The organism is Actinoplanes sp. NPDC049548 (assembly GCF_040676695.1).
Classification (GTDB): domain Bacteria; phylum Actinomycetota; class Actinomycetes; order Mycobacteriales; family Micromonosporaceae; genus Actinoplanes.
In genome coordinates this window covers 340,493-385,756 of the sequence record NZ_JBFAPM010000005.1, presented here as the reverse complement: position 1 = coordinate 385,756, position 45,264 = coordinate 340,493, and the positions used below count along the sequence as shown (strand labels likewise).

General features: G+C 72.3%; 47 protein-coding genes (1 of these 47 running past the window's edge). 30 read left to right on the top strand and 17 right to left on the bottom strand.

Annotation, left to right across the window (positions count from 1 at the left end):
* Positions 1-198 precede the first annotated feature (198 nt).
* The gene (locus tag AB0J80_RS13765) at positions 199-1,674 is read left to right on the top strand and encodes a diguanylate cyclase (RefSeq protein WP_364704463.1); all 1,476 of its coding nucleotides are present in this window, start codon (positions 199-201) and stop codon (positions 1,672-1,674) included.
* A gap of 36 nt (positions 1,675-1,710) precedes the next feature.
* On the opposite strand, the gene AB0J80_RS13760 is transcribed toward AB0J80_RS13765, so the two are convergent.
* Together AB0J80_RS13760 and AB0J80_RS13755 are read right to left on the bottom strand one after the other, a co-directional pair.
* Positions 1,711-3,282 (bottom strand): RICIN domain-containing protein, encoded by a 1,572-nt coding sequence (locus tag AB0J80_RS13760; protein WP_364704461.1) that lies wholly within the window; start codon positions 3,280-3,282, stop codon positions 1,711-1,713.
* A 175-nt stretch (positions 3,283-3,457) separates the two neighbouring features.
* Entirely contained in the window at positions 3,458-3,856 is a 399-nt protein-coding gene (locus tag AB0J80_RS13755) for a hypothetical protein (RefSeq protein ID WP_364704460.1), read from the bottom strand.
* A gap of 121 nt (positions 3,857-3,977) precedes the next feature.
* On the opposite strand from AB0J80_RS13755, the gene AB0J80_RS13750 reads away from it, so the two are divergent.
* Entirely contained in the window at positions 3,978-6,140 is a 2,163-nt protein-coding gene (locus tag AB0J80_RS13750) for a RecQ family ATP-dependent DNA helicase (RefSeq protein WP_364704494.1), read from the top strand.
* Positions 6,141-6,429: 289 nt separating this feature from the next.
* Here the strand turns inward: AB0J80_RS13750 and AB0J80_RS13745 are convergent, their stop codons facing one another.
* Entirely contained in the window at positions 6,430-7,533 is a 1,104-nt protein-coding gene (locus tag AB0J80_RS13745) for an NlpC/P60 family protein (RefSeq protein WP_364704458.1), read from the bottom strand.
* Positions 7,534-7,642: 109 nt separating this feature from the next.
* Between AB0J80_RS13745 and AB0J80_RS13740 the strand changes: the two genes are divergently transcribed.
* The 3 genes from AB0J80_RS13740 to AB0J80_RS13730 are packed head-to-tail and all read left to right on the top strand — an operon-like array spanning position 7,643 to position 9,175.
* Positions 7,643-7,945, top strand: coding sequence for a metal-sensitive transcriptional regulator (locus tag AB0J80_RS13740; protein ID WP_364704456.1), 303 nt, complete (start codon positions 7,643-7,645; stop codon positions 7,943-7,945).
* 20 nt (positions 7,946-7,965) lie between these two features.
* On the top strand, positions 7,966-8,178 hold the full coding sequence (locus tag AB0J80_RS13735) for a cation transporter (protein ID WP_364704455.1): 213 nt from the start codon (positions 7,966-7,968) through the stop codon (positions 8,176-8,178).
* On the top strand, positions 8,171-9,175 hold the full coding sequence (locus AB0J80_RS13730; protein ID WP_364704454.1) for a hypothetical protein: 1,005 nt from the start codon (positions 8,171-8,173) through the stop codon (positions 9,173-9,175). Before AB0J80_RS13735 ends, AB0J80_RS13730 begins: the two co-directional genes overlap by 8 nt.
* On the opposite strand, the gene AB0J80_RS13725 is transcribed toward AB0J80_RS13730, so the two are convergent.
* Positions 9,168-10,301: an SAM-dependent methyltransferase gene (locus AB0J80_RS13725; protein WP_364704453.1), complete on the bottom strand. Its 1,134-nt coding sequence runs from the start codon at positions 10,299-10,301 to the stop codon at positions 9,168-9,170. The genes AB0J80_RS13730 and AB0J80_RS13725 overlap by 8 nt on opposite strands.
* Positions 10,302-10,394: 93 nt before the next feature.
* Between AB0J80_RS13725 and AB0J80_RS13720 the strand changes: the two genes are divergently transcribed.
* Positions 10,395-11,045, top strand: a complete 651-nt coding sequence (locus tag AB0J80_RS13720) for a biliverdin-producing heme oxygenase (protein ID WP_364704452.1) — start codon at positions 10,395-10,397, stop codon at positions 11,043-11,045.
* Positions 11,042-11,335 (top strand): DUF2470 domain-containing protein, encoded by a 294-nt coding sequence (locus tag AB0J80_RS13715; protein ID WP_364704450.1) that lies wholly within the window; start codon positions 11,042-11,044, stop codon positions 11,333-11,335. The genes AB0J80_RS13720 and AB0J80_RS13715 overlap by 4 nt, the downstream gene beginning before the upstream one ends.
* Before the next feature lie 86 nt (positions 11,336-11,421).
* Here the strand turns inward: AB0J80_RS13715 and AB0J80_RS13710 are convergent, their stop codons facing one another.
* The 3 genes from AB0J80_RS13710 to AB0J80_RS13700 form a co-directional block, all read right to left on the bottom strand.
* Complete coding sequence (locus AB0J80_RS13710) at positions 11,422-13,263, bottom strand: DEAD/DEAH box helicase (protein ID WP_364704448.1); 1,842 nt, start codon at positions 13,261-13,263, stop codon at positions 11,422-11,424.
* A 272-nt stretch (positions 13,264-13,535) separates the two neighbouring features.
* The gene (locus AB0J80_RS13705) at positions 13,536-13,760 is read right to left on the bottom strand and encodes a DUF3107 domain-containing protein (protein ID WP_364704447.1); all 225 of its coding nucleotides are present in this window, start codon (positions 13,758-13,760) and stop codon (positions 13,536-13,538) included.
* Between the two features lie 38 nt (positions 13,761-13,798).
* Entirely contained in the window at positions 13,799-14,461 is a 663-nt protein-coding gene (locus AB0J80_RS13700; RefSeq protein WP_364704446.1) for a TetR/AcrR family transcriptional regulator, read from the bottom strand.
* Positions 14,462-14,696: 235 nt separating this feature from the next.
* On the opposite strand from AB0J80_RS13700, the gene AB0J80_RS13695 reads away from it, so the two are divergent.
* From AB0J80_RS13695 to AB0J80_RS13670, 6 genes are all read left to right on the top strand, one after another.
* Positions 14,697-16,559, top strand: a complete 1,863-nt coding sequence (locus tag AB0J80_RS13695; RefSeq protein ID WP_364704445.1) for a Daple — start codon at positions 14,697-14,699, stop codon at positions 16,557-16,559.
* On the top strand, positions 16,559-17,518 hold the full coding sequence (locus AB0J80_RS13690) for an alpha/beta hydrolase (protein ID WP_364704444.1): 960 nt from the start codon (positions 16,559-16,561) through the stop codon (positions 17,516-17,518). Before AB0J80_RS13695 ends, AB0J80_RS13690 begins: the two co-directional genes overlap by 1 nt.
* Before the next feature lie 30 nt (positions 17,519-17,548).
* Positions 17,549-18,361 (top strand): DUF3152 domain-containing protein, encoded by an 813-nt coding sequence (locus AB0J80_RS13685; protein ID WP_364704443.1) that lies wholly within the window; start codon positions 17,549-17,551, stop codon positions 18,359-18,361.
* Positions 18,362-18,414: 53 nt separating this feature from the next.
* Positions 18,415-19,245: a DUF3152 domain-containing protein gene (locus tag AB0J80_RS13680; protein WP_364704442.1), complete on the top strand. Its 831-nt coding sequence runs from the start codon at positions 18,415-18,417 to the stop codon at positions 19,243-19,245.
* A 110-nt stretch (positions 19,246-19,355) separates the two neighbouring features.
* Positions 19,356-20,537 carry an adenylyltransferase/sulfurtransferase MoeZ gene (gene moeZ, locus AB0J80_RS13675; RefSeq protein WP_364704440.1) on the top strand — a complete coding sequence of 394 codons (1,182 nt, stop codon included), beginning with the start codon at positions 19,356-19,358 and terminating at the stop codon, positions 20,535-20,537.
* A 61-nt stretch (positions 20,538-20,598) separates the two neighbouring features.
* Positions 20,599-21,405, top strand: coding sequence for a prenyltransferase/squalene oxidase repeat-containing protein (locus tag AB0J80_RS13670; RefSeq protein ID WP_364704438.1), 807 nt, complete (start codon positions 20,599-20,601; stop codon positions 21,403-21,405).
* Here AB0J80_RS13670 and AB0J80_RS13665 read toward each other — a convergent pair.
* Positions 21,389-22,591: a pyridoxal phosphate-dependent aminotransferase gene (locus AB0J80_RS13665; protein WP_364704436.1), complete on the bottom strand. Its 1,203-nt coding sequence runs from the start codon at positions 22,589-22,591 to the stop codon at positions 21,389-21,391. The two genes, AB0J80_RS13670 and AB0J80_RS13665, sit on opposite strands and share 17 nt — an antisense overlap.
* Positions 22,576-22,806: a hypothetical protein gene (locus AB0J80_RS13660; protein ID WP_364704435.1), complete on the bottom strand. Its 231-nt coding sequence runs from the start codon at positions 22,804-22,806 to the stop codon at positions 22,576-22,578. Before AB0J80_RS13660 ends, AB0J80_RS13665 begins: the two co-directional genes overlap by 16 nt.
* A 100-nt stretch (positions 22,807-22,906) precedes the next feature.
* Here AB0J80_RS13660 and AB0J80_RS13655 point away from each other — a divergent pair, with 100 nt between their 5' ends.
* Positions 22,907-23,749: a helix-turn-helix transcriptional regulator gene (locus AB0J80_RS13655; protein ID WP_364704434.1), complete on the top strand. Its 843-nt coding sequence runs from the start codon at positions 22,907-22,909 to the stop codon at positions 23,747-23,749.
* Between the two features lie 24 nt (positions 23,750-23,773).
* Positions 23,774-24,400 carry a helix-turn-helix domain-containing protein gene (locus AB0J80_RS13650; RefSeq protein WP_364704432.1) on the top strand — a complete coding sequence of 209 codons (627 nt, stop codon included), beginning with the start codon at positions 23,774-23,776 and terminating at the stop codon, positions 24,398-24,400.
* Here the strand turns inward: AB0J80_RS13650 and AB0J80_RS13645 are convergent.
* The gene (locus tag AB0J80_RS13645) at positions 24,388-25,626 is read right to left on the bottom strand and encodes a glutamate-5-semialdehyde dehydrogenase (protein ID WP_364704430.1); all 1,239 of its coding nucleotides are present in this window, start codon (positions 25,624-25,626) and stop codon (positions 24,388-24,390) included. The genes AB0J80_RS13650 and AB0J80_RS13645 overlap by 13 nt on opposite strands.
* 17 nt (positions 25,627-25,643) lie before the next feature.
* The gene (gene proB / locus AB0J80_RS13640; RefSeq protein ID WP_364704429.1) at positions 25,644-26,756 is read right to left on the bottom strand and encodes a glutamate 5-kinase; all 1,113 of its coding nucleotides are present in this window, start codon (positions 26,754-26,756) and stop codon (positions 25,644-25,646) included.
* A gap of 61 nt (positions 26,757-26,817) precedes the next feature.
* On the opposite strand from proB, the gene AB0J80_RS13635 reads away from it, so the two are divergent.
* Together AB0J80_RS13635 and AB0J80_RS13630 are read left to right on the top strand one after the other, a co-directional pair.
* Entirely contained in the window at positions 26,818-27,120 is a 303-nt protein-coding gene (locus AB0J80_RS13635) for an MGMT family protein (RefSeq protein ID WP_364704428.1), read from the top strand.
* The gene (locus AB0J80_RS13630; protein WP_364704426.1) at positions 27,120-27,923 is read left to right on the top strand and encodes an SAM-dependent methyltransferase; all 804 of its coding nucleotides are present in this window, start codon (positions 27,120-27,122) and stop codon (positions 27,921-27,923) included. Before AB0J80_RS13635 ends, AB0J80_RS13630 begins: the two co-directional genes overlap by 1 nt.
* On the opposite strand, the gene AB0J80_RS13625 is transcribed toward AB0J80_RS13630, so the two are convergent.
* Entirely contained in the window at positions 27,920-28,582 is a 663-nt protein-coding gene (locus AB0J80_RS13625; RefSeq protein ID WP_364704424.1) for a TetR/AcrR family transcriptional regulator, read from the bottom strand. The two genes, AB0J80_RS13630 and AB0J80_RS13625, sit on opposite strands and share 4 nt — an antisense overlap.
* 92 nt (positions 28,583-28,674) lie before the next feature.
* Here AB0J80_RS13625 and AB0J80_RS13620 point away from each other — a divergent pair, with 92 nt between their 5' ends.
* The gene (locus AB0J80_RS13620; RefSeq protein ID WP_364704423.1) at positions 28,675-29,649 is read left to right on the top strand and encodes an NAD-dependent epimerase/dehydratase family protein; all 975 of its coding nucleotides are present in this window, start codon (positions 28,675-28,677) and stop codon (positions 29,647-29,649) included.
* Here AB0J80_RS13620 and AB0J80_RS13615 read toward each other — a convergent pair.
* Positions 29,568-30,986, bottom strand: coding sequence for a gamma-glutamyltransferase (locus AB0J80_RS13615; protein ID WP_364704421.1), 1,419 nt, complete (start codon positions 30,984-30,986; stop codon positions 29,568-29,570). The two genes, AB0J80_RS13620 and AB0J80_RS13615, sit on opposite strands and share 82 nt — an antisense overlap.
* On the opposite strand from AB0J80_RS13615, the gene AB0J80_RS13610 reads away from it, so the two are divergent.
* The 5 genes from AB0J80_RS13610 (at position 30,937) to AB0J80_RS13590 (ending at position 36,498) form a co-directional block, all read left to right on the top strand.
* On the top strand, positions 30,937-32,370 hold the full coding sequence (locus tag AB0J80_RS13610; RefSeq protein ID WP_364704493.1) for an MFS transporter: 1,434 nt from the start codon (positions 30,937-30,939) through the stop codon (positions 32,368-32,370). The two genes, AB0J80_RS13615 and AB0J80_RS13610, sit on opposite strands and share 50 nt — an antisense overlap.
* The gene (locus tag AB0J80_RS13605) at positions 32,370-33,080 is read left to right on the top strand and encodes a hypothetical protein (RefSeq protein ID WP_364704419.1); all 711 of its coding nucleotides are present in this window, start codon (positions 32,370-32,372) and stop codon (positions 33,078-33,080) included. The genes AB0J80_RS13610 and AB0J80_RS13605 overlap by 1 nt, the downstream gene beginning before the upstream one ends.
* Positions 33,077-34,525, top strand: a complete 1,449-nt coding sequence (locus AB0J80_RS13600) for an aminotransferase class V-fold PLP-dependent enzyme (RefSeq protein WP_364704418.1) — start codon at positions 33,077-33,079, stop codon at positions 34,523-34,525. Before AB0J80_RS13605 ends, AB0J80_RS13600 begins: the two co-directional genes overlap by 4 nt.
* Positions 34,526-34,542: 17 nt before the next feature.
* Positions 34,543-35,130, top strand: a complete 588-nt coding sequence (locus AB0J80_RS13595) for an NADH-quinone oxidoreductase subunit B family protein (protein WP_364704417.1) — start codon at positions 34,543-34,545, stop codon at positions 35,128-35,130.
* 63 nt (positions 35,131-35,193) lie between these two features.
* Positions 35,194-36,498, top strand: coding sequence for a DUF2252 domain-containing protein (locus tag AB0J80_RS13590; RefSeq protein ID WP_364704415.1), 1,305 nt, complete (start codon positions 35,194-35,196; stop codon positions 36,496-36,498).
* Between the two features lie 4 nt (positions 36,499-36,502).
* On the opposite strand, the gene AB0J80_RS13585 is transcribed toward AB0J80_RS13590, so the two are convergent.
* Together AB0J80_RS13585 and AB0J80_RS13580 are read right to left on the bottom strand one after the other, a co-directional pair.
* The gene (locus AB0J80_RS13585; protein ID WP_364704413.1) at positions 36,503-37,489 is read right to left on the bottom strand and encodes a hypothetical protein; all 987 of its coding nucleotides are present in this window, start codon (positions 37,487-37,489) and stop codon (positions 36,503-36,505) included.
* Complete coding sequence (locus tag AB0J80_RS13580) at positions 37,482-37,964, bottom strand: SigE family RNA polymerase sigma factor (RefSeq protein WP_364704492.1); 483 nt, start codon at positions 37,962-37,964, stop codon at positions 37,482-37,484. The genes AB0J80_RS13585 and AB0J80_RS13580 overlap by 8 nt, the downstream gene beginning before the upstream one ends.
* A 124-nt stretch (positions 37,965-38,088) precedes the next feature.
* Here AB0J80_RS13580 and AB0J80_RS13575 point away from each other — a divergent pair, with 124 nt between their 5' ends.
* Together AB0J80_RS13575 and AB0J80_RS13570 are read left to right on the top strand one after the other, a co-directional pair.
* Complete coding sequence (locus tag AB0J80_RS13575) at positions 38,089-38,910, top strand: NADH-quinone oxidoreductase subunit C (protein WP_364704412.1); 822 nt, start codon at positions 38,089-38,091, stop codon at positions 38,908-38,910.
* Entirely contained in the window at positions 38,910-39,869 is a 960-nt protein-coding gene (locus AB0J80_RS13570) for a complex I subunit 1 family protein (protein WP_364704411.1), read from the top strand. The genes AB0J80_RS13575 and AB0J80_RS13570 overlap by 1 nt, the downstream gene beginning before the upstream one ends.
* A 55-nt stretch (positions 39,870-39,924) precedes the next feature.
* On the opposite strand, the gene AB0J80_RS13565 is transcribed toward AB0J80_RS13570, so the two are convergent.
* Positions 39,925-40,347: a hypothetical protein gene (locus AB0J80_RS13565; protein ID WP_364704409.1), complete on the bottom strand. Its 423-nt coding sequence runs from the start codon at positions 40,345-40,347 to the stop codon at positions 39,925-39,927.
* A gap of 541 nt (positions 40,348-40,888) precedes the next feature.
* Positions 40,889-41,446, bottom strand: a complete 558-nt coding sequence (locus tag AB0J80_RS13560) for a Uma2 family endonuclease (RefSeq protein WP_364704407.1) — start codon at positions 41,444-41,446, stop codon at positions 40,889-40,891.
* A gap of 119 nt (positions 41,447-41,565) precedes the next feature.
* Here AB0J80_RS13560 and AB0J80_RS13555 point away from each other — a divergent pair, with 119 nt between their 5' ends.
* The 5 genes in view from AB0J80_RS13555 to AB0J80_RS13535 are tightly spaced (each overlapping or abutting the next) and all read left to right on the top strand, a layout consistent with a single transcriptional unit that may run on beyond the window.
* Positions 41,566-42,186 (top strand): NADH-quinone oxidoreductase subunit I, encoded by a 621-nt coding sequence (locus AB0J80_RS13555; protein WP_364704405.1) that lies wholly within the window; start codon positions 41,566-41,568, stop codon positions 42,184-42,186.
* Positions 42,183-42,698 carry an NADH-quinone oxidoreductase subunit J gene (locus AB0J80_RS13550; protein ID WP_364704403.1) on the top strand — a complete coding sequence of 172 codons (516 nt, stop codon included), beginning with the start codon at positions 42,183-42,185 and terminating at the stop codon, positions 42,696-42,698. The genes AB0J80_RS13555 and AB0J80_RS13550 overlap by 4 nt, the downstream gene beginning before the upstream one ends.
* A complete protein-coding gene (gene nuoK / locus AB0J80_RS13545) occupies positions 42,698-42,997 on the top strand; it encodes an NADH-quinone oxidoreductase subunit NuoK (RefSeq protein WP_364704401.1) in 300 nt (99 codons plus the stop codon). Before AB0J80_RS13550 ends, nuoK begins: the two co-directional genes overlap by 1 nt.
* Positions 42,994-44,895, top strand: a complete 1,902-nt coding sequence (locus AB0J80_RS13540) for an NADH-quinone oxidoreductase subunit L (RefSeq protein ID WP_364704399.1) — start codon at positions 42,994-42,996, stop codon at positions 44,893-44,895. The genes nuoK and AB0J80_RS13540 overlap by 4 nt, the downstream gene beginning before the upstream one ends.
* Positions 44,892-45,264, top strand: the start of a protein-coding gene (locus AB0J80_RS13535) for an NADH-quinone oxidoreductase subunit M (RefSeq protein WP_364704398.1). It continues 1,169 nt past the right edge of the window; only the first 373 of its 1,542 coding nucleotides appear in the window; its start codon is at positions 44,892-44,894; its stop codon lies off the right edge, out of view. Before AB0J80_RS13540 ends, AB0J80_RS13535 begins: the two co-directional genes overlap by 4 nt.

Below are 45,264 nucleotides of genomic sequence, written 5' to 3'. Positions count from 1 at the left end.
CGCGACAACGAGTCCCACTCGGCATCAGTCAGCTCATAGCGGCGGATCACGCGTCAGATGATGTCAGCCGGTGATCGTTTGAAGACACTGCCTAGTACTGGCTGTTCCGGCGCGACGTGACCGGAGTGACGAGGTCGGCTACCCCGCAGCAACGCGACCGCTGCCCAATTCACCCGGTGGGACGCCACCATTGTTCGGGTGAAGGGTCCGAGGAGTGGCGTCACCGGCGGTTGGCGGAAACGTGGACAGGTCGTCGCGGCCCCCATGTTCCGCGCCCTGCCGGTACCCCTTGCGATCGCCGGTGCTGCGGCGTTCTTCTACCTGGTCTTCGCCGCCGCGCACGCTGCCGGGGCGGTGCACGGCTCGCCGCTGTTCCTCACGCTGGTCATCGTCGTCCTCGGCGTCAGCGCGCACGAGTCGGTGCAGCGCCGGGTGGGCGGCGGGCGGCTGGACAACCGTCCGGCCGCGCGGATGGGCTGGGCGTACGGCCTCATCGCGATCGTGGTCACGACGGCCGGCTGGAGCTTCTTGTTGCCGGCGAGCGGAATCCTGGTCGCCGCGATACACATCCAGTGGTCCGGCGCGCGCACCTGGCGCACCGCCCTGGCCGTCCTCGCCCCGCTCGTCCTCGCGGTGCAGGCGACGGTGCAGCTCGGCTTCGCCCCGAGCATCCTGCCGCCGGGATACAGCCACACGGCGGCAGGTCTGATCATGATCATCACGGTGATCGGCTTGGGGAATCTGGGAGTCACCGCCGCCGACCGGGAAGCCGCTGCCACCGCGCTGCGCCGGGCCGAGGCCCGGTTCCGGACCCTCGTACACGGCTCCTCGGATCTCGTGTCGATCACCGACGCGGACGGGGTTCTCCGGTACGTCAGTCCGGCCGCCATCCGGCTGACGGGCTGGGAGCCTGCCGAGCTGGTCGGCCGGCGATGCACCGACCTGATGCACCCCGAGGACGTCGACCGTGCCCGGACGGCCCTGACCGAGCTCCTCGAGGCGGGTCCGGGCACAGACCACCGGATCGACCTGCGGTTCCGGCGGCCCGACGGCGGCTACCGCTGGTACGAGGCGTACCTGCGCAACCTGCTCGACGACCCCGCCGTGGCCGGCATCGTGATCAACCAGCGGGACATCACCGACCGGCGCCGGCACCACGACGAGCTGGCACACGCAGCGAGTCACGACGCGCTGACAGGCCTGCCGAACCGGGCGCAGCTGCTCGGCCGGCTCGCCTCGGCGCTGCGTGACATTGTGCCGGGCCGGGGTGTCGCCGTGCACTTCCTCGACCTCAACGGTTTCAAGCAGATCAACGACACGCTCGGGCACGCGGCCGGCGACGAGCTGCTCATCGCCGCCGCGCATCGGCTGAAGGAGGTGCTGCGCCCCCACGACCTGCTGGGCCGCCTCGGCGGCGACGAGTTCGTGGTCGTCCTCGGCGACGTCACCGACCCGGCCGCGATCGACGCGGTGAGGCGGCGTCTGGTAGCTGCGCTGCGGGAGCCGTTCCGGATCGCCGACGGGACGGTCAGCGTGGGTGCCAGCATCGGCACCGCACTGACCGATGACCCGACGACGGACGCAGCGGTTCTGCTGGAACTGGCCGACGCGGAGATGTACCGGGTCAAGCGAGCCGGCCGAGACGAGCAGCGGGTCTCTCCGACCGCCGCCTGATCTCAGGCCCCGCCCCGGGCCCATGACGGAGGGATTTCAGGCTCCCCAGCGGCCGGCCGGATCGAGCAGGAAACGCGTGACGGGCAGCGAGCCGTCGGCCTGCCGGGGGCCTTGGGCGGTTGCCGGGTCGGTGCCGATGGCCGCGTTGTCGGCGAGCTCGGCGGTGTTCCATGAATTGTCGTGTTCGGTGACGTGCGGGCCGATGGCCGGGCGGGTGGCGTTACCCAGGTCCAGGTTGCCGGTCAGCGTGGCGGCGGAGTCGCGGAAGAAGTAGCCCGACGCTCTGTTGCGGAACGCCGTGTCATGCGTCAACGACAGACGTCCCCTGTTCGAGTTTTCGGTGAAGCCGTTGCCCGCGTTGTCCCACGCCTTACTTGCGCGTACGACGTGCGCGACCGGCGGGGCGGGACGTCCGCCGCCGAGCTTGAACCCGCTGCCGTTGCCCTCGAAGCCGGCGATGCGCCAGCGGTTGATCCCGTTGCCGTACGCCCAGCTGTTCTCGATCGTCACCGGACTGGTGAACTCCCACAGGTCCACGCCGTCGTCGGCGTTGTGGAACAAGCGCACGCCCCGGACCAGGTTCCCGGTGCCGGAGCCGAACTTGATGGCCAGACCGTCGGCGTTCTGGCCCTTGGTCACGTCGTCGTGGTTACCGTGCAGGTCGCTGTCGAGGATCTGATTGTCCGTGGTGCCCGCGCCGCGCAGCGCAAGTCCACTGTCACCGTTGTCGTGCGAGTCGATCCGCGCGATGACGTCGTGCGAGCACGACGTGCACACGTACGCGTGACTGGGGCCGTTCTTCAGCTCCAGCCCTCGGACCGTCCAGTAGCTCGCGGTCTGATCGATACCCCACTGGCCGGCCGGCAGACCGCCCAGATCCACGGTGACCTTCTCGTCGCCGTAGCTCTGCAACGTGATGCGCTGGGAAGCGCTGCCGCTCGAGGTGATCCGGATGGTGGCGGCCGGCCGGTACGTGCCGCCCCGCAGCGCGATCGTCTGACCCGGCCGGACGGCGGCCACAGCCTTGGCGATGGTTCGGTACGGGTCGGCGAGTGTGCCGGTGCCCGCGTCGTCACCGTCCGGCGCCACCACGATGTCGGCCGCGGCGGGCGCGCTGCCACCGGTGACGGCGGCGAGGTTCCAGCGCTTGTTCGAGTTGTTCGTGCAGGACTCCTGGATGATCGTGGTGCCGGCGGTGCGGCTCGCCTTCTCGTCGCTCAGGCACTGGCCACTACTGACATTGACGAGTTGCACGGTGTGCCGGCGCGCGACGCTCAGCCGCCACTGCTGCTCGGCGTGGCCGGATGCGCAATCCCGCATCGTCACGCGGGAACCGCCGTTTGCGGTCAGGCAGGTGCCGTCCACCCCGATGACGGTGAAGGTGGCGGTGCCGGCCTTGGCCAGTCGGAAGGCCTGACCCTCGCAGGTGTCCTGCCGCAGGCGTTCGCCGTCTGCGGTGAGGCACAGGTCGCTCCGTTCCACCCGCATCGTGTACGTCCCGGGCCCGGGGAGCCCGACCGTGCCGGCATCGGAGGGAAGGGCCAGGACCACAGCACCGACGCCGAGCACGGCGGCCGCCGTCACGACGAGGGGAAGCTTCCAACGCATCAGGGATTCCTTCGGAGGTCGACAGATGTGCTCGACATGAAGGTGTCGGGAGAAGCCGAAAAGGTTGCTTGCTGGCGGATCGAGACGTTCGCCACTCCGGCTCCCGGGTACGCACCCCGGCGTCCAAGCCCCCCACGCTAGACGAGTGATTGCTGACCCTGGTCGGCACGGGGCCTCACTCGGCGCCGCCTGTGAAGCGGCCCTCCCCGGGTTTGTTGGGGCGGAACCGGAGCGCCGACCAGCGGTCGTCGATCGCTACCTGGCCGCACGGGCGCATGTCGAAGTCCGCCACGATCGGCCACAGGGTGTCACGGTTGATATCTGTCTTGTTGCCCTTCGGGTAGGCCATCCAGAAGGCGGCCGGCTGCTTCAGGCCCGCCGCGTGGTCTTCCAGCAGCTTGCGGGCGCTCGCCGCATCGTCGGCGAACGCGACTGCCGTGCTGGCCGTAGCCGGGTCGTCCACCTCGCGGACGCCCTCCGGCATCGGGGTGAGCAGCGGTAAGTGAGCGGGGTGGGACAACCACACGGTGGTGTTGGGCTTGATCAACAGCTTCTCGGCGATCGTCTTCGTCATGCCGTTCACGCTGCCATCGGGGAAAGGAGCGCGGCAACGAAATCGGCAAGCCTGTGGACAACGGAGGGCCCTGTGGATAACCGGCATCCTGTCGGACCGGGCTGATAGACATGCGGTCGTGGTGGAGACGACGCAAGAGGCAGTCAGCGAAGCGGAACGGGCGGCAGTCCGGGAGTGCGCCGAGGAGGTGCTGCGCCGGCTGGCGGGTGATCATGCCCGGTTGCGCGAGGACCAGTGGCGCGCGATCGAGGCCCTGGTCGTCGACAGGCGGCGGGTGCTGTGCGTGCAACGTACGGGATGGGGCAAGTCCGCCGTGTATTTCGTCGCCACCGCGCTCTTGCGGGACGGTGTGACCGCCGAGCCCGGCGAACCGCCCGCCGGGCCCACGGTGATCGTCTCGCCCCTGCTGGCGCTCATGCGCAACCAGGTGGAGGCCGCCGCGCGGGCCGGCATCCGGGCGCGCACCATCAATTCCGCCAACCTTGACGAGTGGGACGAGATCACCGCCGAGATCCGCAGCGGTTCGGTCGACGTGCTGCTGATCAGCCCCGAGCGGCTGAACAACCCGGATTTCCGCGACAACGTGCTGCCCGGGCTGGCGGCCAGTACCGGACTGCTCGTCGTCGACGAGGCGCACTGCGTCTCCGATTGGGGGCACGACTTCCGCCCCGACTACCGGAGGCTGCGAACTTTTCTGGCCGGGCTCCCTTCCCGTACGCCGGTCCTCGCCACCACCGCCACGGCCAACGCCCGCGTGACGGCCGATGTCGCCGACCAGCTCGGCGACGCACTGGTGTTGCGGGGCAGCCTCGACCGTGACTCGCTGCGGCTGGCGGTGCTCGAGCTGCCGAATCCCGCGCACCGGCTGGCCTGGCTCGCCGACCACCTCGACCGCCTGCCGGGCTCCGGGATCGTCTACACCCTGACGGTCGCTGCGGCCACCGAGACCGCCGAGTTCCTTCGCTCACGGGGCTTCGCTGTCGCGTCATACACCGGACAGGTCGAGGATGCCGACCGCCGCGCTGCCGAGCAGGACCTGCTCGACAACAAGATCAAGGCGTTGGTCGCGACGTCGGCGCTCGGCATGGGCTTCGACAAGCCCGACCTGGGGTTCGTGGTGCACCTCGGCGCGCCACCGTCGCCGATCGCGTACTACCAGCAGGTGGGCCGCGCCGGACGGGCCGTGGAGCATGCCGAGGTGGTGCTGCTGCCGGGCCAGGAGGACGCCGCCATCTGGCGCTACTTCGCAAGCCTCGCATTCCCGCCGGAGGACCAGGTGCGTGCGGTGCTCGCCGCGCTGTCCCCGGACCGGCCGCTGTCGACGCAGGCCCTCGAGCCGATCGTCGACCTGCGCCGAGCCCGCCTCGAACTGATGCTGAAGGTCCTGGACGTCGACGGCGCGGTCCGCCGCACCCGAGGCGGCTGGACCGTCACCGGTGAGCCGTGGACCTACGACACCGCGCGCCTGCGCCGGGTCGCGGAGGCGCGGACCGCCGAGCAACAAACCATGCTTGAGTACGCGACCACGACCATGTGCCGCATGGAGTTCCTCCGGCGGTGCCTCGACGACCCGGAAGCTCAGCCGTGCGGCCGCTGCGACACCTGCTCGGCACCGCAGTTCGACGCCGAGATCTCCCCGGAGTCCCTCGCCGCGGCCAACGCCTTCCTCGGCCGCGCCGGAGTCGACATCGCTCCGAAGAAGCTCTGGCCGACCGGCATGGCCACCGTGGGCGTCGACCTGAAGGGCAAGATTCCCCCGGCCGAGCAGATCCTGCCGGGCCGCGCCGTGGGCCGCCTCTCCGACCAGGGCTGGGGTGCGAGACTGCGCACGCTCGTCGCCCCGGAAGCAGCGGACGCCCCGATCCCCGACCCGGTCGCGGCCGCCGTGGTCGAGGTGCTGAAGGGGTGGGCCCACGGCGACGACGCGTGGCAGCAGCGCCCCACGGCAGTGGTGGCAATGGGCTCCCGGCGGCATCCCGAGCTGGTCGCCAGCCTGGCAACCCACATCGCGACGGTGGGACGCCTGCCGATGCTGGGCACGTTGACGTCGTCGCACCGGAGCGACGGCGGGCCGCGCGGGAACAGCGCCCAGCGGGTGCTGGCCCTGCATGACGCTTTCACGGTTCCGCCCGAGGTGGCGCAGGCATTGGCCGGGCTGGACGGGCCTGTTCTGCTGGTGGACGACCTGGTGGACTCGGGCTGGACGATGGTGCTGGCGGGGCGGGCCCTTCGGCAGGCGGGCGCATCGGGGGTGTTGCCGCTGGCGCTGGCTGTTGCGGGCTGATCAGACGCGGGACAGCGGGCGGGCCGGCCACCTCGGCGCATTCGAGAACGCGGGTGGGCTGCGGTCCGCCTCGGCCGGGATCCGTATGGCGGTCGTCAGAGTGGCCGCGGCCGGGTCGAGGGTGCTCGGCGTGTGCGGCCGCTTCCGCCTGGGCTTGCGAGGCGGCGGCTTCGGCTTGGGCTTGCGAGGCGGCCGCTTCGGCTTGGGCTTGCGAGGCGGCCGCTTCGGCTCGGGCTTGCGAGGCGGCCGCTTCCGCTGCGGCTTCGACTTACCGGCTCTTGGCGGCTGGCTACGCCGGGCGGCCGAAGCCTGCGATCGGTTGAGAGTCGATGCCGGAGACGCGGACGTTCTCGCCGAACTCGGGGGCGTGGATCATCTTCCCGCCTCCGATGTAGATGCCGACGTGGCTGATCGGGCCGTAGAAGAACACCAGGTCACCCGGTCTCAGCTGCCCTCTGCCGATGTGGGCCGTCGAGGCGTACTGGCGGGCGGCGTTGTGGGGGAGGCCCACGCCCGCCCGGCGCCAGGCCGCCAGTGTCAGGCCTGAGCAGTCGTAGGAGCCGGGGCCGTCCGCGCCCCAGCGGTAGGGCTTGCCGAGCTGCGCGAAGGCGAATGCCACCGCTTCTCCTGCGGCGCCGGGGACGTAGTCGGGGACCGGGATGTCGCCGGTGTCGGTGTAGCGGGTGCCCCCGCCGTACGCGATCGCTCGCATCTGTTTGAGGGCGGTGATCTCGCCTTTGACGGTGGCTTTGCGGGTGTTGAGCTGGGTCTGCTGGCGGCGTTGCTGGGCGGCGAGGGCGTCGAGCATCTGCCGGGTGTCGTTGACCTTGGCCTCGGCCTGCTGCAGCGCGTCGGTGGCTCGCTGCTCCTCGGCGGCGAGCTGGTGCAGGACCAGCAGCTTGTCGACGAACTCGTGCGGCTCGTCCGAGGCGAAGAGGGCGACCGTCGGGCCGCTGCGGGTGCGCTGGTACGTGTTCGCCATCAGGCCGTTCACGAGGGCTTGTCGCTGCTCGAGCTCGCGGGTCAGCGGGCCCAGGCGGCTGTTGAGGTGCGCGATGCGGAGCTGAGTGCCGCGCAGGTCCTCGCGGGAGTTGTTGTACTGCTCGACGACCACCTCGAGGCGGCGCGAAGCGGTCGCGATGTGCTTGTCGAGCTCGGCCGCGGTGGGACGGTCGGCACGCGGGGAAGCGGCCGTGTGGCTCTCTGCCGGGAAGGAGAGCTCTGCCGATGAGGCCGCCGCGAAGGAGTCCGCGAGGCGGTCTACGGCGACGGATTCCTCGATGGCGGCGGAAGCGGCCGCGGGACCGGCGAGGGTCTGGGTGCAGGTGCCCGTGAGCAGCAGCGCCGACATCAGCGCGACAATGGCGGCCCGGGCGGTCACGGTAGACGACACAGAGCCATTAACGAGGCAAAACGTCCAAAAGCCACGCGATGGCGAGACAAGATCAGAGCCGGGCGGGCCGGGCAGGGGGAGCATACGGGTGGGGGGTATGCTGGACGGCATGACCACCGACCATGAACACCCGGGGCCGCACGGCTACTCCGGGGACAAGGCCGCGCTGCTCGGCAGGTTGCGGCGGATCGAGGGGCAGATCCGCGGTCTGCAACGGATGGTCGACGAGGACACGTACTGCATCGATGTTCTCACCCAGATCTCCGCCGCGAAGAGTGCGTTGCACGCTGTGGCCGTGGGTCTGCTCGAGGATCATCTCGCCCATTGCGTCGTCGATGCCGCCCGTGCCGGCGACCCGAGCGCCAAGGTCAAAGAGGCCTCCGACGCGATCGCCCGCCTCGTGCGGTCCTGAAGACAGAGAGTGAGACTGCCATGGCCGTCACCGCCACCTACACCGTCGCCGGGATGACCTGCGGACACTGCGTCCAGGCCGTGACCGGCGAACTCAAGGAGCTCCCCGGCGTCGAAGACGTCCAGGTCGAGCTCTCGACCGGCGCGGTCACCGTCACCAGCGCGGCGCCTCTCGCGGACGACGCCGTGCGGGCCGCCGTGGACGAGGCCGGCTACGAGCTCGCCGATGCCTGAGCGCCACGACGACACTCCCGACACCGACCAGCCCGACGACACCCCGCGAACCGAGGAGCGGGGGGCCGGGTTCAAGCTGGCCGCTTTCGGTGCCGTCGTCGTGGTGGTGCTCTTCGCCGGGTACGGCATCGGCCGCCTGAACAACTCCGTCGAGACGGCACGGTCCGCCACCCCGGCCGCCGACGCGCACGGCCACGGCCCCACCGCTTCGCATGACGACTCCGGGGCCGCGCCGCATGTGCACAACGCCGACGGCACTGTCACGCAGGTCGCCGGGTCGACCGCTGCGGCGCAGTCCGTCGGTGGCCTCGCGGTGACCTCCAGCGGTCTTACGCTGCGGCCCGAGACCGCGATCTTCACGGCCGGTCGCGCCCAGCCTCTGCGCTTCAAGATCACTGCTGCCGGTGGTGCGCCGGTCACCACTTACGCCGTCGTTCACGACAAGCCGTTGCACCTGGTCGTCGTGCGGCGGGACCTGACCGGGTTCCAGCATCTGCATCCCGTGATGGCGCCCGACGGCACCTGGAGCATCGACCTTCGGCTCGCTCAGCCGGGCAGCTACCGGGCCGTCGCGGACTTCACCGCGATCGTCGGCGGGCAGCAGACTCCCACGACGCTGGGCGTCGACCTCACGGTCGCCGGGAACTACGCGCCGGTCGCCCTTCCCGCTCCGGTCACCGAGGTCACCACGGACGGCTTCAGCGTTCAGTACGGGGGTACGCCGCAGACCGGCACGACGCAGCCCGTCCTCATGACCGTACGGGGCGCGGACGGCAAACCTGCGGAGCTGGAGCCGTATCTGGGGGCGTACGGGCATCTGGTCGTGCTGCGCGAGGGTGACGTGGGCTACGTCCATGTGCACCCGGAACCGCAGCCGGTCGACGGCGCCGTGAAGTTCTGGCTGGCTGCGCCGGGGCCGGGGCGCTACCGGATGTTCTTCGACTTCCAGGTGGCCGGCAAGGTTCACACCGTCGCCTTCACCGCCGTGGTCAGCTGAGGAGCTTCTCCAGCGCCGGCGTCACGCCCCACTGGGACGTGAGCGTCTCGTACTCGTCGCGCTGGGCGTCCGTGGCGGCGGCGCTCGTGCGGCGGGCGCGGAGCAGCAGGTTGCGGGGGGTGTGCTGGGAGTCGACGAACTCCACCACGTCCACCTTGTAGCCGTGCAGCCGCAGCAGGGACGAACGCAGCGAGTCGGTGAGGACGTCGGCGAAGCGCTCCCGCAGAATCGCGTTCCGGGTGATCTCCGCGTACGGCGGGGGAGCCGGCCGCCCCTTCAGCTGTGCGGCGATGTCGTGGTGGCAGCACGGTGCCGCCAGCACCCAGCGGGCGTTCCAGCGCACCGCCCGGGCCAGGGCCTGGTCGGTCGCCGTGTCGCAGGCGTGCAGGGCCAGGACCAGGTCCGGCGCCTGCTCGACCTCGGCCTCCTCGATCGTGCCCGCGACGAACCGTACGGCGTCGGCGCAGCCCAGTTGCTCGGCGACGGCGGAGTTGCGTACCCGTTGGTCCTCGCGGACGTCGACCCCCACGACCTGGACGTTCGCGCCTCGGTCCGTCAGATGCCGGTACGCCGCGAAGGTCAGGTAGGCGTTGCCGCAGCCCAGGTCGACGACGCGCAGCGGCGACGGCAGCTCCTCGGGCAGCGTGGCGGCCAGGGCCCGCAGGAACGCGTCGACCTGGCGCCGCTTGGCCGCGTTGCCGCCGATGACGGCGAACAGCGGGTCGCCCGGGTCGAGCAGCCACTGCTTGGCCCGGTCGTGGTCCTGCGGCGCGCGGGCGGCGGGCGCGGCCGCGCGGTGCACCTGGGCGTCACCCTTCTTCGTGACCCGGACCTGCACCGTCGCCGTCTCGGTCTCCACGTGCCAGTTGCCGAACGGCTCGGCCAGCAGGGCGTCGACCGCCGCGGCGGCCTCGGCGTCGGCGACGTTCCTCGTGTACGGGCGGGCGCCGTCGTCCGTGACGATCTGCAGCTTCCGGCCGGCCTTGAGCGTGACCGGGCGCAGTTCGGCGCGGGTGACCGAGGGGGTGGCGGTGCGGCGCCGGCCGGCCGCGACCGCGCGGGTCAGGGTGGGGCCGAGCACCAGCTCGCGAACCTCGGCGAGGGCGGCGTCCAGGGGTTGGGGCATCCTGCCATTCTGCCCCGGTGAACCGGCGGGGCCGCGATCCGGCCGCTCTTTGTTAGGCTGCCCTAACGCGGCGGCAGGCTTGGAGGTGCTGCGATGACGTTGGCCGACCCTCCCGCGCGACTCTCCGCCCGGCTGCGGACCGGAACCCGCAGCGAGCACGACGCCGCGCAGGGCAGCGGCTTCCTCGACCGGCTCGCCGCCGGCACCCTGCCCCGGGCGGCGTACGCGGACCTCGCCGTCCAGCACTGGTTCATCTACGAGACTCTCGAGCGGGCCGCGGCGGCGATGGCGGACCACCCCGTGGCGGGCGCGTTCGTCTTTCCGGAGCTGACCCGTCTGCCCGCCCTCACCGACGACCTTGCCGAGCTGGCCGGTCACACCCCGGGCGAGCTGCTGTTTCCGCTCGCCGCCACCCGCGAGTACCGCGAGCGGCTCCAGGCGGTCGCGTTCGACACCCCCTGGGGATTCATCGCGCACCACTACACCCGCTACCTGGGCGACCTGTCCGGCGGGCAGTATCTCGGGCCGGCGATCGCGCGGGCGTACGGGCTCGACGGCCCCGGGCACCGGTTCTTCGTCTTCGACGGGATCTCGCCGCCCGACTTCCGCCGGCGGTACCGGGACCTGCTCGACGCGGCGGACCTCTCGCCGGAGGATGCGGATCGGCTGCTGGCGGAGGTCGTGGAGGCGTACCGGTTGAACATCGCCGTCCTGGACGAGCTGAAGCGGCGGTGGGCGTCGTGACGTTCCCACCCGATGTGGTCGAGCAGATCGCGCGTCACATGAACGGCGACCACGCCGAGGACAACGTGCTCATCGTTCGGGGGCTCGGCGGGATCGCCGCCGCCAGCGCCGCGCGGATGTCGGGGATGGACGCCGACGGGATGGACTTCGAGGCCACCGTGAACGGTATCGCGGTGCCGGTGCGGATCCCGTTCCAGCAGCGGCTCACGGAACGCCGCCAGGTGCGGGCGGAGGCGGTGCGCATGTACCGCGAAGCCTGCGCCGCGCTGGGCGTCGAGCCCCGCCACTGAGCAACGAAAAGGGGCGTCGAGCCCTGCCACTGAGCAACGAAAAGGGCGCCCCACCGGCCGGTGGGGCGCCCTTTTCGTTGCTCAGGTCAGTCCTGCGTGCCGGTGCCGACTCCGGCGTCGGAGCCGCCGGTCATCTCCGCGGCGTCGGACCCGCCACCACTGCGGCGGCGGCGCCGGCGTGGACGGGTGCTCTCGCCCTCGGAAGCGTCCTCACCGGCATCCGAGGAAGCCGGTGCAGCACCCGATGCGGCATCCGAGGAAGCCGGTGCGGCACCCGACGAAGCCGGTGCGGCGTCCGAGAAGGCCGGGGCCTCGGCGCGGGTCCGGGACCGGCTGCGGCTGCGGGACCGGGGGCCGGCCGGGGCCTGCGACTCATCGGCGGGCTGGGCGTCCGCCGAGTCGGCCGCCGGGGAGTCGGACGGTGCTGTGTCCGTACCGGAAACGGCTTCTCCGGCGCGACGGCGGCGACGCTGCCGGCGCGGGCGGTCGGACGTCTCCTCCTCCGCCGGCCCGGTGCCCTCCGCCGCCGCGGAGTCGTCGCTGCGGCCCCGCGAACGGCCTCGGCCGCGCGGGCGGGTGGAATCCCGGCCGCTGCCGCGTCGCCGGCCGCCCAGGTCCTCCTCGACCTCCGCCGCCAGGCCCGCCCGGTTGCGCTCGGCGGTGGGCAGCGTGCCGGAGATGTCCGTGGGGATGTCCAGGTCGGCGTAGAGCGCCGGAGAGGTGTGGTACGTCTCCGGCGGCTGCGGCATGCTCAGGCCCATCGACTTGTCGATGAGGACCCAGCGTGGCATGTCCTCCCAGTCCACGAAGGTCACGGCCACGCCCGTCGCCCCCGCGCGGCCGGTGCGGCCGATGCGGTGGGTGTAGGTGTCCGGGTCCTCCGGGCAGTCATAGTTGATCACGTGCGTGACGCCGGAGACGTCGAGACCGCGGGCCGCGACGTCGGTGGCGACCAGGACGTCGATCTTTCCCGTACGGAACGCGCGCAGTGCCCGCTCGCGGGCGCCCTGGCCGAGGTCGCCGTGGACGGCGGCGACCGCGAAGCCGCGGAAGTCCAGGTCCTCGGCGACCCGGTCGGCCGCGCGCTTCGTCCGGGTGAAGATCATCGTGAGGCCGCGGTCCTTAGCCTGCAGGATGCGCGCCACCATCTCGAGCTTGTTGAGCGGGTGGGTGCGGTAGACGACCTGCTTGGTCAGCGGGGACGGGCCGCTGTCGGCGGTGTGGCCGGCGTGGATCGTCACCGGGTGCCGCAGGAAGCGGCGGGACAGCGCGACGATCGGGTCCGGCATGGTGGCCGAGAACAGCATCGTCTGACGCTGCTCGGGGAGCATCGCCAGGATCTTCTCGACGTCCTCGAGGAAGCCCAGGTCGAGCATCCGGTCGGCCTCGTCGAGGACCAGGGCCTTGATCCCGGTGAGCTTCAGCTGCTTCTGCTTCGACAGGTCGAGCAGGCGGCCGGGCGTGCCGACGAGGATCTCGACGCCCTTCTTGAGCGCCTCGACCTGCGGCTCGTACGCCACGCCGCCGTAGATCGGCAGCACCCGCACGCCCCGGGTCGCGCCCGCGGCGGCGAGGTCGCGGGCCACCTGCAGGCCCAGCTCGCGGGTCGGGACGACGATCAGGGCCTGGGGCTTGCCGTCGGCGCCCTCCGACGGGGCGGTCACCCGCTCCAGGATGGGCAGGCCGAAGCCGAGGGTCTTGCCGGTGCCGGTCGGGGCCTGGCCGATGAGGTCGGTGCCGCGCAGGGCGATCGGGAGGGCGTACTCCTGGATCGCGAAGGCCCTGGTGATGCCCGCCGCGGCCAGCGCCTCCACGGTCTCGGCACGCACGCCGAGCTCGGCGAAGGTGGGGCTGTCGGCGCGCACGGGCGCGCGGGTCAGAGCGGGTACCAGAGCGGGTTCTGTGTCGATGTTCGGGTTGTCGGTCATGGAGTTCTACGGGTGCCTCTCGTGGTGCGCCCGTCGAAGTCCTGGGCGCGGTCTGGGTAGGGCGCGGGCCACACGCGAGAGAAGCTCACGGGCCGCACGCGCGTCGCCGCGGCGATTTGGCGGACAGCCGTGCGAACAGGCTGGACGCATCGACGTGGCGGCGACGCAGGCAAGTCTACCCGACGGAGGGATTCTGCACCTCAGGCCGAAGGTGACCGTGCTGCAGGAATGCTTCAGGGGGCCCCGGCCGGAGCCCCCTGAACGCGACGTGCCTAGCGGGTGGTGAAGCCGAACGGCCGGTTCGAGCTCTCGGCGATCTCCACGTAGGCCACCTTGGCGATCGGCACGATCACCTTGCGGCCCTTCTCATCGGTCAGGGTCAGGACGCTGTCCTTGGCCATCGCCTCGGTCACGAGCTGCTCGACCTCGGCCGGCGTCTGTGCGCTCTCCAGCGACAGCTCGCGCGGGGCGTACTGCACGCCGATCTTGACCTCCACTGGGGTCCCTCCCTCTCAGCAGTCTTCCGACATGAAGGCTAGCCGATTTCTCCGGACGTTCCGGGCGTTGACTCACCCTGCAGCGGGAAGCTGGCGATACCCCGCCAGACCAGGGCCGCGACCAGGGCTTCCGCCTCGCCCTTGGGAACCTGGCGGCCGGTCGCGAGCCAGTACTGGGCGGCCTGGCCGGAGACGCCGACCAGGCCGGCGGCGAGCAGCTCGGCCTTCTCCTGGCTCAGGCCGGTGTCCGAGACGACCGTGTCGGTGACCGCCGCGATGCAGCCCTGCTCCACCCGCTCGACGCGCTCGCGCACCTGCGGGTCGTTGCGCAGGTCGGACTCGAAGACCAGGCGGAAGGCCTCGCTCTCGTGGTCCATGAAGTCGAAGTACGCGCGGACGGCGCCCTTGACGCGTTCCTTGTTGTCGGGCGTGCTCAGCATGGCGCCGCGTACCTTGGCGATTATCGCGTCGCAGTGCGTGTCCAGCAGTGCCAGGTAGAGCTCGAGCTTGCCGGGGAAGTGCTGGTAGAGCACGGGCTTGGAAACGCCGGCCCGCTCCGCGATCTCGTCCATGGCCGCGGCGTGATAGCCCTGGGCCACGAAGATCTGCTGCGCGGCGGCAAGCAGTTGCTTACGGCGCGCGGAGCGCGGCAGGCGCGTGGGGCGCCCCGCCGTCTGTGCTCCGCCGGACGCAGCGGTCATGTCAACAACCTCCGGTGCTCGTTCCACCGCGCGCAGCAACGCGGATTGCCCGGTTCGTCGCCTGTCGCGTTCCGGGCGGGCAATTGTCGCGACGCTGCAACTTATCGCCACTGCAACCACACGGTAGCCTCAGCGTGGGGCAAGCGAGGAGCGCGTGGTGGACGAAACAGGGCATTCCGGTGACGCTGGTACCGCGGACGGCGGTACCGGAGCCGAGTCACGTGACCGTACCCTGTTGAACGGCTGGGCGGCGAGGGAAAGTCCCTGGTCCAACGCCGGTGCGGCGCTCGACTCGGAAACCGAGATCCCGGCCTGGCGACGCCCCGGCGCGGAGAGCCGCCCGTTCGGTCAGCGCCCCCTTCCGACGGACCCTCCGTCGGGTGACATCCGCCCGTTCGCGGCCCCGCCGCCGCCGTCGTTCACGCCCGCCCGCCCGTCGCCCGACGACTCCCCGCCGCGCACCGACGGTTCCGCCGGCCCCCGCTGGTCCGATGGCCGCGCGCGGTATGAGGACCTGCTCTCGTCCAACGGCGCCGAGCCCCGTCAGAACCAGCCGCCCCGGGCCGCCGAGCCGCCGGAGCGTCCTGACCCGCTGTCGCCCGAGCTGTTGCGCGCGAACGGTCACGAGACCACGGAGCTGCGTCCCGTCCCGCCGACCCTGCCGGCCAGCGCCCCGCCGTACCCGTATGAGGGCGACCTGGACGACGCCCGCCAGCAGCGGGCGGCGCTGCCCGCCGAGCAACCCTTCCCGGCGGTCCGGCCGGCCACTCCGGGCGGCCGCCGCCCCGACTGGTCGGCGCCCGAGTCCGCGCGGCACGCCCTGAACCCGCCGACGCCCGCCGAGGGGATGCCCCGGGTCGGCCCCGAGGCCTCCGAGGGCACGCGATCCGGTGATCAGCCGACGGTCCGTGCGTCGTACGATCCGTCCAGCTTCCCGCGCCGGTTGCCGTACCAGCCCCCGCAGCCGGCGTTCCCGGCCCGGCCGGCCGGCGAACCCGGCGCCCGCGACGCGGGGGAGCGACCCTTCTCCGCGTTGCCCCAGCGCGTCCCGGCCCAGCCGGACGTGCCCACCGTCCCGGAGCCGCCGTCCGTGGAGCCCTCGGCCGCGACCCCCGCGCTGGCCCGCATCGCGACGCACCTGCGCCGCGGTGACGTGCTGTCGTCGCACGAGCGGCAGGAGGGTTTCGACGTCAACGCCATCCTGGAGGCGGTCCGCGAGGTCGACGGCGTCCGGGATGCGGCCCTGCGGACCACCCCGGCCGGTGCGCACAGCCTGCGGCTGGACCTGGCCGAGGGCGCCGACCCGGCCGAGGTGAGCCGTCAGGTCGCCCGCCTGCTGCAGGACCGGATGGGCCTGGACGCCGCCATGCAGGGCGCCTCCCCGCTCGGAGCGCCCCCGCAGAGCCCGCCGTCCTCGGCGCCGCGCAGCCCCGCCCCGCCGTCCCCGGCACCCCGCTCGGCGCCTCCCGCGGGCCGCGCATCGCTGCCCGCACCGGCGCCCAGCTCACCGAGTGCCCAGGCCTCCGCGCCTCCCGCCGCCCCGGCGCCCCCGGCGCAGCCCGCGCCCTTCGTGCCGGCCCAGCCCAACCCGGCCGGCCGCCCGGCGCCGGCCGCGCCCGCGACGGTCGAGAACGTGCCGACCGGCTTCGACGCCGCCCCACCTCGCCCGCTGCTCGAGCCGGGCGAACCCCCCGCGCCGCGCGTGATGATCGAGAATGTCCAGGTCACGACCTTCGGCAGCGAAGCGACGGTACGCGTCCAGCTCGCCATCGGCACCCAGATCGCCGCGGGCGAGGCCACCGGCCCGGCGACCGACGGCTACCTGCTGCGGCTGTGCGCGATGGCGACGACGAGCGCCGTCGACGAGCTGCTCGTCCACTCGGACCACGCCGACGGCCCGGCGAAGTGCTTCGTCGAGCACGCGGCGGCCGTGCCGTTCGGGTCGATGCAGGTGGCCGTGGTCGTGGTCCTGCTCGCCACCGACGGCTGGGTCGAGCAGCTCGCCGGCTCGGCGGTCGTCACCGGTGACGACCGGCAGGCGATGGTCCGCGCCACACTGGCGGCCGTCAACCGGCGCCTCGAGGCACTCTTGTCCTGATGAAGGGCGCAAAACTCGCGGCGGACGACGTCCTGCCGCCCGACGGCGAGGTGCCACCGCCGTGGCCGGCCCGCCGGGTCACGATCGACGGCGCGATGCTGCACGTACGCGACACGCCCGCCACCGCCCCCGGCGCCGAACCGGCGGTCTACGTGCACGGCCTCGGCGGCTCGTCGCAGAACTTCACCGACCTCGCCGGGCTGCTCGCCGACCGCTTCGACGGCCAGGCCGTGGACCTGCCCGGCTTCGGCTACAGCGACCCCAGCCGGCGTTACTCCATCCCCGCGTTCGCCGACCGGCTCATCGGCTACCTCGAGGACGCCGGCCGCGGCCCCGTCCACCTGGTCGGCAACTCGCTGGGCGGCTCCATCTCCGTGCGCGTCGCCGCGCTGCGCCCCGACCTGGTGCGCACGCTCACCCTGATCACGCCCGCGATGCCGTTCCTCGACCCCCGGCGTACGGCGCAGGCGCAGGCGCTGCCGCTGCTCGCGCTGCCCCGGGGACACCGGATCCTCGGCTGGGCGATGGCCCGGATGACCGCCGAGGAGATGGCGCATCAGGTGCTGCTCGCCTGCTTCGGCGACACCACCAAGGTCAGCGCCCAGCGCCGGGCCGAGGCGATCGAGGAGATCAAGCTCCGCTACACCGTCGCCCACTACTCGCAGGCGTACCTGGGCACACTGCGAGGGCTGGCGTCGAGCTTCCTGCGGGCCTACCTGCCGGGGGCCAACTCGCAGTGGCGCCTCGCCGCCAGGATCACGGCACCGACGCTGGTCATCGGCGGCCTCAAGGACGGGCTGGTGGACCCCCGGGTGCCGGCCCGCGTCGCCAAGGTGATCCCGGACAGCCGGCTGCTGATCCTGCCCGGCGTCGGGCACGTGGCGCAGATGGAGGTGCCGCGGCTGGTCGCCCGGGCGGTGGTCGGCATGCTGGAGGACGTCGGCTCACCGGTGGGCTAGCAGTTCCGAGGTGTGGCACGCTGGCGGGAGATGATCCACACCCGTATGCCGCGCGTCTGGTTCGCGGTCCCGATGGCGGTCGCCCTGCTGCTGGCAGGCGGCATGCTGCTGCCCACGGTGTGGTCGTCGGCCGAGGCGCCGCCCGCCCCGGCACCACCTTCCGCCTCCGTCGCGCCTCCTGCTCCCGCCGTGCCGACGCCCACCTCGGCCGCCCCCATCCCTGTCGCGCAGAACCCCCTGGCGCTGCCCGGCAAGGTCCCGGTCCACGGATCCGGCAAGTTCGACTACGCGTCCGGACAAAGCAAGATTTTCGGTACGCGCGGAGCCGTGCGCCGCTTCCGCGTGGCGGTGGAGCGCGGCAGCAACGAGGACGTCGCCGAGTTCGCCGCGCAGGTGGAGGCGACCCTGGGCGACAGCCGGAGCTGGATCGGCGACGGGAGGCTGCGGCTGCAGCGCGTGGCCGGCACTGTGCCCGCGAGCTTCACGGTGTACCTGGCCACCCGGGACACGGCCGGGCGGATGTGCCGTGACGGAGGCGTCGACATCGTCGTGGGCGGGCGACCGTACACGTCGTGCCGGACCACCGGGCGGGCGATCATCAACCTGGACCGGTGGCGCCTGTCGGCCGCGCCGTACCTCGCGGCCCGGGTGCCGCTCGCCGTCTACCGCCAGTACGTGGTCAACCACGAGGTCGGACACGAGCTGGGCCGGCAGCACGAGGGCTGCCCGAAGCGCGGCGGACCGGCGCCGGTCATGGTGCAGCAGACCCTCACGCTGCGCGGATGCGTCCCGTACGCCTGGCCCCGCCGAGGCGGTCGGTCGCTGCGCGGGGCGGCTGTCTGACCTCCGCGGAAACGCCTCTGACGCCCTGCCGCCTCTGGCACGCTGGCGGTGTCATGGCGAAGACGGCACCCGCCCGGCGCCGCACGGTGCAGCGCATCACGGACGCGGATCTCGAGGCCTACGTGGCGGCGGCCGCGCAGTGGCGGCGACCGGCGTCCCATCACCGGCATCCCGTGCGGCTGATCCTGCTTCTGCTGCTCACTGCGCTGGTGTTGGTGGGAGGCCGGTTGATCCGGAACACCCCTGATCCCGAGGTCCGGGCGGTCGTGTCGGTGGCGCCCAGTGCTCAGCCCGTACCCGTGAAAGCCGTCACCACCGAGCCGCGTGCCACCGGCGACTTCGTCCGGGCCCGGGGGAAGGGGCCGGTGCTGGGCAGCGGCGGAACCCTGCGCCGGTTCCAGGTGGCGGTGGAGACGGGGATCGCCCGGAGCGCGGACGGGTTCGCCGGCGAGGTGGACCGGATCCTCGGTGACCGGCGGAGCTGGATCGCCGGTCGCGACCACCGGCTGCAGCGCGTGCCGGAGGGGAACCGGGCGCAGTTCACCGTCTACCTGGCCACGGCCCGGACGTCCGAGCGGATGTGTGCCGAGGCGGGACTTCGGACCGACGGGTACACCTCGTGCCGGCTCGAGGGTCGCGTGATCATCAACTGGGACCGGTGGCAGCACGGCGTGCCGCGCTACGGGGCACCGCTGGCGGTCTACCGGGCGTACGCGATCAACCACGAGGTCGGGCACGAGCTCGGGCACGGCCACGAGTCCTGTCCCGGCGACGGGAAGCCCGCGCCGGTCATGATGCAGCAGACCTATGGGCTCGGCGGGTGCGTCGCGAACGCGTGGCCCTACCTCGGCGGCCGGCGGTACGCGGGCAACCCCGCCGACTGACGATTCATTCCCCATCCCGCATGTCGGGCCGGTGTTGCACGTCATGCCCACAGCCCCGATCCACGAGCAACAATGGTGGCGCACCCGACCGTCAACCCGGGGAGTTCACCGTGTCACTGCCCCCGCTCGTCGAACCGGCCGCCGAGCTGTCCGTCGATGAGATCCGCCGCTACTCCCGTCACCTGATCATCCCCGACGTCGGGATGGACGGGCAGAAGCGGCTCAAGAACGCCAAGGTGCTCGTCGTCGGCGCCGGTGGCCTGGGCTCCCCGGCGCTGCTCTACCTGGCCGCGGCCGGGGTGGGCACGCTCGGCATCGTGGACTTCGACACCGTCGACGAGTCGAACCTGCAGCGCCAGATCATCCACGGCGTCTCCGACGTCGACCGGCCCAAGGCCGAGTCCGCCGCGTCGAGCATCCGCGAGATCAACCCGCTGGTGAACGTGGTCATCCACAACACCGCGCTCGACCGCGACAACGTCAAGGAGATCTTCGGCCAGTACGACCTCATCGTCGACGGCACCGACAACTTCGCGACCCGCTACATGGTCAACGACGCGGCGGTGCTGCTCGGCAAGCCGTACGTCTGGGGTTCGATCTACCGCTTCGACGGCCAGGCCTCGGTCTTCTGGGAGGAGCACGGTCCCTGCTACCGCTGCCTCTACCCGGAGCCCCCGCCGCCCGGCATGGTCCCGTCCTGCGCCGAGGGCGGCGTGCTCGGCGTGCTGTGCGCGTCGATCGGCTCGATCCAGGTCAACGAGGCGATCAAGCTGATCACCGGCATCGGCGAGCCGCTGGTCGGCCGGTTGATGGTCTACGACGCCCTGGAGATGGAATACCGCAAGATCAAGGTTCGCAAGGACCCGAACTGCGCGCTGTGCGGCGAGAACCCCACGGTCACCGACCTCCTCGAGGACTACGAGGACTTCTGCGGCGCCGTCTCCACGGAGGCCCAGGAGGCCACGCTCAACGCGACGATCACCGCCCGCGAGCTCAAGGAATGGCAGGACTCCGGCAAGGACGTCTTCCTGGTCGACGTCCGCGAGCCGGCCGAGTGGGAGATCAACCGCATCCCCGGCGCGACCCTGATCCCCAAGGGCGACATCCTCTCGGGCGAGGCCCTGTCCCGCTTCCCGCAGGACCGTCAGATCGTCCTGCACTGCAAGTCGGGCGTCCGCTCGGCGGAGGCTCTCGCCGCCCTGAAGGCGGCCGGCTTCAAGGACGCGGTGCACGTCCAGGGCGGCATCGTCTCCTGGGTCAACACGGTCGACCCGTCGCTGCCGTCGTACTGAACCGTCCATCGGCCCCAATCGCTGCTGGTAGCCGGCCCGCTGGGCGCGTAGCGTCTCGGTAGTGGTCGATATTGATGCCGCCATCGGGTACGTCGTGGCCCACGGCGACCCGGTCGAGCGGGCCCGGCTGTCCTACCTGCGCACCGGCAGCCAGCCGCCACCGGCCGTTCTCGACCGCATCGAGAGCGGACAGACCCCGGCGGGCGGCTGGCCTGCGGGCGGCGACGGCTCGGTGCCGTCGGTGGACGCCACCTGCTTCCGCCTGTCCGAGCTCGACGACCTCGGCGGCCTCCGAGGGCCCCAGGTGGACCGCGCCCTGGCCTGGCTGGCGAGCGTCCAGCACGCCGACGGGACCTGGCAGGAGGACGAGTCCCTGGCCGCGGAGGCCCCGGCGTGGGCCATGCCGGGCGACCCCGAGGCCACGCTGTACCTGACCGCGGTGGCCGGCTTCTGGATGACGGTCGCCGACGTGGAAGCCCATCCCCACCACGAGGAACCAGCCCGGTACGCCGCCAACCTCACGGCCGCGGCCCGGCACGTGGTCGCCCAGCTGCGTCCCGACGGCACCTGGCCGTCGTTCCTGGCGGCCGGGTGGCACGCGGCGGGGCTCCTGCACGAGCAGCAGTTCTTCTACGAGTCGGCCCGGATGCAGCTCGTGCTGAGCGACCGCCTGCCGGACATGTCGCCGGCGGACGTGGCGAGCATGGCGGCCGCCCTGCGCCGGGTCAATCTGGGGGACGACTGGCTGTTGCAGAGCGCCAGGAAGCGGCTGGGGGAGACCCAGCGGACCGACGGCGGCTGGGACAGCGACGAGGGGCCGGTCTTCGACGTCAACACCACGCTGATCGCCATCAGAGCCTGCCGCTGACCAGCTTCGCGATGCGGTTGACGCCTTCGACCAGGTCTTCGTCGGCCAGTGCGTAGGAGAGGCGCAGGTATCCGGGGGTGCCGAACGCCTCGCCGGGCACCACCGCGACTTCGGCCTCGTCGAGGATCAGGTCGGCCAGCTCCAACGACGAGGCCGGTCGGCGCCCCAGCAGCCCCTTGACGGACGGGTACACGTAGAAAGCGCCCTGCGGTTCCGGGCAGTGGACCCCCGGGATCTCGTTGAGCAGGCGCACGATCGTGCGGCGCCGCCGGTCGAACACCTGCCGCATCCGATGCACCGCGGACAGATCGCCGCTGACCGCCGCCAGTGCGGCGGCCTGGGCCACGTTGCAGACGTTGGACGTCGTGTGCGACTGCAGATCGGTGGCAGCCTTGATCACGTCGCGGGGGCCGGACATCCAGCCGACCCGCCAGCCGGTCATCGCAAACGTCTTGGAGACGCCGTTGAGCACCACGGTGCGCTCGGCGAGCTCGGGCACCGCCACCGGCAGCGAGTGGAACTCGGCGTTGCCGTACACGAGATGCTCGTAGATCTCGTCGGCGACGACCATCAGGTCGTGGTCCAGCGCCCAGCGGCCGATCTCCTCGAGCTGAGCGCGGGAACAGACGGCACCGGTCGGGTTGGACGGTGAGCACATCAGCAGCACCCGGGTCCGCGGCGTCCGCGCCGCCTCCAGCTGCTCGGTGGTGACCAGATGGCCCGCCGCCTCATCGGTCATGACGGTGACCGGCACGCCGCCGGCGAGCTTGACCGCCTCCGGGTAGGTGGTCCAGTACGGCGCCGGCAGCAGCACCTCGTCGCCCGGGTCGAGCAGCGTCGCGAAGGCCTGATGAACGGCCTGCTTGCCGCCGTTGGTGACGATGACCTGCGCGGGCTCGATCTGCTGGCCGGAGTCGCGGCGCACCTTGCGTGCGATGGCCGCGCGCAGCTCGGGCAACCCCCCGGCCGGCGTGTACTTGTGAGTCCTCGGGTCCCGGCACGCTCGCGCCGCGGCGTCCACGATGTAGCCGGGGGTGGGAAAGTCGGGCTCCCCGGCCCCGAAGCCGATGACCGGCCGGCCCGCGGCCCGCATCATCTTCGCCCTCGCGTCGACGGCCAGCGTCGCGGATTCGGCGATGCCGGAGACCCGCTCGGAGATGCGCCGCATGGTCACCGCACGAGCCACGAGCCGAAAAGGCGGTGCAGCAACGGCACGACCACCCAGACCATCAGCGCGACCATGACCGGCACGATCACCGCGAATCGGCCGGCCATGGGAAGCGGCTCCAGCACCGGCGCAGCCACAGCGACCCCCGTCGTGATGAGCGGATACAGCGCGGCCACCATCAGCGCCCACAACTTCCAGCGCACCGGTTGGTCCCGTCTCACCCTCTGTGTCATGCACCGAGCCTGCGGGGCCGGCGTGAGCCGGACCAGACCGCGGGATGCCTAGCAGCCACGCACCCAGGCTGCACCGGACGGCAGCTGCCACACTGGGCCCATGGCGCCACCCAACCCGCTCGGCGAGTTCCTCCGTGCGCGCCGTGCACGTCTCCAGCCGCAGGACATCGGACTACCGCCAACAATCGGCCGCCGCCGTACTGCCGGACTGCGCCGCGAGGAACTGGCCGCGGTCGCCGGGCTGAGCGTCGACTACTACATCCGTCTCGAGCAGGGCCGCGAACGCAATCCAGGCCCGGCCGTCATCGTCTCGCTCGCCCAGACGCTGCGGCTCGACGCCGACGAACGCCGGCATCTGCACCGGCTCGCCGACCATGCCGCCGGGCGCCAGGCGGAGCGGCCACCGCCGCGCCCGGCGGTGAGCGCGGCCACCCTCGGCATGCTCGAGCACCTCCGCCCCTGGCCGGCGCTGATCCTCGCGCGCACCGGGGACATCCTCGCCTGCAACCCCGAGGGGCTGGCGCTGTACGCCGGCCTCGACGAGTGGCCCGAATCGCGGCGCAGCATCATCCGCTACATCTTCACGCACCCGGCAGCACGGTCAGTGCTGGCCCCTTGGCAGTGGTTCGCAGCCACCAGCGTCGCCAACCTGCGCCACTGGACCGGCACCGACCCCGACGCCCCGGACCTGCGCCGCATCCACGACGAGCTCGCCGCCGTCAGCGCCGACTTCCGCCGGCTGTGGGCACGCCACGACGTCCGCCCGCGCCGGACCAGCCACAAGACGTTCCACCACCCCGGCATCGGCGACATCACCCTGACTCACCAGACCTTGCACGTGGACGACTCCTCCACCCGGCTGAGCCTCTATCAGCCCGAACCCGCGTACGCCGACCAGGTCGCGCTCCTTGCGCACACCCTCGAAACCCACTTGTCGGAGTGAGTACTCACTCCGTATGGTGGTGGCATGACACCCATGACCGACCGGCGTCGAGCGCCGGGTATGACCGCCGAAGAACGCCGCGACACCATCGTCCGCGCCGCCCTGCCGCTGGTGGCCGAGCGCGGCGCCGCCGTGACCACCGCTCAGATCGCCCGCGCGGCGGGGATCGGGGAGGCCACCATCTTCCGCGTCTTCGCGGACAAGAACGAGGTGCTGCAGGCCTGCATCGCCGCCGCGATGGACCCCACCCTCGCCCTGCGGGAACTGCGGTCGATCTCCCTGGACCAGCCGCTGGTGGCGCGGCTGGTGGAGGCGGTGAACGCGCTGGACGCCTACTTCGGACGAATGGGCGCGGTCATCGGCGCGGTGCACGCCTCCGGCACTCCGCACCGCCGGCCCGGCACCGAAGCCGTCGATCCCGCACGGCCCCGCGGCCGGTCGGCCGACCGGGACGCCGCGCAGGCCGCGACCCGGCAGGCCGTCCTGGAGCTCTTCCAGCCCGACGAGGCGGAGCTGCGCTTGCCGGCCGAGGCGGCGACCGACGCCTTCCTCAGCATGTTCTTCGGCCGCGGCGGCTCACGCGCCACGACACCCGCGACGACGGAACAACTCGTGGACCTGTTCCTCCACGGAGCCGTTCAGCGGGTGTGACCGTTGCCCGTGACGATGTACTTCGTCGACGTCAGCTCCGGCAGCCCCATCGGCCCTCGCGCGTGCAGCTTCTGCGTGCTGATGCCGATCTCCGCCCCGAACCCGAACTCCCCGCCGTCCGTGAACCGCGTCGACGCGTTGATCATCACCGCCGCAGCGTCCACTCTGGCCGCGAACCGCCGGACCGCCGTCGTGCTCTCGCTGACGATCGCCTCGGTGTGTCCGGTGCCGTAACGCCGGATGTGGTCCAGCGCGTCGTCCAGCGAGTCCACGACCGCGACCGAGATGTCGGCCGACAGGTACTCCTTGCCCCAGTCCTCGGATGTCGCCGGCACCACGCCGTCGAAGGCCGCCACCCGGGGGTCGCCGTGGATCGTCACGCCCGCGTTGATGAGCTCCTCGATCACCAGCGGCAGGAACGAATCCGACAGCGCCGAGTGCACCAGCAGCGACTCGGCCGTGTTGCACGTCGACAGCCGCTGCGTCTTGGAATTCAGCACCACGCCGAGCGCCTTCTCCAGGTCCGCGGCCTCGTCCACGTACACGTGGCAGTTGCCCACGCCGGTTTCGATGACCGGGACGGTCGACTCCTCGACCACCGTCTTGATCAGCGATGCCCCGCCGCGGGGGATCAGCACGTCGACCAGCCCGCGCGCCCGCATCAGCTCCTTGACCGAGTCGCGGGTCGTGGCGTCGAGCAGCTGCACCGCGTTCGCAGGGAGGCCGGAGTCCGCGATCGCCTTGCGCAGCACCGAGACGATCGCCGCGTTGGAGCTCATCGCCGAGCTCGAACCGCGCAGCAGGGCCGCGTTTCCGCTCTTGAGACAGATGCCGGCCGCGTCGGCGGTCACGTTCGGGCGGCCCTCGTAGATGATGCCGACCACGCCGAACGGCACCCGGACCTGACGCAGCTCCAGGCCGTTGGCCAGCGTCGACCCGCGGATCACGTCGCCGACGGGGTCCGGCAGGGCGGCCAGCTGCCGCAGGCCGTCGGCCATCGCGGCGACCCGGTCCGGGGTCAGGGTGAGGCGGTCGATCATCGCTTCCGGCTGGCCACCGGTACGGGCGTTGTCGATGTCCACCGCGTTCGCGGCGACGATGTCCTCGGTGCGTTCGACGAGGCGTTCCGCCATCAGGAGCAGTGCGGCGTCCTTCTCCGATCGGGTGGCGGCGGCGAGGTCGATCGCGGCGACCCGGGCCTCGGCGGCCTGCTGAAGCACAGTCATGATCACTCCTGGGAGGTTCAGAGAAGGACCAGGTCGTCGCGGTGCACGACCTCTCGTTCATATCCTGGCCCGAGGGCCGCCGCCAGCTCCGGCGTGGACCGCCCGAGGAGGGCGGGAAGTTCTACGGCGTCGTAGTTCACCAGGCCTCGGGCCACCGGGGCCCCCGAGTCGGCGTCGACCAGGTCGACCGGGTCGCCGGCCGCGAACGAGCCGTCCACCGCCGTGATGCCCGCGGGCAGCAGCGACTTGCGGCGGGCGACCACCGCGGCCACGGCACCCGCGTCGAGGTGCAGCCGGCCGCGGGGGGACGTCGCGTGGGCGAGCCAGAACAGCCGGGCGGTGGGCCGGGTCGGCATCGCCTGGAAGAGGGTGCCGACCTCCTCGCCTTCCAGCACCGGGCCGGCCATCGGCGCCGCGGTCAGCACGACGGGGATGCCGAAGCCCGTGGCGATGCGGGCGGCTTCGACCTTGGTCACCATGCCGCCCGTGCCGACACCCGCCTTGCCCGCGGAGCCGATGGCGATGCCCTCCAGGTCCGCCTCGTCGCGTACGGAGGTGATGCGGCGGGATGCCGGGTCCGCGGGGTCGCCGGTGTAGAGGGCGTCCACGTCGGAGAGCAGGATCAGCAGGTCCGCCTGGACGAGGGCGGCGACGAGGGCGGCGAGGCGGTCGTTGTCGCCGAAGCGGATCTCCTCGGTGGCGACCGTGTCGTTCTCGTTCACGATCGGCAGCGCGCCCAGGTCGAGCAGCTTGCGCAGGGTCCTGTACGCGTTGCGGTAGTGGGCGCGCCGGGTCACGTCGTCGACGGTGAGCAGCACCTGGCCCACCGTGAGGCCGTGGCGGGCGAAGCCGGCCGCGTACCGTCCGATCAGCAGGCCCTGACCCACCGAGGCCGCCGCCTGCTGGGTGGCGAGGTCGCGCGGTCGCCGGCGCAGCCTGAGCGGCGCCAGGCCCGCGGCGATGGCGCCGCTGGAGACCAGCACCACCTCCCGGCCCTGGGTGGCATGCCTGCCCAGCACGTCGACCAGGGCGTCGACCCGCTGCTCGTCGATCCCGCCGGCGGCCGTGGTCAGCGAGGACGACCCCACCTTGACGACGACGCGGCGGGCACCGGTCACCTCTTCGCGCACCTGCACCATTCTGCTCGCCGGGGTCGGCGAACCCCGGCGCGGATCCCATATCGTGGCGACGGTGACACCGCAGGAGTACGTCGAAGAGGTGCTGCGGCTCGTGGAGAGCATCCCCGAGGGCCGGGTCATGTCCTACGGCGCGGTGGCCGACGCCCTCGCCGAGCGGTCGGGCCGGAACTCGCCGCGTCAGGTGGGGACGATCATGGCTCGCCACGGCGGCGGCGTTCCGTGGCATCGGGTGGTGACCGGTTCCGGGCGCATGCCGCCGGGGCACGAGCAGGAGGCGAGGCAGCGCTTGCTGAGCGAAGGAGTGCCCCTGAGGGGCGATCACGTGGACATGGCCCGCGCCGGCTGGACGCCCTGATGGAGGCGGGACGGCCGAGCCGCACGGCGTACAGCGCGGCGCGGTACCGGGCGGCACATCAGGTCATGGACGGCGGGGCGATCTTCGCGGACCCGCTGGCCGTGCGGATCGTCGGGGAGGCGCCGGACACCGAGGAGGCGCCGGGCCGCCGGGGGCAGCGGCTGTTCATCGCCGCGCGGGCCCGTTTCGCCGAGGACGCCCTGGCCACGGCCGTGGCTCGGGGTACGCGGCAGGTGGTGGTGCTCGGCGCCGGCCTGGACACGTTCGCCTATCGGAACCCGTACCCGGGGCTGGAAGTGGTCGAGGTCGACCACCCGGACACCCAGGCGTGGAAGCGGCGGCGGCTGCGGGACGAGGGGATCGAGGTGCCGGCGACGCTGACCTACGTGCCGGTGGACTTCGAGAAGGAGTCGCTGGGTGACAGGTTTGCGGCGCGGCCGGGGGCCTTCTTCATGTGGCTCGGCGTCGTGCCTTATCTCAGCCGTGAGGGGGTCGACGAGACCCTGGGCTTCGTCGCGGGGGTCGACCGGGCCGAGGTGGTGTTCGACTACGCGATGCCGACGGCGTCGATGTCGGCCGAGCGGCGGGCGTCCCTGGAGGCGCGGGCGGCCCGGGCGGCGCGCGTCGGGGAGCCGTGGCGGTCGTCCTTCATGCCGGCCGAGGTGGCCATGCTGCTGCGGGAGAGCGGGTTCGGCGAGATCGAGGATCTCGGGCCGGCGGAGCTCGCGGCCCGCTATTTCGGCCGGCCCGACGTGCCGAAGGACACCCCGGGCGGGCACCTGCTGCACGCGCGGAAGCTCTAGCGGATCCCGATCCAGGACATCGCGCCGCGCATCTGGAACTCGAAGAACTCGCGGCGCTCGTCGATGGTGTTGTTGAGCTGCCCGAACAGCTCCGCGCTGACCGCGCCGCAGCAATGGATCCAGCCGGCCATGCAGCGGGCGACCAGCTGGGGAGGTACGCCCGGCGCCGCGCGTTCGGCCACCCCTGCGAGTTCCGCGCCCAGTCGTCCGCCGACGGGCCGGCCGATCTCGACCCGGCCGGCGGCCGCGGCCTCCTGCACGACGCGGCCGAGCGCCAGGATCACCCGGATCGCCGGGCCGACCGTGTCGCTGGGGGCCTGGTATCCGGGCACCGGGCTGCCGTAGATCAGCGCCCACTCGTGCGGGTTGGCCAGCGCCCAGTCCCGTACGGCGTGACACACCGCGAGCCAGGAGCCCTGCTCCGCGGCGGCTTCGGCGGCGGCGCCCAGGGCGTCGTACGCGTCGATGATCAGCGCCGTGAGCAGCTCGTCCCGGCTGGCGAAGTAGCGGTAGACCGCCGAGGACGCCATGCCGAGCTCCCGGGCGACCGCCCGCAGCGACAGGTTCGCGCCGTCGGTGGCGAGGTGGCGGCGCGCGGCGGCCTTGATCTCGTCGGTCATCTCGGCGCGGAGCCGGGCACGGATCGAGGCAGCGGTCATGTGAACAGTGTGCCATACCGAGAGCACTGCTCTTGACGGCGAGCGCGGATCGGTGTTTCCTATGGAGAGCAGTGCTCACAAAGGAGAACGCTATGGCAACCCAGGTCGTCGTCGGTGCCGGACCGGTCGGTTCGGCGGTAGCCCGCCTGCTCGCCGACGAGGGCGAGACCGTCCGCGTCGTCACCCGCAGCGGGTCGGGACCCGAGCACCCGTTGATCGAACGCATCGCGGCGGACGCCGCCGACGCCGGCCGCCTGTGCGAGCTGACCCGGGGCGCGGCCGTGATCTACAACTGCGCGAACATGGCGTACACGAGATGGCCGGAGCTCTGGCCGCCGGTCTCCGCCGCGATGATCAATGCGGCGAGGGAGAACGACGCCGTCCTGGCCATCACCGGCAACCTCTACGGGTACGGCCCGCAGCCGGGCGGCCGGATGACCGAGCGCACCCCGCTCGCCGCGACCGGCCGCAAGGGGCGGGTCCGGATCGCCATGTGGGAGGACGCGCTCGCGAGCGGGATCCGGACGTTCGAGGCCCGGGGCTCGGACTACGTCGGCGCCGGCGCGGACGGCGTCTTCTCCGCCGTGCTGCTCCCGGCGATCGCCAAGGGACGCACGGCGTGGCTGCCCGGCGACCCGGACGCGCCGCACACCTGGACGTACATCGGCGACATGGCCCGCACGCTGGTCACCCTGGCCCGCGACGAGCGCGCCTGGGGCCTGGCCTGGCACGTGCCGTCGCAGCCCGCCGTCAGCGTCCGCGAGCTGGCCGCCCGCTACGCCGAGCTGACCGGCAGCCCCGCGGTCGCGGTCCGGCGCCTGCCGCGCTGGGTCATGCGCACGGCCGGCCTGGCCGTGCCCATGGCGCGCGAGCTCGCCGAGATGGACTACCAGTTCTACGGGCCGTTCCTGCTGGACTCGCGCGAGACGGCGGACACGTTCGGCCTGACCGCGACCGACCTGGACGTGGTGCTGCGCGAGGAGAGTCAGAGCAGCAGGCCGACCCCGTCGCGGCGCGGATCGCCGGCCGCGCCGCCCACCCCCACGGCGGTGACCCCGCCGAAGTAGTGGTTGATCTCGGGCCACTCGTGCAGCTGCCAACCGGCCTCCACCAACGCCTCCAGCTCGTCGCGCGGATAGCCCGGCTCGGCGTGGACCGTGTCGTCGACCACGTGGAACCGCGGCCTCGCGATGGCCGCCGGCATGTCCAGGCCGTCGGCCAGCACCCCGATCAGCGTGTCCACCAGCGCGGTGCGGATCCGTGACGCCCCGGCGGAGCCGATGGCCACCGCCAGCGCCCCGGACTCGTCGATCACCACCAGCGGGCACATGTTCGACGACATCCGGCGGCCGGGGGCGAGGTCGTCGGTGATCAGCTCGCCCTCGCCGAGCATGGAGTTGAGGTTGATGCCGAGGCCGGGCAGCCAGACCGCCGCGCCGAGCCCCATCGTCGTGGTGATCACGCAGGCGTTGCCCTCGGGGTCGACCACCGAGACGTTGGTGGTGTCGCCGATCTTCTGCCGGCCCCGGTCGCGCAGCGCCGCGGCCACGGCGACGGCCCGGTCGGGGCGGGGCAGCGCGGCCAGGTCGGCGGGGAGCGCCGCGATCGTGTCCACCGTCCGATTGAGATCGTGGCGGGCCCGCACCCGGTAGCTGCCGAGCATCGCGTGGTCGACCGGCGTCTCCAGCACCCGGTAGCCGGCGAGGTCCATCGGGCCCAGGGCGCCGCCGGCCGCGCGTACCGTCTCGACCGTCAGCGCTGCGTACGCCCCGGTGTAGAAGAGGGCAGGGCCTTCCTCGGCGAGCGCCTCGAACGCCGTCGCCAGGCCGGGGTGGAACAGCCGGTCGCCGCCCTGCAGCAGCTGCCCGCCCGGCGCGTAGATGTCGGCACCGTCACCGTGAGCGAGCGCCGGCGCGCAGGCGTCGAGCGTGCGCGCGTGGGCGGGTGGCAGCTCGACACCGGCCACGGCCAGCTCGTAGGCCGGTGTCACCAGCGCGGCCCAGGGCAGCCGTCCCCAGCGCCGGTGCACCTCGCCGCAGCCGGCGGGCACGCCCGGCACCGCCACGCTGGCCCCGCCGATCGAGTAGACCTGCGGCACCCCGCCGAAGAACACGTCGACCGCCACCATCGGGCCCGGCCTGCGGTCGCCGTCGGTGCCCGGGACCGAGACGAAGAAGTCGAGACAGGTCACCTCGCCCGAGGCGGCGTCGAAGTACGTGGCGAACCCGCCACCGCCCAGTCCGGTGTAGACGGTCTCGGCGGCGCAGGTCGCGAGCACGGCGGCGACCGCGGCGTCGGCGGCCGTCCCGCCGGCGCGCAGGATCCGCAGCCCCGCCTCGGCCGTCGCCGGATGGCTGGCGGCGACCCCGGCGGCGACCCGTCCCGTCCGTGGGGAAATCTCCATTGGGCGAAGCGTAGGCGCCGCGGCCCACCCGTGGTTACGATCCGCGTCCATGACGACAGCCGGTCCCTCCTGCGACGTACGGCAGGGCAAGCGCCTGCCGCGTCGCACGCTGGCCGGCTACGCCCTCGGTTCGCTGGTCACGGGCCCTTTCGGCACCGTGCCCGGTCTGCTCCTCCTGCCCTATCTGACGGACACCCTCGGCGTCGCCGCGGGTGTCGCAGGACTTCTGGTGCTGCTGCCGAAGGCGTGGGACGTGCTCGTCAACCCGGTCGCCGGCCGCGTCTGCGACCGCAGCGGCGAGCGCCGGCCCTTCCTGCTCGGCGCGGGCCTGCTGCTCGCCGTCCTCTTCGCAGCGATCTTCGCCGGACCGGTGGGCACCGGCGGCCGGGCCGGCGCCTACGTCGCCGCGACCTTCCTCGCCGCGGCCACCGCGTTCGCCTTCTTCCAGGTGCCGTACGTCGCGATGCCCGCCGAACTGACCGCCGGATACGCCGAACGCACCCGCCTCATGACATGGCGGGTCGCCGTCCTGGCCCTGGCCATCCTGGTCTCGGGGGCGCTCGCCCCGCTGGTGGTCGACCTGGGTGGCGGCGGCCTGGCCGGCCACCGGTGGTCCGGCGCGTTCGTCGGCGCCCTCATCGTCGTGGGCACCCTGGGTGCCTTTTTCGGTACGCGCACAGCAGACTCCCGTGCCGCATCGGCATCTGAACCCAGCCTGCGCGGCCAACTGAGAATCGCGGCATCCAACGTGCCGTTCCGTGGTCTCCTCGCCTGTTGGGTGGTCCAGGCCGCCGGCATCGGCACCATGCTCGCGGGCGTGCAGTACTTCGCCGACCACGTCATCGTGCAGGAGTCCGGAGCGACCTTCCTCTTCGCCGCGTTCGTCGGCCCGGCCCTGCTCGTGATGCCCGCCTGGAGCCGGGTAGGTGCCCGCCTCGGCAAGCTGCGTGCGCTCATCGTCTCCTCCCTTCTCTTCGCCGCCGGCGCCCTCGCCCTGCTCGCGGCCGGATCGCTGCCGGTCACCGTCGCCTACCTGACCGTGGCCGTGATCGGCTGCGGTTACGCCGGCCAGCAGGTCTTCGCGATGGCGATGCTCCCCGACTGCATCGACCACGAGACTGCCAGAACCGGCCGCCGCCAGGCGGGCGTCTTCACCGGCCTGTGGACAGCGGGCGAAACACTCGGCCTCGCGCTGGGCCCGGGCGTGTATGCCCTGGTCCTTCAGCTGTTCGGATACGCCTCGTCATCCACAGGGGAGGCTGCGGTGCAGGATGCGACGGCCCGGCTGGGCGTGCTGCTCGGCTTTACGCTCATCCCTGCCCTGCTCGTGGCGGCGGCGGTCCTGCTGCTGCGGCGTTACGACGACCGACCGGGGAGACGCTGATGCCGCCCGAGGGGGAGCTGGTCCGGGTGCTCAACGAGCTCCGGCCGGACGAGATGGCCCTGCACGGCTGGGTGCGTACCCGGGTGAACGCCTCGATCGTGCGGGAGCTGGCCTGCCTGGACCACGGCATGCGGGTCGAGGAGCACCGGCAGGGGATCGAGGAGGTGCTGGACGCCCGCCGGCTGCCGGAGTGGCTGGCCTGGGCGCCGGGCGAGGTGCTGTCGCTGGCGGGCTTCGAGAGACCGGCCGACCCGGATCGCCGGCCGGGTTCCGCGGGGTGGCGTCAGCACGTCGCGCGGCTGTTCGCCTGCCTGGTGCTGGTCCGCACGATCGACCAGGTCGTGCCGGCCGAGACCCTCGCGGCGCTGGTCGAGTCGGCGCTGGAGCTCGGCCCGGAGGCGACCGGGCAGGCGGTGCGCTACCTGGCGTGGTGCCGCCTGCACGAGCCGGGCGCCTGGCGCGACGACGCCGAGGCGCTGCCGTTCCTGACCCTCGGGCTGTTTCTGCTGCGCCCGGAGGAGGACCGGCTGGCCCGGACGTTCGTGAGTGAGGTCGAGGCGCTGGACGCCGCCCGATGGTCGCCGACGGCGGCGTTGAGGAAGACAGCCGGTGGCGACGGCTGGCGGCTCTGGCGGAGGCTGGTCGCCGACCGAACCACCGCGTCCACGGAGTTGCCGCGTGCCTGGTTCGGAGTGCAGGAGGACGCGTGATCGAGGGGTTGCCGGCGCACGGCGTACCGGCCGAGCAGGTGCTCGCGGAGCTGCGCGGGTTGCGGGAGGCGGACCTGCCCACGCACGGCGGGCGGCTGTTCGCGTACGTCTACGACCCCGACGTGCCGGGCCTCGACGAGCTGGCGCGGGCCGCGTACGCGATCTCGGCGCACGTCAACGGCCTGGACCCGACCGCCTTCCCCTCCCTGCTCGCCATGGAGAACGCGCTGGTGGCCGCCGCCGGGCGGCTGCTCGGCGCGGGACCCGCGACGGCCGCGCCCGCGATGGTGGGCAGCGTGACCAGCGGCGGCACCGAATCGCTGCTGCTGGCGGTCAAGGCGGCCCGCGACGCGGCGACCACGAGGGAGCCGCGGATCGTCGTGCCCTCGACGGCGCACGCCGCGTTCGCCAAGGCCGCGCACTACCTGCGGGTGGCGCTGGACGTCGTCCCGGTCGGCGACGACCTGCGCGCCGACGTCGCGGCGACGGCCGAGCGGATCGGGCCGGACACCGTGCTGATCGCCGGTTCGGCGCCGTCCTACGCGCACGGCGTCGTCGACCCGATCCCGGAGCTGGCCGCCCTCGCCGCCGAGCGGGGTGTGCGCTGCCACGTCGACGCCTGCTTCGGCGGCTGGGTGCTGCCCTACCTGCGGCGCCTCGGCGCCGGCCTGCCGGCCTTCGGCTTCGACGTGCCCGGCGTCACCAGCGTCTCGGTCGACCTGCACAAGTACGCGTACGCGCCCAAGGGCGTCTCCCTCCTGCTGCACCGCGACGCCTCGCTGCGCCTGCCGCAGTACTTCGCGTACGCGGACTGGCCGGGCTACACGATGATCAACCCGGTGGTCTCGTCCACCCGGTCCGGCGGTCCGATCGCCGCGGCCCTCGCGACGCTGCGGCACATCGGCGACGACGGCTACCTGGCATTGGCCGCGAAGACCCGGGAGGCCGTGTCGGTCCTGGCCGCCGCGGTGCGGGCTGCCGAGGGCGTACGCCTGTTCGCCCCGCCCGAGACCACGGTGGTCTGCCTCGCCGCCGAGCCCGGCGTCGACCTGTTCGTGCTCGCCGACGAGCTGGCCGCGCGGGGCTGGCACACCCAGCCTCAGCTCGCGTACGCGAAGCTGCCCCCGACCCTGCACCTGACCGTGACCGCCGCGGTCAGCGCGACCGCCGCGGACTTCGCGCCCGACCTGACCGCCGCCGTCGCGGCGACCCGCACCCGCGGCCCGGTGGCGCTGCCGCCCGAGCTGGTGCGGACGGCGGGCGCGCTGACGCCGGAGATGGTGACGCCCGAGCTGATCGAGGGCCTGGCCGGAGGTCTCGGCCTCGGCGACGGCGGCACGGGGCCGATGGCGGCCGTGAACACGCTGCTGGACGCCGCCCCGCCCGCGCTGCGCGAGGCGCTGCTCGCCGGCTTCCTGAGCCTGCTCCAGCGGCCCGCCTGGTAAAGGGTAGGTTGGGCGGCGTGGCCGGTCTGCCAGGAGTGCTCGGGGAGCCCATCAAGTTCGTGCTGAACTGGGGGCGCCGCTACTCGTTGTGGGTCTTCAACTTCGGCCTGGCCTGCTGCGCCATCGAGTTCATCGCGACCAGCATGGGCCGGCACGACTTCATCCGCCTCGGCGTGATCCCGTTCGCCCACGGCCCCCGCCAGGCCGACCTCATGGTCGTCTCGGGCACCGTGACCGACAAGATGGCACCGGCGATCAAGCGGCTCTACGACCAGATGCCCGAGCCCAAGTACGTGATCTCGTTCGGCTCCTGCTCCAACTGCGGCGGGCCGTACTGGGACTCCTACTCGGTGACCAAGGGCGTCGACCAGCTCATCCCGGTCGACGTCTACGTGCCGGGGTGCCCGCCCCGGCCCGAGGCCCTGCTGCACGGCATTCTGCGCCTGCAGGAGAAGATCGCCGCCGAGCAGTCCGGCCCGGGCGGCGTCCCGCGGCCCGACCCGCTGCGGTCCGGCGACGCCCTGGTGCCCGGTCCGCCGGATTCCTCCGCCTCCTCCCGGGACGCGGCGTCGCTCACGGCGCCGGTCGTGCGGCCGCCGGCCTGACACGCCGCCGCTGCGTCGTCCTTGTGACATACAGGCATCGACTCGCGGGGCTACTCTGCGGGAATGAGTGATCAACCGCGGTCGGACTTCATCATCGACGTGCTCACCAGGGAGTTCGGTGAGCTGATGGCGATCGATCCGGCGGCGTTCCGGCGCAAGTTCCGCAAGATGGCGGCGTCGCCGTTCGCGTTCTACCGGGGCAGCGCCTCGCTCTTCTACGCGGACATGACCGGCGCGTACACCGACGACCGTTTCCTCGACGAGCGGACCAGCCGGGTGTGGATCCACGGCGACCTGCACGCCGAGAACTTCGGCACCTACATGAACTCCTCCGGCCAGCTGGTCTTCAACGTCAACGACTTCGACGAGGCGTACGTCGGCCCGTTCATCTGGGACCTCAAGCGGTTCTGCGCCAGCGTCGCCCTGATCGGCTACAGCAAGGCGCTCTCCGACGACGTGATCACCTCGCTGGTCCGGACGTTCGCCGGGGCGTACCTCACCGAGCTGCGGGCCATCGCCCAGGGCGGCGACGACGCGATCGGCTCGATCACCCTGGACAACGCCGACGGCGTGCTGCGCCGGGTGCTCCAGGAGGCCCGCCTCAACACTCGGGTCGACCTGCTCGCCGCGCAGACCACGATCGACGACTACGAGCGCCGCTTCTCCCTCGGCGACGGCGTGTACGACGTCGACGAGGCGACCGCCGCCACCGTCCGGGCCGCGTTCGAGCAGTACCTCGCCACGCTGCCCTCGGGCGGCGACGGAGTGTCGACGAACATCAAGGACATCAAGCTGCGCAAGGGCGTCGGCATCGGGTCGGCCGGGCTGCCCTCGTACAACCTGCTGCTGGAGGGGCACACCCAGGCGCTGGAGAACGACGTCATCATCTACATGAAGCAGGCCCAGGTGCCGGCGGTCGCCCGCTGGATCGACGACGAGCGGGTCCGCGGCTACTTCCGCCACCAGGGCCACCGCACGGCCGAGTCGCAGCGGGCCCTGCAGGCGCACGCCGACCCGTGGGTGGGCTACACCGAGCTCAACGGCGTGGGCCAGCTCGTCGCGGAGGTCTCGCCGTACGCGGCCGACCTGGACTGGGCCGACGTCAACGAGCCCGAGGAGCTGACCGGCGTCCTCGCCGACCTGGGCCGCGCGGTGGCCCGCATGCACTCGGTCGCCGACGACGAGTCCAGCCACGACCTCGTCGACTTCTCCACCGAGGAGTCGATCGTGGCCGAGATCGACAAGGACGAGGCCGGCTTCGTCGGCCTCCTGGTCGACTTCGCCCACAAGTACGGCGACCAGGCGCGCGAGGACCACCAGGACTTCGTCGACCTGTTCCGCAACGGCCGCCTCCCCGGCCTGGGCTGAACACTCACAGCCGGGCGAGGAAGTACGCGAAGCCCGCCCGGTTGCGGGCCGCCTTGTCCGGGGTGACCGTCACGGCGAGTTCCGCCCCCTGGCTCAGGTCCACGGTGATGATCGAGTCGCTCTGCCGTGGGTCGATGTCGATGCAGCTGACCTGCTCTTCCGCCAGGACCTTGCCGGTGCCGTCCCGCCGCCCGTCGCGCAGCTTCACCCGTTGCACCTTGACGCTTACGCTGCCCGGTCCGGCGCAGGCCATCCGGAACTCGTAGTTCCCGGCCTCCGGCCTCATCCGGCTCGTCTGACTCGGCAGCTCGGTGGTGATCCGCGTCGGCGAAATCGAGCCGCCCGAGGGGAGCAGCCCGGCGGCCCGACCGGCGTTCCACGACGACTGCGGGTCCGCCGACGTCGACTCCTCGTCCTCGTCGTGGGCCACCGCCAGCGAGTAGACCGCATCCCCCTGCACGGCCGCGTCGTCGCCGCGGAGCGACACGGTGAGCTCGCTGTCCAGGTTGAGATCGAGTCGCATGGTCGTGACCCGTGGGTTCGCCGCGCAGGAGACGTCCGCACCGCCCTGGGGACTCGGGCCCGCGCTGGTCGAGCTGGTCACCGTGACCGCCAGCACACCCACGCCCCCGCACGCGATGGCAAGGACGTAGACGCCGGAGGTCAGAACGGGCAAGTTCTTGACGGTTCCGCCAGTCACGAGGCCGGCAGCCTGCTCGGCGCGGTCGGGAAGCCGCTCGTCGACGGCGCGCTGAGCGGCGGCGGTCAGCCGGGTCATCGGGTCGTCCGGCACGGTGCGGTGCTCACGCTCGGGCAAGCCGCCGACGGCGAAGGCGCCTGCCGCGGCGAGCACGGCGGTCGCGCCCGCCATGGACCTGGTCGTCCGGCGGCGCCGCACGGTGCGGTGCACGGCGGCGGTGCCCGGCGGGCGGACCTCCGGCAACGTCTCGGCGCGCAGGCCGGCGAAGAGGCTCTCGAACTGGTCAGGCATTGCGCACCCCCTCGGTGTCGAGCCGGGTCGCCAGGGCGGTCCGGGCCCGGTGCAGCCACGACTTGACCGTGCCCTCGGCGACCCCCTCCCGGTCGGCGATCTCGGCGATCGTCATGTCGGCCAGGTAGTGCAGGACCATCGCGCGCCGCTGGGCCGGTGGCAGGGTGCTCAGCGCCGCGACCAGCGCCACCCGCTCGGGGCTCGGCCCCTCGACCTGCCCCTCGAGCGGCCGCTGGCGGCGCAGGAAGTTCAGCGCCGTCCGGCCCCTCCGCCATCTGCTCACGGCGAGGTTCCAGGCGACCCGGCGTACCCAGCTGACCGGGTCGTCGTAGCCGGACACCGTGCGCCAGCGCGCCAGCGCCCGGCAGAACGCCTCCTGCACCACGTCCTGCGCCTCCTGCCGGTCGCCGAAGTAGGCGTACAGCTGCACCGTCAGGTCGCCGTAGTGCGCGGCGTACAGCTCGTCGAACGTCACTGGGGTTGCTGTCACGGCGGTGAGCGGCTCCGGTTCGAGGCTGATGGCGGGCGAGGTCACGGCTACTACACGTACGGGAAGCGCCGGGGGTTGCGCCGCAGTCGCGGATCATAGGATGGGCGGCATGACGCCCGAAGAGGTCGGCGAGCGGATGGTCGCACTGCTGACAGCCCCCGACGCCGGCGCTCCCGCGGACCCGTCGGCGATCACCGCGGGGATCTCCGGAGGCGGCCCGGAGCACGCGCGCGCGGTCGTCGACGTGCCGGCCGCCCTCTGGTGGACCGCCATCGGTGCCGCCCGCGACCCCGCGGCACTGAGCTGCGACTTCTTCGACTGGCTCTCCGCGGTGGACGAGCTCGACGAGGGGTTCACCGTGGTCGCTCACCTGTGGTCGACCCGGCGCCGGCACGGCCTGCTGATCCGGGCCCGGGTGCCGCGCGAGAACCCGGCCGTCGAGTCGGTCGTCGACCTCTTCCCGGGCGCGGCCTGGCACGAGCGGGAGACGCACGAGATGTTCGGCATCGGCTTCGAGCGTCATCCGGACCTCCAGCCGCTGCTGCTGCCGCCCGCCTTCGAGGGCCACCCGCTGCGCAAGGAGTTCGTCCTGGCGTCGCGGGTCGCCAAGGCCTGGCCCGGCGCGAAGGAGCCGGGGGAGTCGGAGGCCGGCGTGGCCAAGCGGGCGCCGATGCGACCGCCGGGGGTGCCGGATCCGAACGAGTGGGGGCCGATGAAGGGCAAGGTGCCGCCGCCCGAGACACCGGCCCGCCGCGCCCCGGGCGAGCGCCCGGCACGGCCGGCGCCGGGTGACCGGCCGGCGCGCCCGGCCTCGGGTGACCGGCCCGCGCGCCCGGCGCCGGGTGATCGTCCGGCCCGGTCCGTCGAGCGCCCGGCCACGCCCGGCACGCCCGGGGACCCGAAGGCCGAGAACCCTGAGGGGGAGGGCTGATGCCGCTCTGGCTGGACCTGCTCGTACGGGTCGTCGCGGTCGTGGCCGCCTTCCTGGTCCTGCCGCTCGTGGTCGGCCAGGCCGAGCACAAGGTCATGGCGCACATGCAGGGCCGGCTCGGCCCCATGTACGCCGGCGCCTTCCACGGGTGGGCGCAGCTCGTCGCCGACGGCGTCAAGTTCGTGCAGAAGGAGGACATCACCCCGCGTGACGCCGACCGCCGGGTGTTCCAGCTGGCGCCGATCGTGGCGCTCTTCCCGTACCTGATCGTGCTGCTGGCCGTCCCGCTCGGACCCGGCGGCCTCGTCGCCCAGCCCTTGGACGTCGGTCTGTTCTTCGTCCTCGCCGTGCTGGGCATCGGCGTCGTCGCCGTGCTGATGTCCGCCTGGGCGTCCGCCAACAAGTACAGCCTGCTCGGTGGACTGCGGGGGGCGGCCCAGCTGCTCGGCTACGAGCTGCCGCTGGTGCTGTCCGCGGCGAGCGTCGCCATGGCCGCGGGCACCCTGAGCCTGCCCGGCATCGTCGAGGCCTGGTCGCCGTGGTGGCTGTTGTGGCAGGCGCCCGCCGCGTTCGTCTTCTTCGTCTCCGGGCTCGCCGAGATCCGGCGGCCCCCGTTCGACATGCCGATCGCCGACTCCGAGCTGGTCTTCGGCTACATGACCGAGTACACCGGCCTGCGCTTCGCGTTCTTCCTGCTCGCCGAGTACGTGGGCATCGTCGTCATCGCCGCCCTGACCACCGTGCTCTTCCTGGGCGGCTGGCACGGCCCCGACCCGGCCCATCTCGGCTGGCTGTGGACCCTGCTCAAGATCTTCGCGGTGTCCTTCGTCATCATCTGGCTGCGCGTGACGTATCCGCGGCTGCGCGAGGACCAGCTCCAGCGCCTGTGCTGGCTGGTCCTGGTGCCCCTCGCCCTGGGTCAGCTCGTCCTGACCGCCGCGGTCAAAGTGGCGCTGTAGGCGACCCGCTGCCGGGCGCCCCCTCCAGAGGGGAGGGCGCCCGGCCGGTACGGCGTCACGTCAGCAGGGTGACCGTGTAGTTGAGGGTCGTGCCGCTGGCGGTGTAGGTGGCCGTCTGGCCGTTCGTGCAGTAGGACACGAAGGTGTTGCCGAGCACGTCGTCGCCCGCGGTGGCGTGCACGAGCGGCCGCACGTCCACGCCCTCCTCGAGGGGCGTCGAGGTGAGGTCGATCAGCCGCCACTGGTTGATCGGGTAGTCGTCGGTCGGTGCCGACAGCTGGCCCTCGCGGGTGGTGATCTGGAAGTTCATCACGAAGCCGCCGTTGTTGACGACGGCGATCTTCTGCACGCAGGGCGACGCCAGGGCGGCGGGCGCGGCGGCAGCGGGCTGGGCAGTGGCGCCGAGCACGCCGGCCAGACCGGCAGCGGCGAGCGAGGCGGTCAGGACCGCCCGGCGACGGGATGCGGTGCGAACCATCAGTGATCCTCCAATGTGGTCGGTTGCACTGTGTCACGCCCACCTTTAACCGGACAGACGGGACCACAAACTGACGATCATCGTTATTTACGAAGAAAACTGTGAAGGCGCTGAACAGTGATCTTGTCGCCGGGTACGCGCATATCGGGCGAGCGGCCGGGCCCGTCTTCTCCCCGGCCGTCCGCTTTCCCCGCCGTCCCGCCATGGTGGCCGTCACATCGCGGGGCGCGAGACTCGCAGGCGTTGCTATTTTCCCGGGGCTCCTCTGCGGAGGGCGTGTCATCGGGGGGTCCGCAGGCGTGGTGATTCACCACCGCCTGCGGTCGCATTTACCTTCACAGCGGGAGAGCGAGCCGCATGAGTCGGCGACTGACGGTGTCTGCCGCTCTCAGGTGGCTGACGGGCCTGGCCGCCGCCGCGAACGGAGCGACGAGCCGCCTTTCGGCACGCAGACTTGGATGTTCGCAGCGGTGACGGGCGTGGCGTTCGTGGCCGGGCGATCTGGTGCGCCGCCGGAGAAGAGGCAGCTGAGAGCTAGGGCTCAGAGATGCCGCGGCCGCAGTTTCGCCAGCGGGATCTCGATGCGCCAGGGCTGGTCGATCTTCAGCCAGTCGGTGAACGTGCCGGACGGCTGGTAAACCTCGTCCTCGTACTCGAGCTGGTAGGTCTGCACGGTCAGGCCACCATGCGTCTCGACCAGCCAGTAGTTGGGGATTCCGGCTTTCGCGTAGAGCGCCGGCTTCATGACACGGTCCATGCTCTGCGACGTCGGAGACACGATCTCCACGGCCAGCAGAACTTCCTGTGGCGCGTAGAAGTGACCGCGACGGCTGGCCGCGGCATCGGTGGTGACGAGGACATCGGGAATGAGTGCTCGGCGCGTGCTGATCCGGACCTCGTTGCCCTGCGTGACCTCGAGGTCGTCGGGACAACTCGCCTCGAGGGCGACCATCAGGCGGGCGGCGATGATCTGGTGAATGTTCGAGGGGGCGGGAGACACCAGGAGTACTCCATCGATCAGTTCACGGCGCAGGCCATCCTCGGGCAAGGCGTCGAGATCATCGGTCGTCCAGCCGTCGGACGGCGGGACGACGTTCATCGCAACGGTCATCGCGAGCCTCCCGGAAACGGGGTCTCTCACCCCTCGTACCACCGTACCGGAAGATCTGGTGGGGGTGTGCTCGCCTCCGCCGCGCCGACCGGGCAGGATATGCGGTTATGAGTGAGCACGGGGAGCGGTCCGCGCCCGGTAAGGGGCTGGTCAACGGGCTCGCCGTGACGTTGCGGACCATGACCAGGCGGTCCACCACTCAGCAGTACCCCGACGTCGAGCCCGAGCTGCCGCCCCGGTCGCGCGGGGTCATCGCGCTGCTGGAGGAGAACTGCACCGTCTGCATGCTCTGTGCGCGCGAGTGCCCGGACTGGTGCATCTACATCGACTCGCACAAGGAAGAAGTGGTCGTGCCCGGCGCGGCGCGGGCCCGTCAGCGCAACGTGCTCGACCGGTTCGACATCGACTTCTCGCTGTGCATGTACTGCGGGATCTGCATCGAGGTGTGCCCGTTCGACGCGCTGCACTGGAGTCCCGAGTTCGAGTACTCGGAGATGGACGTGCTGGACCTGCTGCACGACAAGAACCGCCTGGGTGCCTGGATGCCGACCGTGCCCCCGCCGCCCGCCCACGACGTGCTCGGGGAGCCGTCGAAGGAGGAGACCACGGCCGCGCGCAAGGCCGCCGGCCCGGGAGCCGCCACACCGGCCCGCACCGCCCGCCCGGCCACCCGCCCGGCTGGAACGGCGGCCGAGACGCAGGCCGAGGCCCCGGAGGGCGGCCGGTGACCGTCGCCGACGCCCTGCTGCTGGCGCTCGGAGCCATCGCCGTCGGCTCCGGCGCGCTCGTGGTCACCAGCACCCACATCGTCCGGGCCGGGCTCTACCTGGTCGTCAGCCTCGGCGCCATGGCGGGCCTGTACCTCGTCCTCGGCGCCGAGCTCGTCGCCTGGGTCCAGGTCCTGGTGTACGTCGGCGCCGTCGTCGTGCTCCTGCTGTTCGCGGTCATGCTGACCCGGGCCCCGATCGGGCCCTCCGCCGACCTCGACCGCCCCGCCTGGCCCGCGCTGGTCGTCGGCGGCGGGGTCGGGCTCGGCCTCGCCGTCCTGCTCGCCGACGCCTTCCGCTGGACCCTCGTCGCGTTGCCCGAGACCGGGACCACCGCGCGGATGGGTGGCGAGATCTTCGGGACCTGGGTGCTGCCGTTCGAGGTGCTGTCGATCCTGCTGCTGGCCGCCCTGGTGGGCGCGATCGTGCTGTCGCGTCCCGACATCGGCGCGCCGGAGAAGGGCGAGGCCTGATGCATGCCGTGATTCCGTACGTGACGGCGGCGCTGCTCTTCGGGCTGGGCGTCTACGGCGTCCTGCGCCGGCGCAACGCGATTCTCGTGCTCATGGCGGTCGAGCTGATGCTCAATGCCGTCAACCTCATCCTGGTGACCGCGGGCACGCTCTCGGGTGGGGTCTTCGCCCTGTTCGTCATCGTGCTGGCCGCGGCCGAGGTCGGTGTGGGTCTGGCGATCATCCTGCAGTACTACCGGATGCGCGCCGCCGTGCACGTCGACGAGGTCGTCCTGCACCACGAGCCGGAGGCCGGATGACCGCCGACGTGCTGACGCCGCTGCTGCCCGGCGTACCGCTGCTCATGGGTCTTGCCGGGCTGCTGCTGCCACCCGGCGACGGCCTGCGGGCCCGGCGGCGCTCGGCCGCACTTCTGGGCGTCACCGGCGCCGCACTGGCCCTGCTGATCACGGTCGTGCTGCTGGTCGTCGTGGACGAGCCGGTGGAGGTGACGTACCGCTGGGTCAGCTTCGGCGATCTGCCGGTGACGCTCGGGTTCGCGCTCGGCCCGGCCGCGCTCTACGTCGCGCTGGCCGTCTCGGTCGTCGCGCTCTTCGTGCAGATCTACTCGATCGAATATCTGCACCGGGACCGCCGGTACGCGCCCTACGCCGCCCAGATCAGCCTCTTCACCGGCGCGATGCTGCTCGTCGTGGCGGCCGACGACCTGATACTGCTGCTGGTCGGCTGGGAGGTGATGGGCGCCTGTTCGTACCTGCTCATCGGCCATGACCGGCGGCTGCCCGAGGCGCCCGCGGCGGCGGTGAAGGCGTTCGTCGTCACCCGGGTCGGCGACGTCGGTTTCCTGCTCGGCATCGCCTGGTTGGGAACGGCCGCGGGCAGTTTCCGCATCTCCGACATCATCGCGCACGTCGGGGCCCCGACGACGGCCCTGCTGCTGGTGCTCGCCGGGGTGGCCGGCAAGAGCGCCCAGTTCCCGCTGCACACCTGGCTGCCGGACGCGATGGCCGGTCCGACGCCGATCTCCGCGCTCATCCACGCCGCCACCATGGTCGCCGCCGGCGTCTACGTCGTCTTCCGGCTCTTCCCGCTCTTCGCGGGGTCGCCCGGGGCCCTCGCCGTCCTCGGCGTCATGGCCGCGGTGACGCTGCTGCTCGGGGCGCTGTCCGCGACGGCGCAGGACGACATCAAGCGGGTGCTGGCCTGGTCGACCGTGTCGCAGATCGGCTACATGACGGGTGCGCTGGCGGTCGGTTCGCCCGCCGCCGCGCTGTTCCACCTGCTCACCCACGCCGCCTTCAAGGCGCTGCTGTTCCTCGCGGCCGGTGCGGTCATCCACGCGGCCGGGACCAACCTGATGTCGCGGATGGGCGGCCTGCGCAAGCCGATGCCCGTGACGTTCTGGTCGTTCGTGGTGGGGCTGGGCGCGCTCGCGGGCGTACCCCCGCTGGCCGGGTTCTGGTCCAAGGAGAACGTGCTGGTCGCCGCCGCGCACGCGACCGAGGGCGACGGGCCGGCCCCGGCCTGGGTCGGCTGGGTGGTGTGGGTCGCCGCCCTCGCGGGCGTCGCGATCACCGCCTGGTACGCGACCCGCTTGCTCCTGCGTACGTTCTTCGGCTTCCCGCGCGCCCGGGCGGAACAGTGGTCGGTCGGCTTCGACGACGCCTCCTACGAGGTGTACGAGGAACCGGAGCCGCACGATCCGCCGGGCCTCATGCGCTGGCCGGTGGTGCTGCTCGCCGTGCCCGCGGCGTTGCTCGGCCTGGCCGCCTTCCTGCCCGCCTTCCGCGCCGCCCTGGAGCTCGACGAACCGCACCTGGAGGTGGCGATCGTGCTGCCGCTGGTGCTGCTCGTGCTGGGCGCGGGCAGTTCGTGGTGGCTGTGGCGGGCCGCGCCGGGCGTGGATCCGGCCAAGGCCCTCGGCCGGTTGCGGCCGTTGTTCGCCGCCGGGTTCCGGCTGGACGACCTTCAGGACCGCTTTCTGGTACGCCCGGTGCGCGCGCTCGCTCAGGGCGTACGCCTCACCGACGAGCGCGTGGTCGACGCCGCGGTGGAGGGCACCGGCACGTCGACGACCCGCCTGGGCGCCGTGCTGGCTGCCGCGCACCGGGCCGCCCTGCCGCGTGCCGCCGTCGCCGTCTTCACCGGCGCGCTGGTGCTCGGCGTCGTCGCCGCCATCTACGGAGCCACGTCATGATCGCGCCCACCGACGTCTCGCCGGCGCTGCAGATCCTGCTGCTCGCGGTGCTGGTCGTTCCGGCGCTCGGCGCGGTCGTGGTGGCCCTGCTGCCCGCGCGGTTCGACCGGGGTGCCCGCCTCGTCGCGACGGGCTTCGCGGCGGTCGCGTTCGTGGCGGCGGCGCTGCTGGCCCTGCCGTCCTCGCGGGACTCCGGGTGGGTCGCCTACACGCCTACCGACGCCGTGCCGGTCGTGCCCTGGGCGGAGGTGGACCTGTCCTGGGTGCCGTCGCTGGGCATCCGGTTCCACATCGGCGTCGACGGGGTCTCGTACCCGCTGGTGGTGCTGACCGGGCTGCTGACGCTGCTGTGCTGCGCGTACACGGTGT

Excerpts from the sequence above, each read along its gene's own strand:
- AB0J80_RS13755 (WP_364704460.1), bottom strand. The coding sequence starts at position 3,856 with ATGACGAAGACGATCGCCGAGAAGCTGTTGATCAAGCCCAACACCACC.
- AB0J80_RS13540 (WP_364704399.1), top strand. The coding sequence starts at position 42,994 with ATGACCGCCGACGTGCTGACGCCGCTGCTGCCCGGCGTACCGCTGCTC.
- AB0J80_RS13585 (WP_364704413.1), bottom strand. The coding sequence starts at position 37,489 with ATGCCTGACCAGTTCGAGAGCCTCTTCGCCGGCCTGCGCGCCGAGACG.
- AB0J80_RS13630 (WP_364704426.1), top strand. The coding sequence starts at position 27,120 with ATGGAGGCGGGACGGCCGAGCCGCACGGCGTACAGCGCGGCGCGGTAC.
- AB0J80_RS13680 (WP_364704442.1), top strand. The coding sequence starts at position 18,415 with ATGGCGAAGACGGCACCCGCCCGGCGCCGCACGGTGCAGCGCATCACG.
- AB0J80_RS13615 (WP_364704421.1), bottom strand. The coding sequence starts at position 30,986 with ATGGAGATTTCCCCACGGACGGGACGGGTCGCCGCCGGGGTCGCCGCC.
- AB0J80_RS13590 (WP_364704415.1), top strand. The coding sequence starts at position 35,194 with ATGAGTGATCAACCGCGGTCGGACTTCATCATCGACGTGCTCACCAGG.
- AB0J80_RS13730 (WP_364704454.1), top strand. The coding sequence starts at position 8,171 with ATGCCTGAGCGCCACGACGACACTCCCGACACCGACCAGCCCGACGAC.
- AB0J80_RS13735 (WP_364704455.1), top strand. The coding sequence starts at position 7,966 with ATGGCCGTCACCGCCACCTACACCGTCGCCGGGATGACCTGCGGACAC.
- AB0J80_RS13660 (WP_364704435.1), bottom strand. The coding sequence starts at position 22,806 with ATGACACAGAGGGTGAGACGGGACCAACCGGTGCGCTGGAAGTTGTGG.
- AB0J80_RS13650 (WP_364704432.1), top strand. The coding sequence starts at position 23,774 with ATGACACCCATGACCGACCGGCGTCGAGCGCCGGGTATGACCGCCGAA.
- AB0J80_RS13565 (WP_364704409.1), bottom strand. The coding sequence starts at position 40,347 with ATGGTTCGCACCGCATCCCGTCGCCGGGCGGTCCTGACCGCCTCGCTC.
- AB0J80_RS13690 (WP_364704444.1), top strand. The coding sequence starts at position 16,559 with ATGAAGGGCGCAAAACTCGCGGCGGACGACGTCCTGCCGCCCGACGGC.
- AB0J80_RS13725 (WP_364704453.1), bottom strand. The coding sequence starts at position 10,301 with ATGCCCCAACCCCTGGACGCCGCCCTCGCCGAGGTTCGCGAGCTGGTG.
- AB0J80_RS13575 (WP_364704412.1), top strand. The coding sequence starts at position 38,089 with ATGACGCCCGAAGAGGTCGGCGAGCGGATGGTCGCACTGCTGACAGCC.
- AB0J80_RS13620 (WP_364704423.1), top strand. The coding sequence starts at position 28,675 with ATGGCAACCCAGGTCGTCGTCGGTGCCGGACCGGTCGGTTCGGCGGTA.
- AB0J80_RS13655 (WP_364704434.1), top strand. The coding sequence starts at position 22,907 with ATGGCGCCACCCAACCCGCTCGGCGAGTTCCTCCGTGCGCGCCGTGCA.
- AB0J80_RS13710 (WP_364704448.1), bottom strand. The coding sequence starts at position 13,263 with ATGACCGACAACCCGAACATCGACACAGAACCCGCTCTGGTACCCGCT.
- AB0J80_RS13570 (WP_364704411.1), top strand. The coding sequence starts at position 38,910 with ATGCCGCTCTGGCTGGACCTGCTCGTACGGGTCGTCGCGGTCGTGGCC.
- nuoK (WP_364704401.1), top strand. The coding sequence starts at position 42,698 with ATGCATGCCGTGATTCCGTACGTGACGGCGGCGCTGCTCTTCGGGCTG.
- AB0J80_RS13605 (WP_364704419.1), top strand. The coding sequence starts at position 32,370 with ATGCCGCCCGAGGGGGAGCTGGTCCGGGTGCTCAACGAGCTCCGGCCG.
- AB0J80_RS13555 (WP_364704405.1), top strand. The coding sequence starts at position 41,566 with ATGAGTGAGCACGGGGAGCGGTCCGCGCCCGGTAAGGGGCTGGTCAAC.
- AB0J80_RS13645 (WP_364704430.1), bottom strand. The coding sequence starts at position 25,626 with ATGACTGTGCTTCAGCAGGCCGCCGAGGCCCGGGTCGCCGCGATCGAC.
- AB0J80_RS13700 (WP_364704446.1), bottom strand. The coding sequence starts at position 14,461 with ATGACCGCTGCGTCCGGCGGAGCACAGACGGCGGGGCGCCCCACGCGC.
- AB0J80_RS13740 (WP_364704456.1), top strand. The coding sequence starts at position 7,643 with ATGACCACCGACCATGAACACCCGGGGCCGCACGGCTACTCCGGGGAC.
- AB0J80_RS13560 (WP_364704407.1), bottom strand. The coding sequence starts at position 41,446 with ATGAACGTCGTCCCGCCGTCCGACGGCTGGACGACCGATGATCTCGAC.
- AB0J80_RS13685 (WP_364704443.1), top strand. The coding sequence starts at position 17,549 with ATGATCCACACCCGTATGCCGCGCGTCTGGTTCGCGGTCCCGATGGCG.
- AB0J80_RS13720 (WP_364704452.1), top strand. The coding sequence starts at position 10,395 with ATGACGTTGGCCGACCCTCCCGCGCGACTCTCCGCCCGGCTGCGGACC.
- AB0J80_RS13625 (WP_364704424.1), bottom strand. The coding sequence starts at position 28,582 with ATGACCGCTGCCTCGATCCGTGCCCGGCTCCGCGCCGAGATGACCGAC.
- AB0J80_RS13760 (WP_364704461.1), bottom strand. The coding sequence starts at position 3,282 with ATGCGTTGGAAGCTTCCCCTCGTCGTGACGGCGGCCGCCGTGCTCGGC.